47 protein-coding genes are annotated in these 46,726 nt (G+C 71.2%); 31 read left to right on the top strand and 16 right to left on the bottom strand.

What is annotated here, in order from left to right:
* Positions 1-120: 120 nt before the first annotated feature.
* From fliG to D8M34_RS14100, 10 genes are all read right to left on the bottom strand, one after another.
* Positions 121-1,125, bottom strand: a complete 1,005-nt coding sequence (fliG, locus tag D8M34_RS14145) for a flagellar motor switch protein FliG (protein ID WP_062635821.1) — start codon at positions 1,123-1,125, stop codon at positions 121-123.
* Entirely contained in the window at positions 1,122-2,744 is a 1,623-nt protein-coding gene (gene fliF, locus D8M34_RS14140; RefSeq protein WP_126894313.1) for a flagellar basal-body MS-ring/collar protein FliF, read from the bottom strand. The genes fliG and fliF overlap by 4 nt, the downstream gene beginning before the upstream one ends.
* Positions 2,744-3,004, bottom strand: a complete 261-nt coding sequence (gene fliE, locus D8M34_RS14135) for a flagellar hook-basal body complex protein FliE (protein ID WP_051582258.1) — start codon at positions 3,002-3,004, stop codon at positions 2,744-2,746. Before fliE ends, fliF begins: the two co-directional genes overlap by 1 nt.
* A gap of 41 nt (positions 3,005-3,045) precedes the next feature.
* A complete protein-coding gene (locus D8M34_RS14130; RefSeq protein ID WP_025104348.1) occupies positions 3,046-3,441 on the bottom strand; it encodes a flagellar basal body rod protein FlgC in 396 nt (131 codons plus the stop codon).
* Complete coding sequence (gene flgB / locus D8M34_RS14125) at positions 3,438-3,779, bottom strand: flagellar basal body rod protein FlgB (RefSeq protein ID WP_025104347.1); 342 nt, start codon at positions 3,777-3,779, stop codon at positions 3,438-3,440. The genes D8M34_RS14130 and flgB overlap by 4 nt, the downstream gene beginning before the upstream one ends.
* Positions 3,780-3,891: 112 nt before the next feature.
* Positions 3,892-4,188 carry a hypothetical protein gene (locus D8M34_RS14120; RefSeq protein WP_062635827.1) on the bottom strand — a complete coding sequence of 99 codons (297 nt, stop codon included), beginning with the start codon at positions 4,186-4,188 and terminating at the stop codon, positions 3,892-3,894.
* Positions 4,185-4,571: a flagellar export chaperone FliS gene (gene fliS / locus D8M34_RS14115; protein WP_025104345.1), complete on the bottom strand. Its 387-nt coding sequence runs from the start codon at positions 4,569-4,571 to the stop codon at positions 4,185-4,187. The genes D8M34_RS14120 and fliS overlap by 4 nt, the downstream gene beginning before the upstream one ends.
* A 2-nt stretch (positions 4,572-4,573) precedes the next feature.
* Positions 4,574-5,962, bottom strand: coding sequence for a flagellar filament capping protein FliD (gene fliD, locus D8M34_RS14110; RefSeq protein ID WP_025104344.1), 1,389 nt, complete (start codon positions 5,960-5,962; stop codon positions 4,574-4,576).
* Positions 5,963-6,050: 88 nt separating this feature from the next.
* A complete protein-coding gene (locus D8M34_RS14105; protein WP_025104343.1) occupies positions 6,051-6,881 on the bottom strand; it encodes a flagellin N-terminal helical domain-containing protein in 831 nt (276 codons plus the stop codon).
* A gap of 81 nt (positions 6,882-6,962) precedes the next feature.
* Positions 6,963-7,766: a sigma-70 family RNA polymerase sigma factor gene (locus tag D8M34_RS14100; RefSeq protein WP_126894312.1), complete on the bottom strand. Its 804-nt coding sequence runs from the start codon at positions 7,764-7,766 to the stop codon at positions 6,963-6,965.
* A 218-nt stretch (positions 7,767-7,984) separates the two neighbouring features.
* Here D8M34_RS14100 and flgN point away from each other — a divergent pair, with 218 nt between their 5' ends.
* The 10 genes from flgN to D8M34_RS14050 are packed head-to-tail and all read left to right on the top strand — an operon-like array spanning position 7,985 to position 16,187.
* Positions 7,985-8,467 (top strand): flagellar export chaperone FlgN, encoded by a 483-nt coding sequence (flgN, locus tag D8M34_RS14095; RefSeq protein WP_025104341.1) that lies wholly within the window; start codon positions 7,985-7,987, stop codon positions 8,465-8,467.
* Positions 8,468-8,480: 13 nt separating this feature from the next.
* Positions 8,481-9,890, top strand: a complete 1,410-nt coding sequence (gene flgK, locus D8M34_RS14090) for a flagellar hook-associated protein FlgK (RefSeq protein ID WP_126894311.1) — start codon at positions 8,481-8,483, stop codon at positions 9,888-9,890.
* Positions 9,891-9,903: 13 nt separating this feature from the next.
* Positions 9,904-10,785 (top strand): flagellar hook-associated protein FlgL, encoded by an 882-nt coding sequence (gene flgL / locus D8M34_RS14085; RefSeq protein ID WP_126894310.1) that lies wholly within the window; start codon positions 9,904-9,906, stop codon positions 10,783-10,785.
* Positions 10,782-11,153: a flagellar assembly protein FliW gene (locus tag D8M34_RS14080; protein ID WP_025104338.1), complete on the top strand. Its 372-nt coding sequence runs from the start codon at positions 10,782-10,784 to the stop codon at positions 11,151-11,153. The genes flgL and D8M34_RS14080 overlap by 4 nt, the downstream gene beginning before the upstream one ends.
* A gap of 57 nt (positions 11,154-11,210) precedes the next feature.
* Positions 11,211-11,828: a tRNA (adenosine(37)-N6)-threonylcarbamoyltransferase complex dimerization subunit type 1 TsaB gene (tsaB, locus tag D8M34_RS14075; protein ID WP_126894309.1), complete on the top strand. Its 618-nt coding sequence runs from the start codon at positions 11,211-11,213 to the stop codon at positions 11,826-11,828.
* Positions 11,825-12,313 (top strand): ribosomal protein S18-alanine N-acetyltransferase, encoded by a 489-nt coding sequence (gene rimI, locus D8M34_RS14070; protein ID WP_025104336.1) that lies wholly within the window; start codon positions 11,825-11,827, stop codon positions 12,311-12,313. The genes tsaB and rimI overlap by 4 nt, the downstream gene beginning before the upstream one ends.
* Entirely contained in the window at positions 12,310-13,398 is a 1,089-nt protein-coding gene (gene tsaD / locus D8M34_RS14065; protein ID WP_025104335.1) for a tRNA (adenosine(37)-N6)-threonylcarbamoyltransferase complex transferase subunit TsaD, read from the top strand. Before rimI ends, tsaD begins: the two co-directional genes overlap by 4 nt.
* The gene (locus D8M34_RS14060) at positions 13,395-13,877 is read left to right on the top strand and encodes a hypothetical protein (RefSeq protein WP_025104334.1); all 483 of its coding nucleotides are present in this window, start codon (positions 13,395-13,397) and stop codon (positions 13,875-13,877) included. The genes tsaD and D8M34_RS14060 overlap by 4 nt, the downstream gene beginning before the upstream one ends.
* 11 nt (positions 13,878-13,888) lie before the next feature.
* Positions 13,889-15,010, top strand: coding sequence for a hypothetical protein (locus tag D8M34_RS14055; RefSeq protein WP_126894308.1), 1,122 nt, complete (start codon positions 13,889-13,891; stop codon positions 15,008-15,010).
* Positions 14,994-16,187, top strand: coding sequence for a hypothetical protein (locus tag D8M34_RS14050; RefSeq protein WP_126894307.1), 1,194 nt, complete (start codon positions 14,994-14,996; stop codon positions 16,185-16,187). The genes D8M34_RS14055 and D8M34_RS14050 overlap by 17 nt, the downstream gene beginning before the upstream one ends.
* A 7-nt stretch (positions 16,188-16,194) precedes the next feature.
* On the opposite strand, the gene D8M34_RS14045 is transcribed toward D8M34_RS14050, so the two are convergent.
* Positions 16,195-17,400: a THUMP-like domain-containing protein gene (locus tag D8M34_RS14045; protein WP_126894306.1), complete on the bottom strand. Its 1,206-nt coding sequence runs from the start codon at positions 17,398-17,400 to the stop codon at positions 16,195-16,197.
* A gap of 150 nt (positions 17,401-17,550) precedes the next feature.
* Between D8M34_RS14045 and groES the strand changes: the two genes are divergently transcribed.
* The 3 genes from groES (at position 17,551) to D8M34_RS14030 (ending at position 20,312) form a co-directional block, all read left to right on the top strand.
* Positions 17,551-17,847 (top strand): co-chaperone GroES, encoded by a 297-nt coding sequence (groES, locus tag D8M34_RS14040; protein ID WP_017203655.1) that lies wholly within the window; start codon positions 17,551-17,553, stop codon positions 17,845-17,847.
* A 131-nt stretch (positions 17,848-17,978) separates the two neighbouring features.
* Complete coding sequence (rarD, locus tag D8M34_RS14035; protein ID WP_126894305.1) at positions 17,979-18,911, top strand: EamA family transporter RarD; 933 nt, start codon at positions 17,979-17,981, stop codon at positions 18,909-18,911.
* A gap of 144 nt (positions 18,912-19,055) precedes the next feature.
* On the top strand, positions 19,056-20,312 hold the full coding sequence (locus tag D8M34_RS14030) for an ABC transporter substrate-binding protein (protein WP_025103729.1): 1,257 nt from the start codon (positions 19,056-19,058) through the stop codon (positions 20,310-20,312).
* A gap of 65 nt (positions 20,313-20,377) precedes the next feature.
* Here the strand turns inward: D8M34_RS14030 and D8M34_RS14025 are convergent, their stop codons facing one another.
* The 4 genes from D8M34_RS14025 to D8M34_RS14010 are packed head-to-tail and all read right to left on the bottom strand — an operon-like array spanning position 20,378 to position 24,397.
* The gene (locus D8M34_RS14025; protein WP_025103730.1) at positions 20,378-21,145 is read right to left on the bottom strand and encodes an ABC transporter ATP-binding protein; all 768 of its coding nucleotides are present in this window, start codon (positions 21,143-21,145) and stop codon (positions 20,378-20,380) included.
* The gene (locus tag D8M34_RS14020; protein WP_126894304.1) at positions 21,142-22,140 is read right to left on the bottom strand and encodes an ABC transporter ATP-binding protein; all 999 of its coding nucleotides are present in this window, start codon (positions 22,138-22,140) and stop codon (positions 21,142-21,144) included. The genes D8M34_RS14025 and D8M34_RS14020 overlap by 4 nt, the downstream gene beginning before the upstream one ends.
* The gene (locus D8M34_RS14015; RefSeq protein ID WP_025103732.1) at positions 22,130-23,107 is read right to left on the bottom strand and encodes a branched-chain amino acid ABC transporter permease; all 978 of its coding nucleotides are present in this window, start codon (positions 23,105-23,107) and stop codon (positions 22,130-22,132) included. The genes D8M34_RS14020 and D8M34_RS14015 overlap by 11 nt, the downstream gene beginning before the upstream one ends.
* A gap of 3 nt (positions 23,108-23,110) precedes the next feature.
* Complete coding sequence (locus D8M34_RS14010) at positions 23,111-24,397, bottom strand: branched-chain amino acid ABC transporter permease (protein WP_085605837.1); 1,287 nt, start codon at positions 24,395-24,397, stop codon at positions 23,111-23,113.
* 316 nt (positions 24,398-24,713) lie between these two features.
* On the opposite strand from D8M34_RS14010, the gene guaB reads away from it, so the two are divergent.
* Positions 24,714-26,216, top strand: coding sequence for an IMP dehydrogenase (guaB, locus tag D8M34_RS14005; protein WP_025103734.1), 1,503 nt, complete (start codon positions 24,714-24,716; stop codon positions 26,214-26,216).
* Positions 26,217-26,288: 72 nt separating this feature from the next.
* Here the strand turns inward: guaB and D8M34_RS14000 are convergent, their stop codons facing one another.
* Entirely contained in the window at positions 26,289-26,699 is a 411-nt protein-coding gene (locus D8M34_RS14000; RefSeq protein WP_085605835.1) for a hypothetical protein, read from the bottom strand.
* 100 nt (positions 26,700-26,799) lie between these two features.
* On the opposite strand from D8M34_RS14000, the gene D8M34_RS13995 reads away from it, so the two are divergent.
* The 17 genes from D8M34_RS13995 (at position 26,800) to D8M34_RS13920 (ending at position 46,645) form a co-directional block, all read left to right on the top strand.
* Positions 26,800-27,111 (top strand): DUF2277 domain-containing protein, encoded by a 312-nt coding sequence (locus D8M34_RS13995; protein ID WP_025103736.1) that lies wholly within the window; start codon positions 26,800-26,802, stop codon positions 27,109-27,111.
* A gap of 138 nt (positions 27,112-27,249) precedes the next feature.
* Entirely contained in the window at positions 27,250-28,296 is a 1,047-nt protein-coding gene (locus tag D8M34_RS13990) for a response regulator (RefSeq protein WP_025103737.1), read from the top strand.
* On the top strand, positions 28,296-29,285 hold the full coding sequence (locus D8M34_RS13985; protein ID WP_085606880.1) for an ATP-grasp domain-containing protein: 990 nt from the start codon (positions 28,296-28,298) through the stop codon (positions 29,283-29,285). Before D8M34_RS13990 ends, D8M34_RS13985 begins: the two co-directional genes overlap by 1 nt.
* A complete protein-coding gene (locus D8M34_RS13980; protein WP_025103739.1) occupies positions 29,282-29,995 on the top strand; it encodes a PHP domain-containing protein in 714 nt (237 codons plus the stop codon). The genes D8M34_RS13985 and D8M34_RS13980 overlap by 4 nt, the downstream gene beginning before the upstream one ends.
* Entirely contained in the window at positions 29,995-31,482 is a 1,488-nt protein-coding gene (locus tag D8M34_RS13975) for a glycosyltransferase family 2 protein (RefSeq protein WP_025103740.1), read from the top strand. Before D8M34_RS13980 ends, D8M34_RS13975 begins: the two co-directional genes overlap by 1 nt.
* Positions 31,479-31,622, top strand: coding sequence for a hypothetical protein (locus tag D8M34_RS19210; protein ID WP_153245005.1), 144 nt, complete (start codon positions 31,479-31,481; stop codon positions 31,620-31,622). Before D8M34_RS13975 ends, D8M34_RS19210 begins: the two co-directional genes overlap by 4 nt.
* Positions 31,619-31,966: a response regulator gene (locus tag D8M34_RS13970; RefSeq protein WP_025103741.1), complete on the top strand. Its 348-nt coding sequence runs from the start codon at positions 31,619-31,621 to the stop codon at positions 31,964-31,966. Before D8M34_RS19210 ends, D8M34_RS13970 begins: the two co-directional genes overlap by 4 nt.
* On the top strand, positions 31,963-33,783 hold the full coding sequence (locus D8M34_RS13965) for a sensor histidine kinase (RefSeq protein ID WP_126894303.1): 1,821 nt from the start codon (positions 31,963-31,965) through the stop codon (positions 33,781-33,783). Before D8M34_RS13970 ends, D8M34_RS13965 begins: the two co-directional genes overlap by 4 nt.
* 33 nt (positions 33,784-33,816) lie before the next feature.
* A complete protein-coding gene (locus D8M34_RS13960) occupies positions 33,817-34,062 on the top strand; it encodes an AbrB/MazE/SpoVT family DNA-binding domain-containing protein (RefSeq protein ID WP_025103743.1) in 246 nt (81 codons plus the stop codon).
* Complete coding sequence (locus D8M34_RS13955; protein WP_025103744.1) at positions 34,059-34,424, top strand: type II toxin-antitoxin system VapC family toxin; 366 nt, start codon at positions 34,059-34,061, stop codon at positions 34,422-34,424. The genes D8M34_RS13960 and D8M34_RS13955 overlap by 4 nt, the downstream gene beginning before the upstream one ends.
* An 80-nt stretch (positions 34,425-34,504) precedes the next feature.
* Positions 34,505-36,193, top strand: coding sequence for an ABC-F family ATP-binding cassette domain-containing protein (locus D8M34_RS13950; RefSeq protein WP_126894302.1), 1,689 nt, complete (start codon positions 34,505-34,507; stop codon positions 36,191-36,193).
* A 45-nt stretch (positions 36,194-36,238) separates the two neighbouring features.
* Positions 36,239-37,354: a GuaB3 family IMP dehydrogenase-related protein gene (locus D8M34_RS13945; RefSeq protein ID WP_025103746.1), complete on the top strand. Its 1,116-nt coding sequence runs from the start codon at positions 36,239-36,241 to the stop codon at positions 37,352-37,354.
* Between the two features lie 57 nt (positions 37,355-37,411).
* Entirely contained in the window at positions 37,412-38,170 is a 759-nt protein-coding gene (locus D8M34_RS13940; RefSeq protein ID WP_102208394.1) for an SURF1 family protein, read from the top strand.
* Between the two features lie 241 nt (positions 38,171-38,411).
* Complete coding sequence (locus tag D8M34_RS13935) at positions 38,412-43,052, top strand: ExeM/NucH family extracellular endonuclease (RefSeq protein WP_126894301.1); 4,641 nt, start codon at positions 38,412-38,414, stop codon at positions 43,050-43,052.
* 103 nt (positions 43,053-43,155) lie between these two features.
* Positions 43,156-43,668, top strand: coding sequence for a DUF3817 domain-containing protein (locus tag D8M34_RS13930; RefSeq protein WP_062635876.1), 513 nt, complete (start codon positions 43,156-43,158; stop codon positions 43,666-43,668).
* On the top strand, positions 43,665-45,251 hold the full coding sequence (gene guaA, locus D8M34_RS13925; protein ID WP_062635878.1) for a glutamine-hydrolyzing GMP synthase: 1,587 nt from the start codon (positions 43,665-43,667) through the stop codon (positions 45,249-45,251). The genes D8M34_RS13930 and guaA overlap by 4 nt, the downstream gene beginning before the upstream one ends.
* Before the next feature lie 8 nt (positions 45,252-45,259).
* The gene (locus D8M34_RS13920) at positions 45,260-46,645 is read left to right on the top strand and encodes a glycosyltransferase (RefSeq protein WP_126894300.1); all 1,386 of its coding nucleotides are present in this window, start codon (positions 45,260-45,262) and stop codon (positions 46,643-46,645) included.
* Positions 46,646-46,726 lie beyond the last annotated feature (81 nt).

Genomic DNA, 46,726 nt, shown 5'->3' with positions numbered 1-46,726 from the left:
GCCGTGCCCGCCCGGAAGCCCGCGGCGTGGCCCTCGGCGTACCCGCGGCGGCGCGCGCGCTCCTGCTCCCCGCGGTGGTCCGAGCCGCCGAGCCGGGGGAACGCGGCGGGGGCGAAGGCGTCAGTAGACATACTCGTCCTCGTCGGCCCGCTGCACGGTGATGTCCCCGGCGGCCTCCAGCGCCCGGATCGTGCGGACGATCTCGGCCCGCGCTTCCTCGACCTGGGAGACGCGCACGGGGCCCAGCGTCCTGGCCTCCTCGTCGAGGTTCTCGCGGTTGCGCTCGGACACGTTGCGGCGGATGAGGTCGACGATCGGCTGCTGGGCGCCCTTGAGGGCCAGCGCCAGCGACCGGATGTCCATGCCCCGCAGCACGCGCTGGGTGTCCCGGTCGTCGAGCTTGACGATGTCCGCGAACGTGAACATGCGCGAGCGGATGTCCTCCGCGAGGGCGCTGTCGCGGTCCTCGATGCTCGCCAGCAGGGCCTTCTCGATGGTGGCTCCCGAGCGGCCGATGATCTCCACGAGCGGCTCGACGCCGCCGAGCACCTCGGGGCTGTCCCGCGACGCGAGGCTGCCGGTCCGCGCCTTGAGGGCGTCGGCGACGATGGCGATGGCCTCCTGGGAGGCGGTGCCCATGGTGGCGATGGCCTGCGCGACGTCGGTCCGGGCGGGGTCGGGCAGCGCGGCGAGCACGGCGGCGGCCTGATCGGCGGGGAGGTGCGCGAGCACGAGTGCGACGGTCTGCGGCAGCTCGCCGTCCAGGAGCGTGGCGAGATGGGCGGCGTCGGCGGAGGCGAGGAAGTCGAACGAGGCGCTCATCGACGTGGAGCCCACGCGGCCGAGCACGGCGGCCGCCCGCTCCGACCCGAAGGAGGCCTCCAGGAGCCCGGCGGCGATGTCGCGCCCGCCGCGGGCGGGGGGCAGGTGCCCGGCCGCGATGCGATGGAACTGTCCCAGCGCCTGGGCGGTCGTCTCCGCATCGAGGTCCTGCAGCCCGATGATCTCGGCGGCGACGGCCTCGGCCTCGGTCTCCGAGAGATGCTTCATGACCTCGACGGCCTGCGCGCGGTCGAGGTTCATGAGGACGATGGCGGCCGTCTGCCGATCGGTGAGTCCGCTCATGCCCGCGACCTGTCGTCGATGAGGGTGCGCAGCAGCTCGGCCGTGCGCTGCGGGTCCTGCCGGGTGAGGGCGTCGATCTCGGCACGGCGGCGCTCGAGGCTGATCTGCGCGGGCTCGGGCTCGGGGTCCGGGTCGAGATCCGGCACCGGCTCGAGGAAGGCGAGCGGGGTGGTCGGCGCCTCCAGCACGGCCGTCGGTGCATCGGCGGAGAGCGCGGCGAGCTCGGCGGGCCGGTCACCGAAGAGCTGGTCGAACTCCTCCACACCCGCCGCCTTCCGTCGGGACCTGATGATCAGCGCGGTGATCGCGGCGATGAGCGGGATGGCGATGGCAGCGGCGATGATGACGGTGTTCAGGAGCGCGGCCTGACGGGCGCCCTCTTCGGCCTCCTTCGCCGCCTGCAGCGCGGCCTGGGCGGCCTCGGCGTCCGTCTGGCTGAACGCGACGAGCTCGACGGCGAGTTCGTCGCCGCGGGTGCGGTCGATGCCGGCTGCGGTGGCGACGAGGTCGCTGAGCTGCGCGGAGCTGAGGTCTCCGCCCGCACCGGCGTCCACGGCGACCGACACCGACTGCCGCAGCAGGTTTCCGGCGGGGGTGGACGTGCTCTCCGTGGCCTTGTTCACCGCGTTGGTGCGCGTCTCCTCGGAGGACCGGTAGGTGCCGTCGCCGTTCCCGTTCGGCACGGCGATGTTGTCCGGACCCAGGACCCCGGCCTCGGAGGTGGAGCCGTTGCTGTTCTGCTCGCGGACCTCTTCGGTGAGAGGGGGCGCGCCCTCGGCCGGCGTGTACGTCTCCTCGACGCGTTCGTTCACCGAGCGGTCGATCTCGGCGACCACCGTCACGGTCGCGTTGCCCGGGCCGACCACGGTGTCCAGCATCTGCTGCACGCTCGCGGCCACGCGGGCCTCGTAGTCGCTCGCCTGCTGGTCGAGGCCGCCGGTGGCTCCACCGCCCACGGTCGACAGCGTCCGCCCTGTCTGGTCGACGACGGCCACGTTCTCCGGCTTCATCCCGCTGACGGCGGCCGAGGTGAGGTGCACGATGGCCTCGACCTGCTTCTGGTCGAGCGTCGTGCGTCCGGCGGTCTCCACGAACACGGAGGCCGTCGCGTCGACGGTCTCCGACACGAAGACGCTCTCCTCGGGGATCGCGAGCTGCACGGAGGCCGCGGAGACGCCGTCGATCGCGGAGATCGTGGCGGCGAGCTCGCCCTCGATCGCGCGCTTGTAGGTGACCGACTGCTGGAACTCGCTCGTGGTGACGCCCATGTCGTCGAGCAGCGAGTACCCGGCCGATCCGGCGCTCGGCAGCCCGGCGGAGGCGGCGGCGAGCCGCTGGTCGTAGACGTCCTTCTCGGGGACGAGCACGGTGGCGCCGCCGTCGGCGAGCTCGTAGGGGACGGAGGCGGAGCGCAGCTGCTCCACCACGGCGTTCGCGTCCGTGGCGTTCAGCCCCGAGAACAGCGGTGTGTACGTGGGGCGGGTGAGCCAGCTGGACAGGGCGACGATGCCGAGTGCGAGCACGGCGATGCCGATGATGGCGATGGTCCGCTGCGCGAGCGAGAATCCGGCGATCACCCGCCGCATCCGCTGGAACGCCCCGGTCACTGCCGGGGGCATCAGGCCTGCATCCGCATGATCTCGTTGAACGCGTCGACGCCCTTGTTGCGGACGGCGGCGACGAGTTCGAGGGTGACCGCGGCGCGCGACGAGGCGATCATCGCGGCGTGGATGTCGTCGAGGTCGCCGGTCACGGCGGCGACTTTCAGGGTGTCGGACTCGGACTGCAGCGAGCGCAGCTCGTCGATCGCCCCGGTGACGCTGTTCGCGAAGGCCGTGTCGTCGCCGGTCTTCGCACCCGTCACGGGCGAGGTGGTCATGCCGAGGGACGAGGCGACGGCCTCGATGCCGGCGACGGCGCTCACGCGTTCCGCCCGATCTGCAGCGCCGCCTCGTAGGAGGTGCGGGCGCGGTCCACGATCGCCGCGCTCGCCTGGTATCCGCGCTGCGCGAGGATCAGCTGGCTCATCTGGTCTCCCAGGTCGATGTCGGGGTAGCGCACGTAGCCGTCGGCGTCGGCGAGCGGGTGGTCGGGCTGGTGCACGAGCCGGCCCTCGGCGTCGCCCTGGACGGTCCCGGCGACGTAGACCCCGGGGGACTGGTCGCTGGTCTGCGCCAGGATGTAGCGCGCCCGGAACGCCGCGCCGTCGGTCGACGTCGCGGTGTTGATGTTGGCGATGTTGTCGCTGATGGCGTCGAGCCACTTCCGGTGCACGGTCAGTCCCGTGCCGGCGATCCCGATGGCGTCGAAGGTCATGACGTCCTCATCGCGGTGCGCATCGAGGAGAACGATCCGTTCACGGCCTGCGTCGCGAACTGATAGCGGAGCATGGTGTCGATGCTGGAGAGGGTCTCGGTGTCGAGGTTCACGTTGTTGCCGTTCAGCCGCGTCGGCTCGAGCGATGTCCCGACCGTGGCGGACACGTCCCCGTCACCGGCGGCGATCGAGTCGGCGAGCGCGGCCTCGAACTGCACGCGCTTGGCGTGGTAGTCGGGGGTGTTGATGTTGGCGATGTTGTCGGCGATGGCTCGCTGGCGCAGCGAGAGGCCGTTCAGCGCACTGGTCAGTGCGGTGATGGTCACAGAGTCGAACACGAACCGGCTCCCCGTGTGTGGGTGAAGTGGCCGTTCCCTGGCCGAGTCTTGCGAGCCATCCGTGCTCTCGGGGGACTGTCGGCCGTCCGTGCGGTTTCGTTAGGAGGGTTCCTCACCCGTCCACGTCGAGGTAGGCGGGGGCATCGGGAGAGCGGGGTGCCGGCACGCGCCGGACGGCACCGAGGTGCTGCCGCAGCCCCTCGAGCTCCGACCGGGCGCGTTCCATGGCGGCGTGCTGCCGGTCGATCACCGCACGGGCGCGATCGGCCAGGTGCGGGGGGAGCGGGGAGGACGGCGGCGCCCAGGGGATGATGTCGTGCACCTCGACGGCTCCCGCCGGCGCGGCGAGGATCCGGTCGGCGTCCGCTTCGAGCCGGTCGAGCAGCGCGGCCCAGTCCTCGTCCGTCATGCGCGGCCCTCCACGACGGCCAGGGCGGCGGCGTGCCAGGCGTCGCGCAGCGGCACGACGAGCTCGCGGCAGGCATGCGTGCGCTCCGGATCGCGGCCGATGTTGGCGCCGATCAGCGTCTGCGAGAGGAAGACGTACAGCGAGCGCAGCCCGGCGCTGCCGCTCCAGTCGTCGGTGAGGGACGACGACAGCTCGGCCACGATCGCCTGCGCGTGCTGGAGCTGGGTGTTGGCCTCGGTCCAGTCGGCCGCCCGCTGCGCCGTCTCGGCGCGTTCGATGTCGAGCAGGAGCCGGTCGTAGAGCATCGTGACCAGGCGCTCCGGCGGGGCGGACAGGATGGCGTCCTCGCGGTACCGCTGCTGGGCACGCAGGGCGGCGTTCATGCTCACGAGTCCGACCCGGAGCGGCTGCTCGGCAGCGCGTTGATCTGGGAGGCGAGGTACGACGACTGCGACTGCATCTGCGACAGCATCACCTCGAGGCGCGCGTACGTGCGCTCCAGCGACGCCTTGCGCTGCGCGAGGCGCACGTCCCAGCGCTCCATCTGCTCGCCGAGGCTCTTGACCTCGCTCTCCTGACCCGTGATCCGCGAGGTGAGCAGCCCGTCGTACTTGTCCGAGTACGAGGTCGCCGTCTGCTCCACGCGTGCCGCGACCGCGGAGAAGAGCGCGCCGACGGCCGCGGGGTCCTTCGCCAGCGCCTCGGAGAACTTCTCCTCGTCGAACGTGAGCTTGCCGTACATGTCGGTCGAGATGCCGATCGTGGAGGGCGAGACGCCGTCCACGGGGTGCTGCACGGCGTCGGCGAGGGCCGTCCGCAGACCGCGGATGGTGCTGTCGCCGGTGAAGACGCCGAGGGTGGTCTTCTCGCCCTGTCCCGCGGCGACCGTCGCCTTCGAGCCGTTGTCGATGCGGGTGAAGATGTCCGTGAGGAGGGCGATGAACTCGCCGGAGGCCTTGGTCCTGGCCTCGCCGTCGACGGCGACGGTGACCGTGACGGGGGTCGTCGAGACGGTGGAGACCGTCACGTCGACGCCCTCGAAGAGATCGGTGAACGTGTTGCCGGACGAGGTGATGACCTGTTCGGCCGCCGTGCCGGCCCAGAGGCGCAGCTGCGCATCCGTGCCTGTGGCGATGACAGCGGCGCCCGGCTCCGTGGACACGTCCGTGGCGGTGCCGGCGGCCACCGCGGCGAGGTCGCCCGCGTAGACGCGGAAGCGTCCTGCCTCTCCGGACTCCTCGGCCCGGAGCTGCAGGCGGTAGACGGGGGTGCCGTCGGCATCCTTGCCGGCGGGGACGGCCGTGGCGAGGACACCGGTGTCGGCGTCGTTGATGGCCTGGGCGATGTCCTGCATCGACGTCGAGTCGGCCTGCACCTGGACGCGCTTCCCCGTGGCGTCCTCGAGCGTCAGGACGGGCGGGTCCGCGGGCCAGCGGCTCGCGGACGCGGAGACCACCGTGTGCGCCTGGGCGAGGCGGTCGACGACGATGTCGGTGGACACGGGCGCGGCGCCGGTGCGCAGGGCGACCTTCACCGACTCCGACGACGCGCTGCCGGTGAAGCGGTCGAGACCGCCGGGCGCTGCGGCCTTCTCGGCGGCGGCGGCGAGGTTCTGCACGGCCGTGTTGAGGGTGCGCAGCTGCGTCATGACGACGTTCTTGTCGTCGATCTTGGCCTTGAGCAGCGTGCGGGGGATGGCGTGCACGTCCATGAGGGCCTTGATGACCTCGGTGGTCTTGAGCCCCGACACGAGGCCGTCGAGCGAGAGCGACATGCGGCTTCCCTTCTGTGTGCGGCGGGGTCCGGGCGACGGCCGAAGCCGTCACCCGGACCCCCGGAGTGATTCCGTGCGGCGGCGCGGATCAGCGCAGCAGCTGGAGCACGCCCTGGTTGGCCTGGTTGGCCTGGGCCAGCATGGCCGTTCCCGCCTGCGACAGGATGTTCGCCGACGTGAACTTGACCATCTCGGACGCCATGTCGGTGTCGCGGATACGGCTCTCGGCGGCGGCGAGGTTCTCGGCCGACACGTTGAGGCTGTTGATGGTCGACTCGAAGCGGTTCTGCAGCGCACCGTAGCCGGCACGTGCGGTCGAGACCGCCTGGATCTGCGTGTCGATGCCCGCCAGAGCCGCACCGTACGATGCCGCGTCGGTCATGGTGCCGGCGAGCGTCTCGATGGTGGTGCCGAGGTTGGCGAAGTTGGTCAGGCCGACCGAGATCTGGTCCTCGGCGGCGACCGCGCCCGCACCCACCTGGAACGTCAGCGTCGTGCCGCCCGAGAGCAGCTTGATGCCGTTGAAGTTGGTGCTGTCGGCGATCCGGGTGAGCTCGTCGGCGAGGGCGCCGATCTCAGTCTGGATCGCTTCGCGCGACTTCGCGTTGTTCGAGTCGTTCGCACCCTGAGCGGTCAGGTCGCGCACGCGCTGCAGGATGGAGTGCACCTCGGTCAGGGCGCCTTCCGCGGTCTGGATGACCGAGATGCCGTCCTGGGCGTTGCGAGCCGCGACGTTCAGGCCGTTGACCTGCGAACGCAGGCCCTCGGAGATCGCGAGGCCGGCGGCGTCGTCCGCGGCACGGTTGATGCGCAGACCGCTCGAGAGCTTCTCGAGCGACTTCGACAGGTCGTTCTGCGTGTTGGACAGGTTGCGGTAGGCGTTGAGCGCGCCCACGTTGGTGTTGATCTGCATACCCATGAGGGTTTCCTCCGTGATGTGTTGTGCAGGAGACCATCCGTGGTCTCCTGCTCTCACCTATCGGCGGAGGATGCGGACGCGTTAGGCGGGGGCGGCGGCGCGGAAGACCTCACCGATCCGGACGCCGGCGGCCTCGGCGATGCGGCCGAAGTACGCATCCCGCGCGGCGGGCGAGACGCGGGTGGTGGTCGTGGTCTCTGTGCCGCCCTCGGCGAAGTAGCGGTCCAGGGCGTCGCGGAGCAGGCGCACGGCCTCCGCCCGCTGCTGCGAGACGGCCGAGTGGGTCACGCCCAGCTCCTCGGCGATCTCCTTGACGGGGCGCTCCTCGACGTAGACGGCCACGACGATGCGCCGCATGCGCTCGGGGAGAGCGGTGATGGCGTGCTCGAGCACCTCTCGTCGCTCTCCGACCAGCGCCGACTCCTCCGGCAGGGGGATGTCGGCGACGAGGTCCCGCGTGGCGGGGTCGTCGAGCGGCGCGACGGTGCGCGCGGCATCGGCGAGGGCCTCCACGACCGCCTCCTTGGGGGAGCCCATGGCGGTGGCGATCTCGGTGGCGGTCGCCGTTCGACCGAGGGCGGCGGTGAGGGTGTCGCGGACGGTGACGGTCTCCTTGATGCGCTTGCGGATGCCGCGGGATGCCCAGTCCATGGCGCGCATCTCGTCGGCGAACGCGCCGAGGATGCGGCGGCGGGCGTACGCGCCGAACGGGACGCCGAGCGCGGGGTCGTAGGCGTCGGCGGCGGTCACGAGGGCGAGCGCGCCGACGGCGGCGAGCTCTTCGCGGGGGATATGGGTAGCCCGAGCATGGGTGTCTGCAGCGAGGTAGCCGACCAGGGGGAGGTTGGCCTCGACGAGGCGGTTGCGCTCAGCGCGCGACGACATGGGGGATGATCCACCTCTCTGGATGCACTCCGGAAGCTCCATGGCGAGGGGTAGATGGTCATATCACAAGGTCCGGGATATGTCCATGGGGAGCACTAACCGCCGCCAGTCCACATAGTAACCTTAGGGGCGCGGTGGCCGATAGAGATTTATGAACCGTTAACAGGCGGGCCGATCGCACCTGCGTGGGGCGGGGGATCGCTGGGGACAAGGGGATCATGGGAGCCAACGAACTATCGATGCAGCTCTGGCGCGAGCGCGAGCTGCTCGAGATGCTGCTTTTCAAGCTCGACGAGCAACAGCTGCTGCTCGCCGCCGGCCGGTCGCACTGGATCCAGTTCGCGGCCAGGGAGATCGATCAGGTGCTCGACCGCCTGCGCGCCGCGAGCCTGGCCAGGGCCGTCGAGGTCGCCGGCGTCGCCGAGGAGTGGGGGGCTCCTCAGGACGCGACGATCGGCCAGCTCATCGAGCACGCCCCGGACGGGGCCTGGGGCGACGTCTTCACCGACCACATGCGCGCGCTCGTGAAGCTGACGGCGGAGGTCGAGCAGATGCGCGACGCCGCCGCGGAGCAGCTCAGCGGAGTGCTCCGCGCCACCCAGGAGACCATCGCCGCTCTCGGCCAGGAGAGCGGCGAGTACACCACCCGCGGCGACCGCGCCCGCGAGGATGCCGCCCGCATCATCGACACCGAGATGTGACCGAGAGGGATTCATGTCGACCTTCAGTGGACTGACCACCGCCGCCAGCGGCCTCGCCGCCGCGCGGCGGGGCATGGATGTGGTGGGGCAGAACATCGCCAACCAGAAGACCGAGGGGTACACGCGGCAGCGCGTCGAGACCTCCTCCATCGCCGCCGTCGCGCAGACGGGGCGCTTCAGCATGGGCGCGCTCCCCGGACACGGCGTCTCCATCGACGGGGTGTCCCGCCTCGGCGACGCGCTGCTCGACGCCCGGGTCCGCGACACCCTCGGGGCCTCCGGCTACTGGGCCACCCGCGCGCTCGCCGCGACGACCGCCGAGTCGGCGCTCGCGGAACCGACGGACAAGGGCCTCGCGAACCGGCTGACGAACTTCTGGGCGGGGTGGCAGGATCTCGCCAACACCCCCGACTCGGGGGCCGCGGCCGCGAGCATCCTGGAGTCGGCGAAGGAGCTCGCCGCCCACATCTCCGGCGGCTATCGCACCGTCGCCGCGCAGTGGACGGCCGCACGGGGAACGGCCGAGCGCACCGTCAGCCAGGTCAACGCCGCGGCCGACCAGATCGCGGTGCTGAACACCGAGATCCGCGACGCTCTGGCCTCGGGCCGCTCGGCCAACGAGCTCACCGACCGCCGCAATCTGCTCGCCGAGGACGTGGCCCGGCTCGCCGGCGGCACCGCCACCGTGGAGGCGGACGGCACGCTCACGGTCCGCCTCGGCGGCAACGCCCTGGTCTCCGGGGGCGACGCGCGTCACCTCGCCCTGACCGGCGCGGCGACGATCGACGGCGCACCCCGCGTCGGCGTGGTCTGGGAGTCGGTCCCGGATCTTCCCCTCGTGGTCGACGGCGGAGAGCTCGGCGGCTCGCTCGCGGTGCTCGCCCCGGCCGCCGACGGCGGGATGCTGGCACAGCTCGCCGCCACCTACGACCGGGTGGCCACGGCGCTGGCGGAGTCGCTCAACGCGCAGCACCGCGCCGGTGTCACGGCGTCCGGACAGCCCGGGGGCGACTTCTTCACGCTGCCGGCGACCGGCTCCGCCGCGCTCGGGCTGCAGGTGGCCGTCACCTCGGCGGCCGACCTGGCCCTCGCCTCGCCCGGAGCGGGCTCCAAGGACGCGACCAACGCCGACCTCATCTCCCAGATCGGGCAGCGCGCGACCTCTCCGGATGCGCTGTGGACCGACCAGGTGACCCGCTTCGGCGTGTCCACCGCGGCCGATGTGCAGCGTGCGAAGGCGTCGGATGCGGCGGCGGTCGGCGCCGTCGGCGCCCAGCAGTCGGTCGCGGCCGTGGACGGCGACGAGGAGACGATCAGCCTCCTCACCTACCAGACCGCCTATCAGGCGGCGGCCCGCGTGCTCACCGCCGTCGACGAGGCCCTCGACGTCCTCATCAACCGCACGGGCGTCGTCGGACGCTGACCGGAGGAGCCCCATGATCTCTCGCGTGACCCAGACCACGATGACGCAGACGGCGATGCGCCAGCTGCAGTCCAACCTCTCCGAGCTCGCCCGTCTGCAGGAGCAGGCCACGTCGCAGAAGGCGTTCGCCGCGCCCTCGGACGATCCGGCCGCGGCCGCTGCCGCCCTCGCCCTGCACGCCGAGCAACGGCGCACCGAGCAGTATGCGCGGAACATCGACGACGGCCTGGCGTGGGTGACCGCGGCCGACACGGCGATCACCTCCAGCACCTCACTGCTCTCGCGGGTGCGGGACCTCACCGCGCAGGGAGCGAACGACGGGGCGCTGGACGCCGCGGCGAAGGAGGCCCTCGCGGTGGAGCTGGAGGGCATCCGCGATGAGCTGCTCTCGCAGGCGAACACCCGGCTGCTCGGGCGGTCCGTGTTCGCGGGTACCTCGGACACCGCGGCCTTCGCCGGCGACTACTCGTACAGCGGCGTCGCCGGCTCCGAGGTCACGCGACGTGTGTCCGACGCGGCGTCCGTCCGCGTCGACACCGACGGGGCGGCGGTGTTCGGCACGGGCGACGACTCGGTGTTCGCCCTCGTCGACCGCATCGTCGCCGACCTCCGCTCCGGCACCAACGTCGGACCACGGCTCGCGGAGATCGACGACCGCCGCACGGCGATGCTGGGCGTGCAGGGCGCGGTCGGCACCAGGCAGGCTCAGATCGAACGCGCCAAGGAGGCGGCAGTGCAGAATTCCGTGTCCCTCGAGTCCCGCCGCGCCGCGGTCGAGGACGTCGACTCGGTCGAGGTGCTCATCCGCCTGCAGGCGCAGGAGCTCGTGTACCGCTCGGCGCTCGCGGTGAACGCGCGCGTGCTGCAGCCGTCGCTGATGGACTTCCTGCGATGACCGCCGCGCTCACCTTCACGGCCCCGCCGCCCGGACTGGCACCCCATGTGGACTTCGCCCTCGCACCGGTCGAGGGCGCCGACGGGCTCTTCGCGATGCGGGCGGTCGAGGACGAGGCCCTGCGGCTCTACCTGGTCGACCCGAACACCGTCCTCACGGAGTACGCGCCGACCCTCACGGACGCGCAGGTCGCCGACCTCGCTCTCTCCTCGGCGGACGACGCCTTCGTGCTCGTGGTCGCCCACCCCGCCGCCGAGGGTGTCAGCGTCAACCTGCTGGCACCGGTCGTCGTGAACCGGGCGACGGGAGCGGCGACGCAGGTCATCCTCGAAGGCCAGGACTACCCCGTGCGGGCGCCGCTGGGCTGACCCGTGCGGGGTCGGATCGCCGGCCGTGACGGGCGGGGTGACGACTACCCTGGAGAGGTGATCCTCGCCGTCGACACCTCCCTTGGCACCGCCGTCGCCCTCATCGACCCGGACGGGACGCGTCGTGCCGAGGCCGGTACCGCCGACCCACTGGGCCACGCCGAGGTGATCGGCGACCTGGTGCGCGACGTGCTCCGCGAGGGCGGGTCCGACGGCATCACGCACGTCGTGGCGGGAATGGGCCCCGGCCCGTTCACCGGGCTGCGCATCGGCATCGCGACCGCGCGGGCGTTCGCCCTCGGCCGCGGCGTCCCCGTCGTCCCGGTCCCCAGCCACACGGCGGCCGCGCTCACGATCCAGGCCACCGTGACCGGACCGTTCGCCGTCGTCACCGACGCCCGCCGCCGCGAGGTCGCCGTCACCGTGTTCGACGGGCAGGACGAGGACGGGATCCCGCGCACGATCGCCGACACCGTGCTCGTGCGCTCCGCCGACGCCGACGAGCACCTCGCGGGCCTCCGCCGGGTGGACGTGACGACGCTGTCCGCGGTCGACCTCGCCCGGGTGGGGGCGCGGGCGCTCGCCGCCGGCCGGGTCCTCGCCGGCGAGGAGCCGCTCTACCTGCGGCATCCGGACGTCACCCTGCCCGGTGCCCCGAAGAAGGTGGGCGCATGACGCTCCGGGACGCGCGGCCGGACGACCTCGACGCGATCATGGCCATCGAGGAGCGCTCGTTCCCGACCGACGCGTGGAGCCGGGAGACCATGGCGAGCGAGCTGGCGAGCCCGCACGGCCGCTACCTCGTCGACGAGCAGGGCGGGGCGATCGTCGGCTACGGCGGGGTCCGAGCCCTGCAGGGCGGCGCGGACGCCGACATCCAGACCATCGCCCTCCTCGCCGAGGTCCGGGGGCAGGGGCGCGGGCGCGCGCTGCTGCGTGCCCTGCTGCGGACGGCTGCCGCCCGGGGCGCGCACGAGGTGTTCCTCGAGGTGCGCGCCGACAACCCGGCGGCCGAGGGGCTGTATCGCACGGAGGGCTTCGAGGAGATCGGCAGGCGCCCCCGTTACTATCAGCCGGACGACGTCGACGCGATCGTGATGCGTCTGGACCTGCGCCGCCACCCGGCGCCCGCCGATACGCCGGAGGAGGCGACCGCATGAGTGAGCCCCTGGTGCTCGGCATCGAGACGAGCTGCGACGAGACCGGCATCGGCATCGTGCGGGGGCGCACGCTGCTGTCCAACACGATCGCCTCCAGCATGGACGAGCACGCCCGGTACGGCGGCGTCGTGCCGGAGGTCGCCGCCCGCGCGCACCTCGAGGCGCTGCAGCCGGCCATCGACGCCGCCCTGGCCGAGGCCGACGTCCGTCTCGCCGACCTCGATGCGGTGGCGGTGACGAGCGGCCCCGGCCTCGCCGGAGCGCTCATGGTCGGCGTGGGAGCGGCGAAGGGACTCGCCGTCGCCCTCGACAAGCCGCTGTATGCGGTCAACCACCTCGTCGGCCACATCGCGGCCGACATCCTCACCCCGGATGCGGCGCCGCTGGAGTACCCGACGATCGCGCTGCTGGTCTCCGGCGGCCACACGTCCCTGCTCCACGTGCGCGACCTCACGACCGATGTCGAGCTGCTCGGGGAGACCGTGGACGACGCCGCGGGCGAGGCGTTCGACAAGGTCGCCCGGCTGCTGTCCCTGCCGTATCCCGGCGGTCCCGAGATCGACCGGGCCGCGGTCGGCGGAGACCCGGACGCGATCCGCTTCCCGCGCGGGCTCTCGCGTGCCTCGGACCTCGCGAAGCATCGCTACGACTTCTCGTTCTCCGGGCTGAAGACCGCTGTCGCCCGCTGGGTCGAGCGCTTCGAGGCGGAGAACGCCGCCGCGGGCGCCGACGCGCGCGAGCTGCCGATCGCCGACGTCGCCGCGAGCTTCCGGGAGGCCGTCGTCGACGTCCTCGTCACCAAGGCGCTCAACGCCTGCGCCGACCTCGGGGTGCCGCGCCTGCTGCTCGGCGGCGGCGTGATCGCGAATCGCCGGCTCCGCGAGGTCGCGCTGTCGAGGGCCGCCGAGGCCGGGGTCACCGTGCGCATCCCGCCGCTGTCCCTCTGCACGGACAACGGCGCCATGATCGCCGCGCTCGCCGCCGAGCTCATCGCATCGGGGCGTCCCGCCTCGACCCTCGGCTTCGGCGCGGACTCGACGCTGCCGGTCACGGAGATCCAGGTCGCGGAGGCGGTGCCGGCGTGACCGGGCTCGCGCAGGAACCGGAACCGGACGGGGTCGCCCCCCGCGCGCGGGTCGAGCGCGCGAGCGGGCAGGTCGAGCGCCCGGCCGGGACCGCGCGCCTTCCCGGAGCTCCGCGGGAGGGCTACACGAAGCTCCCCACGGGCCCGGTGGGCATCGAGCCCGTGGTCGTGAGCGGGCCCGACCTCGACCACGGGGAGGAGGACGCCTGGGAGCCGGCGTCCGAGCCCGTGCCCGTGGACGACACGCGGCTGGCGCCGTGGGCGCTGCTTGCGGCGATCGTCGCGCTCGGCGCATCGTTCTTCGTGGGCTGGGGGATCCCGGTCGCGGTCGTCGCCGTGATCGCCGCCATCATGTCGCTGCGCCGCCCCGTCGAGAACCGCGCGATCGCGCGCTGGGCGCTCGTGCTGGGGCTGTGCGCGACCGTGTACAGCCTCGGCTGGCTGGTCTGGGCGGGGATGCAGTTCGAGAGACTCGGCTAGGCGGGATGGCCATGACGGACGACGACGATGTCGCGGAGCGCAGGGCCCTGCAGCGCAAGGCCTTCGGCCCGGGCGGAGGCCTCACGGACGCGGAGGCCGCGCGCCTGCGACAGCTCGACGATGCCCGGCGGCGTCCGTCTCCGGGACCGAGCACGTCGGATCCGAGGGCCGGCTCTGTGCCGGAGACCCGGCAGCCCGGTCCTCCGCGGTCCCGGCACTCGCTCGCCACCGTGCCGGACGACGGCGAGACTCCGACAGGAGACGACGCTCCCGTGGTGCCGGACGACGAGCCCGTGGACGACGCCGCCCGGACCGACGGCCGCGCCGTGACGGAGGCGCGGCACCGTTCGCGCGGGATGCTCGCGCTCGCCGCGGTCGTCATGGTCCTCCTGGGGCTCGGCATCGGGTGGCTCGCCTTCGGCCGGACCGGCGGTGCCGCGGTCGCGCTCAGCGCCGAGCAGCAGGGGTGGCAGTCCGAGCTCATCGCATCCGGGAAGTACGACCCCGGATCGGTGCGCGCCGTCGCGACGGAGGAGGGCGCGGTCGTCTGGATGGCGACACAGAACGGCGGGGCGAGCGTCTGCCTGGTCCTCGGATCGGCGGAGAGCACGACGCCGAGCTGCAACCAGCGGGAAGCCGTCCAGAAGGAAGGGCTGTGGGGCGAGGTGAAGACGCAGCGGGACGACGAGTACACCCGACAGGTCATGGCGCAGTTGCTCCTCACGCCCGACGGCGAACCGGCGGTGGCCGTCGGCGTCTCGGAGTTCGGCTCCGGTGAGGGCAGCGGCATCCCCTATGCGAACGAGGAAGAGACCCGCACGGCCGCGCGTCTGGTCGAGGACGGCTTCGATCCGCACTCGATCTGGGTCGTGGGGTACGACCGCGACGTCCCGATCTGGACGGCCTCCGAGGCCGAGACGGGGCGGCAGTGCCTCGTCTACGACGGGGCGACACCGGACGCGCCGAAAGCCTGCGAGACGACGGAGACGCTGCAGGAGCACGACGGTCGGCTGAGGTTGCAGCTGACCGACGCGGAGACCGGCGGCCTGACGACCTACGAGCTGCCGGGCGGTGGCTCCCCGTCCTTCGTGATCATCCGAGAAGGGAGCGACGTCGGTGCGGGAGGAGACTGACCGACCCCAGTCCGGAGACGACGACGCGGAGCGCCGGGCGCTGGAGCGTGCGGCATACGGCCGTGACGGCGGGCTCGACGCTGCCGCAGCCCTCCGGCTGGAGGAGCTCCAGGCGGAGCGCCGCCGCACGGCCCTGTCCGCGTCCGAGGAGCCGGCGACGTCCGCACCCTCGGACCCCGGCGGTGCGAAGGAGGTCGAGGACGCTCTCCCGGAGCCGGAGGGAGGGCCGGTCGTGGAAGACGCCGCGCCGGAGGACACGGAGGACGTCTCCGCGTCCGAGGCGCCGGCCGCGAACCGCCGCGTTCTCGTGCCGGTGCTCGTGGCGTCGGCGGCTCTCCTCGCGATCGGCGTGGGGGCCGGGTGGGCGCTGTTCGCCCCGCGACCGGACGCGTTCCCCCTGACGGAGGCGCAGGAGGACCGGCGGATCGAACTCGCCGGGGAGGACTACGATCCCGGCTCCGTCCGCCCGGTGGGAGAGGCGGAGGGGGCGCTCGCCTGGTTCGCCACACAGGACGACGGGGCCACCCGGTGCCTGATCCTCGACGTGGGCGCCGACTCCCAGTCGACCTGCCTGGCCGGGGAGGAGGTGGGGACGGGCCTGTACGCCTCGCTCCCCGTGCCGGTCTCCTCCGCGGACGACGAGGAGAGCTCCTTCTCCTTCGACAGCGTGACGGCGGTCATGCTCTTCTCCACCACGGACGAGCCGATGGTGAGCATCCAGCGCTGGGGAGGCAGCTCCACGCTCGTCGCCCAGTTCGGCGAGGCGGAGCGCGCGAGGGCGGAAGAGCTCGTCGGCGACGGCTATGACCTCAACCTCTCCGTCCTCGGGTCGTTCCGCGAGCAGCCGGTCTGGCTCGGCGACCGCAGCACGGAGAGCGGGCCCTCCCAGCGCTGCCTGATCGTCGACGCCGACGGCTCGCGCCAGTGCGCCACGATCGACGAAGCCGTCCAGTCCGGGCTCCGCGTGCAGTTGCTCGACGTCGACCAGGAGACCGGGGAGCTGCTGTCGGCATCCGTCATCGAGGTGGACTTCACGCGCTGGCAGACGCCCTATCTCACCGTGACCTCGGGCCCCGCCGTCGTCGACGCGGCGACGGGCGAGTCCTACCTCGTGACCACCGGCCCGCCCGGGGATCCGATCCGCGTCGACATCCCGGGCCGCGACCCGGAGGGCTGACACGCTCTCAGTCCGCGGCGGGCACCCGGTCGGCGAGGATCGCGCGGCGCTGATCGCCGAACCGGGCGAGGATCAGGGTCGCCTCGGCGTCGCCGCGCAGGGTCAGCCTGCGCCGGAAGGCCGCCGGATCGACGTCCACCCCGCGCTTCTTGATCTCGATGCGGCCGATGCCGTGGGTCTTCAGGGCCGCGTTGATCGTCTTCGGCGTGATCGGCAGCGTCTCCCGGACGCGGAAGGACTGCACGAACGGGCTCGTCAGGGCGGCGTCCGAGGTCAGGTACGCGATGCGCGGATCGAGCATCCCCGCGTCGAGGCTGCGGGCGACGTCGCCGATGAGCCGGGCCCGGATGACGGCCCCGTCCGGCTCGTGGAGGAAGGCCCCGAGCGCACGGACCGGCGCGTCCTCGGCATCCGCGGATCCGGTGAGCTCGTGCGAGCGCTCGCCGCGGATGACGAGAGCGGAGCGCCGCACCCCTTCCCTCGCGAGCTCGCGCGACCACACCACGAGCTCGACCACGCTCCCGTCGGCGCTGACCCACTGCGTCTCCGCGTCCGCGGGCAGGGCGTCGCGGTCGTGGGCGGGGCCGAGCTTGATCCCGGTGGGGCGCTGCGCGGCGACGGCGAACGCCCAGTCGAGCAACGGCGAGTAGTCGTCGGCGGAGACGCGCCGGGTCTCGCTGTGCCCGGAGGTGCGGCGGGCGGGGTCCATCCAGATCGCCTGGCCGGGGACCGGTTCTCCGAGCGCCTCCTCCGCGGTCGCGTGGCGCACTGTGGCGTCCTCCCCGAACGGGGCGAGGTTGTAGGCGGCGAGGGCCGCGGTCACCTCGTCGGCGTCCACGGCGTGCACCGCCAGTCCGGCGCCGGCGAACGCGAGGGCGTCGCCGCCGATCCCGCAGCCGAGGTCGGCGACACTCGTGAGGCCGGCCCGGCGGATCCGCTGGGCGTGGCGGGCGGCCACTCCGAGGCGGGTGGCCTGCTCGAGGCCCGCGCGGGTGAAGAGCATGCGGGCGGCGAAGGGGCCGAACTTCGCCGTGGCCTTGGCGCGCAGGTGCGCCTGGCCGACGACGGCGGAGACGAGGTCGGGGGAGTGGCCGGCGGCGCGCAGCCGGGAGACGGCTGCGGCCGCCTCGGCGGTGGAGGTGACCGGCCCGAGCGCATCGAGCAGCTCGAGGCCGGCGGGGGTCAGCAGGGCGCGCAGCTCGGACATCTCCACCCTCCCACCCTAGGACCCGGTGGCCGCCGCACCGGGGTTGGCACTCGCATTGCATGAGTGCCAGCCGACCGCCTACACTGGCATTAGCACTCTCGGGTTGAGAGTGCGAACGAGTCTTTCGTGTCAGCGTCAAGAAAGAAGAGGTAGACCGTGTCGGTTTCCATCAAGCCGCTCGAGGACCGCATCGTCATCAAGCAGGTCGAGGCCGAGCAGACCACCGCGAGTGGCCTGGTCATCCCCGACACCGCCAAGGAGAAGCCCCAGGAGGGCGAGGTCGTGGCGGTCGGCCCCGGCCGTATCGACGACAACGGCAACCGCGTTCCGCTCGACGTCGCCGTCGGCGACCGCGTGCTCTACAGCAAGTACGGCGGCACCGAGGTGAAGTTCGGCGCGGACGAGTTCCTCGTCCTGTCGGCTCGCGACGTCCTGGCGGTCGTCGTCCGCTGATCGCACACCCGGTTCCCTCCGCTCGCCGGACGGGAACCCGGTCCGCAGAGGGCCCGGATGCTTCGGCATCCGGGCCCTCTTCTGCGTCCCGGACGGCGCGTCGCCCGGCGGCGCAGGCATAGGGTTGTGCGGTGACCGTTGAGACGACCCGCGCCACCCGGACGGCGGGCGTCGCCTACGCCGGGAGCGCCTACCTGCTGTGGGGCGTCCTGCCGCTCTACTTCCTCCTGCTGCAGCCCACCGGTCCGTGGGAGGTCGTCGCCTGGCGGGTGCTGCTCTCCTTCGTCTTCTGTCTCCTGCTGCTCACGGTCACGAGGGGATGGGCCGCCTTCCTCGCGATCGTCCGGAGTCCGCGGCTGCTGGGGTGGACGGCCCTGGCCGGCCTCCTCATCTACGTCAACTGGCAGGTCTTCGTCCTCGGCACGCTGAGCGGGAACGTGGTGGAGACGGCGCTCGGCTACTTCATCAACCCCATCACGACGGTGCTGCTCGGCGTCTTCGTGCTCAAGGAGCGCATCCGCCGGCTGCAGTGGGTGGCCGTCGGCATCGCGGCCATCGCGGTCGTGGTCATCGTCGTGGCGTACGGCCACGTCCCCTGGATCGCCTTGACGCTCACGGCCTCCTTCGGCCTGTACGGGCTCATCAAGAAGAAGATCGGCCCCGCCGTCGACGCGGTCAGCGGGCTGACGCTCGAGTCGTTCTGGCTGATCCCCATCGCGGTGGTGCAGCTCGTGATCGTGGCGACGACGCCGGCCGGCCTCACCATGGGGACCGCGGGCTGGCCGCATGCCGTGCTGCTCGCGTTCGCGGGAGTGGCGACGGCCGTCCCTCTGCTGCTGTTCGCGGCCGGCACGCGTCGTGTCGATCTCGCCGTCATCGGCATGCTGCAGTTCCTCACCCCGATCCTCCAGTTCCTGATCGGGGTCGTCGTGCTGCACGAGCCGATGCCGCCGGAGCGCTGGATCGGGTTCGTCCTGGTGTGGATCGCGATCGCGGTCTTCGTCGTCGATCTGCTCCTCGCCGCACGGCGCGGCCGTCGGGACACCCCCGCCGCGGGGCTCTGATCCCGCCCGCCCACCGGCGGAAACAGCGGTCCTGGATCGTTAACGCACCGAGATACTTGCCCCTCCTGCGCGCGGGGCGCACGCCCTAGTGTTAGAGCACCCGACTGTGGTCACCATCCACGTTCGTTTACGCAAGGGAGCATCATGAACGCACTGAAGGGCTCGCGCAGCGCGAGGATCTTCGCCGGGATCGCGCTGGTCAGCGCCTCCGCCCTCATCATCGCGGGCTGCAGCAGCACGCCGAACGCGGAGCCGTCGGACGGGGGTGGCGACAAGCCCGCCGCCGACCTGACGCTCAAGCTCGGTTCGCTGCTGCCCGCCACCGGTACGCTCGCGTTCCTGGGCGCGCCGATGGAGGCCGGCGTCCAGCTCGCCGTGGACCAGATCAACGAGGCCGACGCCGGCATCACGATCGACCTCAGCACGGCCGACGAGGGCGACCTCGACAACAAGGCCTACGAGACCTCCATCACCAACCTGCGCAACGACGGCATCACCGCCATGATCGGCGCGGCGTCCTCGAGCGTCACCAAGCTCATCCTCGACGGCAACGCGGGTGCCGACATCCTGACGGTGTCCCCGTCCAACACCTCGCCGGACTTCACGGGCATCAACCCGCTGTACTTCCGCACCGCGCCGAGCGACAACCTGCAGGGCGAGGTGCTCGGCAACGAGATCGCCGAGGACGGTCACAAGACGCTGGGCATCATCTACCAGAACGACCCGTACGGCACGGGGCTGTTCGAGGCGATCAAGGCCACCTTCGAGAGCACCGGCGGCGAGGTCGTCGCCGACGCCTCGTACAACCAGGGCGACGGACAGTTCAACGCCCAGGTCTCGGAGATCGCCGCGGCCAAGCCGGATGCGGTCGCCGTCGTCTCCTACGACCAGTTCGCCACGATCGCGCCGCTGCTCGGCAACGCCGGGGTCGACACGGGGTCGCTGTACCTCGTCGACGGCAACCTCAAGGACTGGGGTGCGGACGTGTCGGTCAGCCTCGAGGGCTCGAAGGGCACCCGCGCCGGCGCCGAGCTGCCGCAGGACTTCCTCGACCAGCTGAACGCGGTCTGGACGGCCGAGGGCAACGACCCGATCGACGCCGTGACGTACTCGGCCGAGGCGTACGACGCCGTGGTGCTGATCGCTCTGGCCGCGCTGAAGGCCGGCTCGGTCGAAGGCCCGGACATCGCCGCGGAGATGATCACCGTCTCCGGTGGTGACGGCGACGGCGAGAAGTGCGACAACTACGCCGACTGCGCCGCGATCATCAACGACGGCGGCACGCCGGACTACGACGGCCTCTCCGGTGAGATCACGTTCGACGAGAACAACGACCCGAAGGGCGCTGCCATCGGCGTCTACGAGTTCGACTCCGAGAACGTCACCTCGCGCATCAAGTAACGCAGCGACGACGAAGGCCCCGGATGCTTCGGCATCCGGGGCCTTCGTCGTTCCTGGGCCGCGTCTCAGGCCGCGTCGGTCCCGAGGGTGCCGAGGTAGAGGCCGATGACCTTCGGGTCGTTCAGCAGCTCCCGGCCGGTGCCCTCGTAGGCGTCCTTGCCCTGGTCGAGCACATAGCCGCGGTCGCAGATCTGCAGGCACCGGCGGGCGTTCTGCTCGACCATGATCGTCGTGACGCCCGCCTTGTTGATGTCGGAGACGCGGATGAAGGCGTCGTCCTGTCGCACGGGGGAGAGACCGGCGGACGGCTCGTCCAGCAGCAGCACCGAGGGGTCCATCATGAGCGCGCGCGACATGGCCACCATCTGCCGCTCACCGCCGGAGAGCGAGCCGGCCCGCTGCTTCAGGCGCTTGCCGATCTCGGCGAAGATGCTGCTGACGAACTCGAGTCGCTCCGCGAAGATCTTCGGGTTCTGGTAGAGGCCCATCTCCAGGTTCTCCTGGATGGTGAGCGACGGGAACACGTTGTTCGTCTGCGGCACGAAGGCCACACCGCGGCGCACGAGCTTGTCGGCCTTGAGACCGACGATGCTCTCACCCTTGACCGTGATGTCGCCCTCGCGGACGTTCACCATGCCGAAGATCGCCTTGAGGAGCGTCGACTTCCCGGCGCCGTTCGGGCCGATGATGCCGATGAGCTCACCCTGGCGGGCGACGAGGTTGGCGCCGTTGAGGATGTTGACTCCCGGCAGGTAGCCGGCGTGCACGTCCTTCAGCTCGACGACCACGTCGTCGGCCCGGGCGGCGCCCTCGGCGGGGGTTGCGGTGCTCATGCCTTGCCCTCCTCGGCGGCGTCCTCGGCCTCGACCTCGGCCTCGACCTCGGTCTCGATCTGCTCGCGGATGCGCTCCGCGTCGGCGTCGGAGATCACCGGGAGACGGCCGGTGACGGCGCCGAGGTCCACGTCCTGGTGGGCGCCGAGGTAGGCGTCCACCACCGCGGGGTCCTCCATGACGGTCTCCGGCGGCCCCTCGGCCACCACGCGCCCCTCGGCCATCACGACCACCCAGTCGGCGATGTGACGGACCATGTGCATGTCGTGCTCCACGAAGAGCACGGTCATCCCGAGGTCCTTGAGGTCGAGGATGTGATCGAGGAGCGACTGCGTGAGGGCGGGGTTCACCCCGGCCATCGGCTCGTCGAGCATCACCAGGCTCGGGTCGCTCATGAGGGCCCTGGCCATCTCCAGCAGCTTGCGCTGCCCGCCGGAGAGCGACGCCGCGAAGTCCTGCTCCTTGGCGTCGAGCTTGAAGCGCGCGAGGAGCTCGTGGGCGCGCTGCTCGATCTCCTGCTCCTGCTTGCGCCAGAGGAAGGGGAACAGCCCTGCCCAGAAGCCCTCGCCGCGCTGGTCCTTCGCGCCGAGCTTCATGTTCTCCAGCACGGTCAGCAGCGACAGCGATTTGGTGAGCTGGAAGGTGCGCACCTGTCCCATCCGGGCGACCTTGAACGACGGGATGCCGGACAGGTTCTTGCCGTCGTAGGACCACGTGCCGCTGTTGGGCTTGTCGAAGCCGCACAGGAGATTGAACAGCGTGGTCTTGCCGGCGCCGTTGGGGCCGATGAGCGCCGTGATGGCGCCGCGCGGGATCTCAAGGTGGTCGACGTCGACCGCCGTGAGGCCGCCGAAGCGCCGCTGAACGGCGTCCACGACGAGGATCGGGTCGACCTTCTTGACTCCGGGGGCGGCGGGACCCGCGGCGAGGCCGGTGGTCTTGGCGCGGGGAGCGCTCTTCGCGGGCGTGACGGCCGCGTCGTTCTCACTTGACAAAGGTCATCTCCCTCTTGTTCCCCAGGATGCCCTGCGGGCGGAACACGACGATGAGCATCAGCACGATGCCGATGAGGATGTAGCGCACCACGTCGGCCTGAGCGCTCGTCATGGGCAGGTAGCCGGCCGTGGCCATCGCGGGGAGGAGCGCGCCGAGGAAGGCGAACACCACCCAGAACAGGACGGCGCCGAGCGTGGGGCCGAACACCGTGGCCGCGCCGCCGAGGAGCAGGATCGTCCACAGGAAGAACGTCAGCGACGTCGAGTAGCTGCCGGGGATGACCGCCGACGGCAGGACGAAGACGATGCCGCCGAGCGCACCGATCACACCGCCCACCACGAGCGCCTGCATCTTGTAGGCGAAGACGTTCTTGCCGAGCGAGCGCACGGCGTCCTCGTCCTCGCGGATGCCCTTGAGCACCCGGCCCCACGGGCTGCGCATGAGCGCCCAGACCACGAGGATCGTCAGAGCGAGCGTGAGCAGACCAAACACCCGCACCCAGAGGTCGTTGGCGTTGTACGTCCACGGGCCGAAGCCATAGGTCCCCGGGGGGAACGGGTTGGCGTCGCGGAAGCTCTGGTGGTACCCGGACAGACCGCCCGCGGAGTTCGTCCAGTCCTTGAAGAGCTCGGTGACGAACATCAGGCGGACGACCTCGGCGGCCGCGATGGTCGCGATGGCGAGGTAGTCGGCGCGCAGCCGCAGGGTCGGGATGCCCAGCAGCAGGGCGAAGAGCGCGCCGCCGGTGATGCCGACGAGCACGCCCAGCCACCACGGGAATCCGAAGGTGAGGATCGAGATCGCGTAGCCGTAGCCGCCGATCGCCATGAACGCCGCCATGCCGAAGTTGAGCAGACCCGTGTACCCGAAGTGCACCGCGAGGCCGGTGGCCGCGAGCGCGTAGGCGATCGTCGTCGGGCTGAAGAGGTAGGAGGCGGTGTTGCCGAAGATGCTTCCGAAGTCCATGCGTCAGCCCAACCTTTCCTTGCGTCCGAGGATGCCCTGCGGTCGCACGAGCAGGATGATGATCAGCGCGACGAGGGCGCTGGCGTACTTGAGGTCGGTCGGCACTCCGAGGAGCGTGGAGACCTCGACGGCGAGGCCGACGATGATCGAGCCGATCAGCGCGCCGATCGCGGAGCCGAGGCCGCCGAGCGTGATGGCGCAGAACATCAGCAGCAGCATCTGCATGCCCATGTCCCACTTCACGCCGGGGCGGAAGTACGCCCAGAGGATGCCGGAGATCGCGGCCAGGGTACCGGCGAGGATCCAGACGACGCGGATGACCTTGTCCACGTCGATGCCGGAGGCGGCGGCGAGCTGCGGGTTGTCCGAGATCGCCCTCGTCGCCTTCCCGGTGCGGGTGCGGGTGAGGAAGAACGCGACGCCGAGGATCACGATGATGCTCGTGGCCATGCCGATCATGTCGATGTACGACAGGGAGATCGGACCGAGGCGGATCGGCTCCGGACTCGCGCCGGGCAGCTGGTAGGTGTTGCCGCCGATGATGTACTGCAGGCCGTAGCGCAGGGCCAGCGAGAGGCCGATGCTGACGATCATGAGCTGGACGACGCCCAGACCACGGCGCCGCAGCGGCTTCCAGATGCCGGCGTCCAGCGCCCAGCCGAGCGCCGCGCCGCCGATGACCGCGGCGATGATGCCGGCCCACAGCGGGAGCTGCCAGAAGGAGGTGACGACGAGGGTGATCACCGCACCCCACGTCACCATCTCGCCGTGCGCGAAGTTCGACAGCCGGGTCGTGCCGTAGATGAGCGCGGCGCCCATCGAGGCGAGCCCCAGCAGGAGTCCGAAGTTCAGACCGCCCACCAGGCGCGACAGGAGCTGATCGAGGAAGGAGACGGTCACCCGCTCGCCTTCGCCGAGGAAGAGGTTGACGATCTTCGTCCCGGTGAGACCGAACTCCAGCTCGAACGAGGCGGTGGTGCCGGCGACGGGCTGGATGCCCTCGGGAAGCTGCGTCGCGTCGACGATCACGCCGTCCGGAAGCGTGGACTCGTCCACCGTGAGGGTGTACGTCTCCTTCTCCGGCACGTAGAGGCGCCACTTGCCCTCGGCGTCCGTCTCGGTCTCGGCGTCGAAGCCGTTGCCCTCGATCGTCATGACGACGCCTTCGACGGGCTCGTCGCCGTTGGTGACGACACCGGCGAAGTAGAAGTCGGTGACCTCCTGTCCGTCGTCCGTGGTCTCGGCGGAGGCCGCTGAGGGAGGGAGCAGGAGCGATGCCGCGAGCGCCATCAGGATTCCGAAGAAGGCGAAGGCCCAAGGGCGCTTTCGCGGTCCGGCGAGTGCTGTGGGTCCCACGCAACCTCCACTGTGAGTGCTGTCTCCGCGGGCTCGGGTCGAACCGCGGGGATGGACGACGCACTTGAGCGTAATGGGCGATCGGCGAATCACCTATCGTCCCGGCCAACGGTCCGGTAACGACAGGGCCCTGGGAATGTTCTCGGGCGTGTCTCGCTTAGAATCTCCATACGGGTCACGCCCGCGCACCGGCCGACGTCGACCCCCCATTCGCACCCGGATCCGCGCCACTCGCGCAGGAGGAGATTCCATGGACCAGCACGATCCCTTCGGCTTCGTCGGACTGACCTACGATGACGTGCTGCTGCTCCCCGGGCACACCGACGTCATCCCCAGTGAGGCCGACACGTCGTCCCGGATCACCCGACGGATCTCCGTCGCGACGCCGCTGCTCTCCAGCGCGATGGACACGGTGACCGAATCCCGCATGGCGATCGCCATGGCCCGGGAGGGCGGCATCGGCATCCTGCACCGCAACCTCTCGATCGCCGACCAGGCCGCGCACGTCGACCGCGTGAAGCGCAGCGAGTCCGGCATGATCACCGACCCGATCACCACGACGCAGGACGCGACGGTGGAGGAGGTCGACGCGCTGTGCGCCAAGTACCGGATCTCCGGCCTCCCGGTCGTGGACGACGAGGGTCGCCTGGTGGGCATCATCACGAACCGCGACATGCGCTTCGTCTCCGGCTTCGAGCGTCAGAGCACGTTCGTCAAGGACGTCATGACGAGGGAGAACCTCGTCACCGCCCCCGTCGGCGTCGCCGCGGGCGAGGTCATCGCGCTGTTCGCGAAGCACCGCGTCGAGAAGCTGCCCCTCATCGACGAGGACGGCAAGCTCGCCGGCCTCATCACCATCAAGGACTTCGACAAGAGCGAGAAGTACCCGCTCGCCACCAAGGACGACCAGGGCCGCCTGCGAGTGGGCGCGGCGATCGGCTTCTTCGGCGACGCGTGGGAGCGCGCCGAGGCCCTCCGCGACGCCGGGGTGGACGTGCTCGTCGTGGACACCGCCAACGGGCAGTCGCAGGGCGTGATCGACCTCGTCAAGCGCCTCAAGGCCGACGAGTCGTTCGCCCACATCGACGTGATCGGCGGCAACGTCGCCACCCGCGAGGGCGCGCAGGCGCTGGTGGACGCCGGTGTCGACGCGGTCAAGGTCGGCGTGGGCCCCGGCTCGATCTGCACCACCCGCGTGGTCGCCGGTGTCGGCGTGCCGCAGGTCACCGCCGTCTACGAGGCCTCGCTCGCGGCGCGCCCCGCCGGCGTCCCGGTGATCGCCGACGGCGGCCTGCAGTACTCGGGCGACATCGCGAAGGCGCTCGTCGCGGGTGCCGACGCCGTGATGCTCGGCTCGCTCCTGGCCGGCACGGACGAGTCGCCGGGCGAGATCGTCTTCCAGTCGGGCAAGCAGTTCAAGCAGTACCGCGGCATGGGCTCGCTCGGTGCCATGCAGACGCGCGGCAAGCAGACGTCCTACTCGAAGGACCGCTACTTCCAGGCCGACGTGCCCAGCGACGACAAGCTGATCCCGGAGGGCATCGAGGGCCAGGTCCCCTACCGCGGCCCGCTCTCGGCCGTCGCCTACCAGCTCGTCGGCGGCCTGCGGCAGTCGATGTTCTACGTCGGCGCCCGCACCATCGAGGAGCTCAAGCAGCGCGGCAAGTTCGTGCGCATCACCTCGGCCGGGCTCAAGGAGTCGCACCCGCACGACGTGCAGATCGTCGTCGAGGCGCCGAACTACAAGAAGTGACCGCGACCCCCGCAGGGGGACGCACGAGGGGCCGGATGCGCTGCATCCGGCCCCTCGCCGTTCGCGGTGCGGTCAGCCGCAGCGGTAGGTGACGCCGCCGACGTCCCAGACCCCGGGGCCCAGCTCGGCGCACGTCCCGATCACGCCGGCCAGCACGGTCGCCAGCAGGATGATGCCGATGATCGCGAAGATCGTCAGGACGGCGCCGACGATGATGCCGGCGATCGCGATGCCCTTGGGAGCCTTCGCTTTGCCGAGCTGCACGGCGGCGATGATGCTGAGGATGAGGCCGACCGGCGGCAGCAGGAACGCCAGCACGAGGCCGATGATCGACAGCACCCGCCCCGGGGGCGACGTCGGCACGTCCTGCGCGGAGGCGGTGCCGGGCGGGGGAGCGGAGGCGGCGGGATACGGCGAGGGCGTGCTGCTGGGCGGCGGCGGGTTGTAGGGCGGCGGGGCGTCGGGCGGCGGTGCGTCGGTCATGATCTCTCCTCGGTTCCGGTCGTAGCCCAGAGCGTAGCGACGGCGGGACGGGCATGCCATCCCCCTTTCGCGGCCCGTGAGCCGCGCGTACGGTGCCGGTATGTGCCGAAACATCGTGCCTCTGAACAACCTCGAGCCCGCGGCCACCGACGAGGAGTGCCGCGAGGCTGCGCTCCAGTTCGTCCGCAAGATCTCCGGGACGACGGCGCCGTCGCGGGCGAACCGTGAGGTCTTCGATCGCGCGGTGGCCGAGATCGCCGTGGCCACGCGGCGGCTGCTCGATGATCTCGTGACCTCGGCGCCGCCCAAGAACCGCGAGGAGCAGGCGGCGAAGAGGCGGGCGCGATCGGCGGAGCGGTACGAGGCGATCCGGCTCTACCAGGAGGAGAAGCGGGCGGCGCGCGCGGGCTGAAGCGCTGCGGGCCGGGGGTGGAGCCCTGTGCCAGAATCGACGTACCCCGCTCGACTTTCCCTGCGGCCCGGTGATGAAGGCACCGCGGTCGCACCGCCGAATCCCCTCGGCAGGGAATCTCCCCAAGGAGAGCTGTACATGGCTGAGGTCCCCCCTCGCATCCTCGTCGTCGACGACGACCACGACGTCGCCCTGCTCGTGAAGACCGTCCTGGAAAGGCGTGCGGGCTGCGTCGTCGATCTCGCGGACGACGGCCGGTCGGCGCTCGAGAAAGCTGCGGCGGTGAAACCCGACGTCGTCGTCACCGACATCGAGATGCCGGGACTCAGCGGCCTGGAGCTCCTCGCGGAGCTGCGCCGCCTCATGCCCACCGTGCCGGTCATCGTCATGACGGCGCACGTCTCGGTCGAGTACGCCGTCTCCGCGCTCCGGGCGCAGGCCGACGAGTTCCTCACCAAGCCGCTCGACAACGCCCGGCTCGTGGAGTCGGTCACCCGGCTCGTCGAGGAGTCCCGGCGCCGGACAGCGGAGGCGAAGACCGGTGAGGTCGTCCTCGCGATCGGAGCGCACCCGGACGACGTCGAGATCGGTGTCGGCGGCATCCTCGCAGCCCATGCGGCCGCCGGCGATCGCATCACCATCCTCACGCTCTCCCGCGGTGCGCGCGGCGGTGATGCGGACAGCCGCCAGCACGAGTCCCTCGCCGCCGCCGAGCAGGTGGGCGCCCGGCTGTTCGTGAAAGACCTGGTCGACACCGAGATCTCCGGTGGCGGGTCGACCGTCCGCCTCATCGAGGAGGTCGTGCAGGAGATCCAGCCGACCATCGTCTACACGCACTCGCACCATGACCGCCACCAGGATCACCGCGCGGTGAACGAGGCGACGATCGTCGCGACGCGCCGCGTCGGCACGGTCGCGTGCTACCAGAGCCCTTCCGCGACCATCGACTACCGGCCCACGCGCTTCGTCCGCATCGACCGCTTCCTCGACGACAAGCTGCGGCTGCTGGAGTGCTTCCAGTCCCAGGCCGCCGCGAACCGGGAGTACCTCGCGCCGGAGTTCGTCACGGCCACCGCCCGCTACTGGTCGCGGTTCGGCGGCGGCGTGGCCGTCGAGCCGCTGGAGGTCGTGCGCGAGACCGCCGAGTTCATCGGCGCCCATGAACTGACCCGACGGGAGAGCTGATGACGAAGCGCGTACTGGTCACCGGAGCCGGGGGCCCCGCCGGAGTCGCGGTGATCCGCTCCCTGCTGCGCCGGTCCGATCTGACGGTCTTCGCGGCCGACATGGACGGCTGGGCGAGCGGCATCTACCTCGTCCCGCCGGCGCAGCGTCGTCTGGTTCCCCCGGGGCGGGACGCGGACTTCGTGCCGGCGATCGCGCGGATGGTCGCCGAGGACGGTCTCGACCTCGTGGTCTCCACCGTCGACGTGGAGCTGATCGCGCTCGCGGACCGCCGGGACGAGCTGGCCCCCGCGGTCCTCGCCGCGCCGCCCGCCGACACGCTGCACACCGCCCTCGACAAGCTCGCCCTCGCGGCGCGCTGCGCGCCGACCGGTCGTGTGCCGCGCACCGTGCTCGCCGGCCCGGATGCCGCGGAGGTCGCGTGGGAGTTCCCCGTGTTCGCCAAGCCCCGGCAGGGGGCGGGCAGCCGCGGCGTGCGCCTCGTCCCCGACGCGGAGGCGCTCGCCGCCCTCCCCACGGATGAGGGGCTGATCGTGCAGGACTTCCTCCCCGGCGAGGAGTACTCGGTCGATGTGATCGCCGACGCCTCCGGTGGCGTGGTCGCGGCGGTGCCGCGCACCCGTGCCCGGGTGGACTCCGGGGTCGCGATCGCCGGCCGCACCCTCCGCGACCCCGAGCTCGAGGAGACCGCCGCCGCTATCGCGCGGGCGATCGGCCTCGTCGGCGTCGCCAACGTGCAGCTCCGCCGCGACCGGGACGGGCGGGCCGTGCTGCTCGAGGTCAACCCGCGCTTCCCCGGGGCGCTCCCGCTGACGATCGCCGCCGGGGTCGACATCCCGTCGCTCGTCGCCGATCTCTTCCTCGGCCGGGAGATCCCGGTGCAGGTGCCCTTCCGTGAGGTCGCCTCCGTGCGCTTCCTGGAGGACGTGATCGTCGAGGTCGACGACGTGCTCGTGTCGGCGCACGCCGGTCACCAGGAGGAGCTGTGAGTCATCCCGCCCTGCGCGGAGACCACCACGTCCACTCCACGTTCTCCGACGACGCGGTCTCCACCCTGGAGGAGAACGTCGCCGCGGCTGCGGCCGTCGGTCTCGACACCGTCCGTCTCGTCGACCACGTGCGGCAGGGCACGACCTGGGTGCCGGAGTACCTCGCCGCCGTCCGCGGCCTGTCCGTCCCGGACGGGCTGACCGTGCTCACCGGAGTGGAGGCGAAGATCCTCGACGCCTCGGGCGCGCTCGACATCCCGGCGCTTCCGGCGGGCATCGACCGGATCCTCATCGCCGATCATCAGTTCCCCGGCGTGGACGGGCCGCTCGGACCCACCGCGGTCCGCGAGCGCATCGCCGCGGGCTGGGCGCCGGCCGACGTCCTCGACCAGTTCGTGGACGCCGTCATCGCCACCATGCGCCGCCATCCGGGCAACCAGCTCGCGCACTGCTTCTCGATCCTGCCGAAGATCGGCCTCGCGGAGGAGGAGCTCGGGGGCGAGCGCCTCGACGCGTGGGCGCGAGCCGCCGCCGAGACGGACACGCTCGTCGAGGTCAACGAGAAATGGGTGTGCCCCGGGGCGGAGGCGCTGAACGCCCTGGAGCGCGCGGGCGCCGGCATCGTGGCCTCCACCGACAGCCACGTGGCCGCAGACGTCGGCCGGTATTCCCGCATCGTCCCGCTGCTCACCGGGACGGAAGGACGCTGATGCCCGAACTGACCTGGATCGAGACGGTCGTCGTCGTCATCCTCCTCCTCTGCGTGCTGATCGGCACGCTGCCGGTCGTCAACACCGGTCTGCAGTTCCTCATGCTGCCGCTGCACGCCTTCCGCAATCACTACGGCAAGGCCGCCCCGTACCACCCGAACGTGGCCGTGGTCATCCCGGCATGGAACGAGGGCCTCGTCATCGGCCCCGCGATCGAGCGGCTGCTCCAGCTCGAGTACCCCGCCGAGCGCCTCCGTGTCTTCGTCGTCGACGACGCCTCCACGGACGACACCCCGGCCATCGTGCAGCAGAAGGCGGCGACCTATCCGGGGCGGGTCGTCCACCTGCGACGCGAGAAGGGTGGCGAAGGCAAGGCGCACACGCTGAACCACGGCCTCGACGTCGTGCTCGCCGACCCGTGGACCGAGGCGGTGCTCATCATGGACGCCGACGTGATCTTCGCGCGCAACTCCCTGCGCAAGCTCACCCGGCACCTCGCGGACGAGGAGGTCGGGGCCGTCACGGCCTACATCGCGGAGGGCAGCAGGGACCGCAACTACCTCACCCGGTTCATCGCGATCGAGTACGTCATCGGCCAGCTCTCGGCACGGCGCACGCAGAACGTCGGGGGAGCGATCGCCTGCCTCGCCGGGGGCGCCCAGCTGCATTCCCGCGCGAACCTCGAGGCGATCGGCGGACGCATCCCGACGGGCACGCTCGCCGAGGACACCATGACGACCTTCGAGAGTCAGCTCCACGGCCGCCGGATGGTGTTCGAACCGCACGCCGTGGTGCTCGCCGAGGAGCCGCGGACGATCGACAGTCTCTGGAAGCAGCGGCTGCGCTGGGCGCGCGGCAACGTGCAGCTCACCTCGATCTACAAGAAGCTCTGGTTCCGTCCGAGTCGCGACCACAACCTGGGCAGCATCCCCTTCGGGCTGGCCTGGTTCACGATCCTGCTGATGCCGGCGCTCCTGCTCCTCGCCGCCACCGCGATGATCGTCCTCCTGCTCCTGCACAGCGACGTCGCGGAGTTCGTGTTCCGGTTCATGTGGATCGCCGCGGCGGCCATCTACATCTTCTCGATGCTCTACTCCGTCCAGCTCGATCCGCGCATCGGGCGGCAGTCCTGGCGCGAGGCGATCATGTTCCCAGGGCTCGGGGCGCTGATCCTCATGGCCCTGGCGCTGTTCCCCTGGGCCCTGGACGGTCTGATCGGCGCGGCGGGGCAGGAGTCGACGGAGCAGACGCGGGTGCTGTGGCTGATGGCGTTCGCCCTCTGGGGGCCGGTGTCGATGCTCGGCATCTGGCTCGCGCGGGCGGTCGAGCCGCTTCCGGCCGGACGCTTCTTCGCGGGCCTGCTGCTCTACGTCTGCGGGTACGGATCGCTGCTGTGCGCGATCACCGCCGACTCGTACCTCAAGGAGTGGCGTCGCGCGGACGCCTCCTGGATCAAGACCGAGAAGATCGGACGGGTCGACTCATGACCGACGCACCATCGCACGACGCCGAGGTGGAGGAGATCGCGGCCGACGCCCGGAAGGAGCGCCGCCTCATCCCGCAGGCGCTCATCTCCCTCGTCGTCGTGGTCGTGATCGTCGTCGTCCGAGAGCTGCTCCTGCGATGACCGGACGGCCGCTCGCCCTGGTCGTCGAGGACGCTCCGGATCAGGCGACCCTCCTGGGGCGGTACCTCGACCGGGAGGGCTTCGACGTGTTCGTCGCGCCCGATGCGGAGTCTGCCATCGCCGCCTTCCCGGACATCGACCCCCAGGTCGCCGTCCTGGACCTGCTGCTGCCCGGCATCTCCGGGCAGGCCTGCTGCCGCCTGATCCACGAACGCTATCCGGAGTGCTTCCTCATCGTCAGCTCGGTGCTGGATGTCGCGGAGTACCCGCCGGCGGACGCGGCCCTGCCGAAGCCGATCACCGGGGCCGACCTCCATCGCGCCGTGGAACGGGTTCCGCGATGAGGGCGACACCGCTGGAGCGCGCCGAGAACCGCTGGTACCGGGTCGTCGACAACCCGAACCCGATCATCAAGCAGGTCCCGACGCTCGTCGCCGCGGCGATCGCGGGCGTGATGACCTGGGCCATCCCCAGCCTGCCGTTCACCGATCTCACCCTCGCCCTCGCCGGCCTCGCGATCGTCCTCGTCGCGACGCTCCACGCCGGAGTGCTCAGCGCGTTGCACATCCGGGAGGGCTGGATCGTGCTCCTGGTCCCGATGGTCGACATCCTGGGACTGGGGCTCTTCCGCGCGGGGACGGGAGGGGCGGCCTCGCTCTTCAGCGCGCTCGTGCTGCTCCCCGTGATCTGGATCGCGGCGGCGCCCGGCATCCGCTGGGTCTTCGTCGTCGGCGCGTTCACGTCGCTCGCGCTCCTGATCCCCTACGTCATCGAACCGCCGACGAACGCGGTCGTGTGGCTCCGCGGCGTCGTCGGTCCTCTCGTCTTCGCGGCCGTCGCGGCCGTGGTGAACGAGCTCTCCCGGCAACAGCGCCTGCGGGTGCAGCAGGCGGAGGAGCTGGTCACGGAGCGGACCAAGGCGCTGTCCGAGAACGTCTCGATGATCGTGCAGCTGCGGCAGAAGGAGCACGAGTACCGCGTGCTGCTCGACTCGTTCGAGGGCCTGTGGGCGTCGATCACCGCGCAGGCCGTGATCGGCACCGATCGCGAGGGGCGCGTCACGGCCTGGAACCCCGGGGCTGTCCGCCTGCTCGGGCTCTCTCACGACGAGGCTCTCGACGACGTACGTGTCGATCGCTTCTTCTCGTCGTCGGCGTTGACCATGCTGGCCGAGGACACCGCCGCACGCGAGGGGGTCGCGCGCGCACCGCGCGTGCCCGGTGCGCCCGACGAGCGCGCGGACGTGCCGGAGGGCCTCTGCGAGCTCTTCGCCCAGGCGGACGCGGGGAACACGGTCGACGGCGACATCGAGGTCAAGACCGCGGGCGGCACGACGGTACCCGCCCGGGTGACCGTGACGCCGCACAAGGATCCGTCCGGCGCGCAGCAGGGCTACCTGTTCGTGCTCACCGATGAGACGAGAGCCGTCGAGGTCGCGCGCATGAAGGACGAGTTCGTGGGGATGATCTCCCATGAGCTGCGGACGCCGCTGAGCGCGATCATCGGCTTCCTCGACCTGCTGCAGAACGATCCGGGTCAGCCGCTGACGGAGGACCAGCAGGAGTTCGTCGGCATCATCGAGCGCAACGCGAAACGCCTGCTGAACCTCGTCGGCGACCTGCTCTTCACGGCGCAGGTGGAGTCGGGGCGCTTCCCCCTGGAACGGGACGAGGCGGACGTCGCGGCGCTCGTGCGTTCGGCCGTGGCCTCGGCGGGACCGCACGCGCAGCGCGAGGGGATCGAGCTGGACCTGCAGGTCGGGGACGAGCCGATCCCGCTGCTCGTCGATCCCGGTCGCCTCGGGCAGGCCGTGGACAACCTCCTCTCGAACGCCATCAAGTTCACCCCGCGCGGGGGTCGGGTGACGGCCGCCGTGCGTCGCCTCGACGGCGGGGTGCAGGTGGCCATCGCCGACACCGGGGTCGGGATCCCACAGGACGAGCAGCGCATGCTCTTCACCCGGTTCTTCCGGGCCTCGACGGCCACCCGCAACGCCGTGCCGGGGGTGGGGCTGGGGCTCACGATCACGCGGGCGATCGTGCTGGCCCACGGCGGGTCCATGGACGTGACCAGCGAGGAGGGGGTGGGTACCGAGTTCCGGTTCTTCCTCCCGGCGGCTCCCAAGACCGAGGTGCTGCAGACCCTCAGCCGCGCGGACTGACCACGCGAGGACGGGCAGTGGTATCGTGGGTTGATGGATACCACCTTCGTCGCTCCGATGGGAGACCGCGGCCGTCTGGTGATTCCGGCTGAGCTGCGCGCGCGGCAGCACTGGGATCAGGGCGTTCCCCTCCTGATGATCGAAGCGGAGGGTGGCGTCGTCCTCCTCACTCGCGAACAGGCGAAGGCGCTCATCCGCAGTCAGCTCGAGGGGCAGAGCGTCCTGGAGGCTCTGCTCGCCGAGCGCCGCGCGGCCGCTGCGCAGGACGACGCGGCGTGACGGTCCTCGACGCGTCGGCTGTGCTGGCATTCCTTCAGGACGAGCCCGGTGCCGCCCGCGTGGAGCAGGCTCTCGATGGCGGCGTCATCGGTGCGGCGAACTGGTCGGAGGTGGCCCAGAAGGTGCGCGCCGCCGGGGCCGACTGGGGCATCGCCTCCGGACTCCTCCTCAGCTATCGTCTGACGATCGAGCCCGTCTCGCATCGCGACGCGGAAAGGGCGGCAGCGCTCTGGGCCCGGGGCACCGGGCTCTCTCTCGGAGACCGGTTGTGCCTGGCGCTCGCCGAACGGATGGACGCGGCGGTGCTGACCGCGGACCGGGCATGGGGCGACGGCGGGCGCATCGAGCAGCTACGACCGTAGCTCGTCCCGGTCGTCGCGAAGCCCCGCGGACTGATAGCCTGGTCGGCTCGCTGTCCGCGGGCGGAAGGACGGCCACGCCTGTGGGGTACATCGACGCATCCGGGATCTCGCTGACGCTTCCCGATGGCAGACCGCTTCTCGACGAGGTGTCGTTCCGTGTCGGGGCGGGCTCGACGAGTGCTCTCATCGGACCGAACGGTGCGGGGAAGACGACGCTGCTGCGGATCATCCGCGGCGAGCAGCCGGCCGACGACGGGGTCGTGACCATCGACGGCGGACTCGGCGTCATGGACCAGTTCGTCGGACACGGCGAGCCGGGCCAGACCGTGCACGAGCTGCTCGTGCGGGTGGCTCCCACCCGCCTCCGTGCCGCCGCGGAGGCGCTGGAGGCCGCGGAGAACGCCCTCATCGACCGCGACGAGCACGACACCCAGATGGCCTACGCCTCCGCGATCGCCGAGTATGCGGACGCCGGCGGCTACGAGCACGAGACCGTGTGGGACCAGTGCACCATGGCGGCGCTCGGCGTGCCGTTCGAGCGGGCGCGCTACCGCGAGCTCACCTCCCTCTCCGGCGGCGAGCAGAAGCGGCTCGTCCTGGAAGCGCTGCTGCGCGGCCCGGACGAGGTGCTCCTGCTCGACGAGCCGGACAACTACCTCGACGTGCCGACCAAGCGGTGGCTCGAGGAGCGGCTGCGCGCCACCGACAAGACCGTGCTGCTGGTCTCGCACGACCGCGAGCTCCTCGCCAGGGCCGCCGATCGGCTGATCACGCTGGAGCCCGGCGCGGCGGGGTCGACCGCCTGGGTGCACGGCGGGAGCTTCGCCACCTATCACCAGGCGCGCACCGACCGGATGGATCGGCTCGATGAGCTGCGCCGGCGGTGGGACGAGCAGCACGAGAAGCTCCGCGTCCTCGTCGCGAACCTCAAGGTCAAGGCGGCCGCGAACGACGGCTTCGCGTCCCGCTACCAGGCGGCGCAGACGCGGCTGCGGAAGTTCGAGAAGGCGGGCCCGCCCGAGGAGCGGCCCCCGGCGCAGGAGTTCGACATGCGCCTCCGCGGCGCCAGGACCGGCAAGCGGGCCGTCGTCGCGGAGCGGCTGGAGCTGACCGGCCTCATGCGTCCGTTCGACACCGAGATCTGGTACGGCGACCGCGTCGGCGTGCTCGGCTCCAACGGCTCGGGCAAGTCGCACTTCCTGCGGCTGCTGGCCCGCGGTGGCACCGACCCGGACCCGTCCCTCGGGCACGTGACCGCGGCCGCGGAGGAGCTCCGTCCCGTCGCGCACACGGGGCGTGCGGTGCTGGGCGCCCGCGTGGTGCCGGGGCTCTTCGCGCAGACCCACGCGCACCCGGAGTTCGTCGGTCGCACCCTGCTCGAGATCCTGCACCGGGGAGACGACCTCCGTGACGGGATGCCCCGCGACGCGGCGAGTTCGGCTCTGGACAGATACGGCCTCGTCCGCCAGGCCCAGCAGCCGTTCGAATCGCTCTCCGGCGGACAGCAGGCGCGGTTCCAGGTGCTCCTGCTCGAGCTCTCCGGCGCGACCCTGCTCCTCCTCGACGAGCCCACCGACAACCTCGACCTGGAGTCGGCCGAGGCGCTGGAGGAGGCGCTCGGACGCTTCGAGGGCACCGTGGTGGCGGTCACGCACGACCGGTGGTTCGCGCGCTCCTTCGACCGGTTCCTCGTGTTCGGCACGGACGGCGAGGTCTACGAGTCCGACGAGCCGGTGTGGGACGAGCGGCGGGTGGCGCGTGCGCGCTGACCGCCGCGGAGGCCGCCGGGTGCCGGGTAGGCTGGACGGGTGACCATGGAGATCGAGCTCGGCCGAGGAAAGCGCGCGCGTCGCGCGTACACGTTCGACGACATCGCGGTGGTGCCCTCGCGGCGCACGCGCAACCCGGAGGACGTGTCCACCGCGTGGACGATCGACGCCTTCGGCTTCGAGATCCCGGTGCTCGGTGCGCCGATGGACTCGGTCGTCAGCCCGCGCACCGCGATCATGCTCGGGCAGCTCGGCGGTCTGGGGGTGCTCGATCTGGAGGGCCTCTGGACCCGCTACGAGGACCCGGAGCCGCTGCTCGCCGAGATCGCGGGCCTCGCGGAGGACCGGGCGACCGTGCGCATGCAGGAGCTCTACTCCGAGCCCATCAAGCCCGAGCTCATCACCCGCCGCCTCGCCGAGATCCGGGAGGCGGGCGTCACCGTCGCCGGCTCCCTCACTCCGCAGCGCACGCAGGAGTTCTACGACACCGTCGCCGCGGCCGGGGTCGACCTGTTCGTCATCCGCGGCACGACCGTCTCCGCGGAGCACGTGTCGAGCGTGGCGGAGCCGCTGAACCTCAAGAAGTTCATCTACGACCTCGACGTTCCGGTGATCGTGGGCGGAGCGGCGACCTACACCGCGGCGCTCCACCTCATGCGCACCGGCGCGGCCGGCGTGCTCGTGGGCTTCGGCGGCGGTGCGGCGTCCACCACCCGTGCCACCCTCGGCATCCACGCCCCCATGGCGACCGCGGTGTCGGACGTGGCGGCCGCGCGTCGGGACTACCTCGACGAGTCCGGCGGGCGCTACGTGCACGTGATCGCCGACGGCGGCGTCGGCACCTCGGGCGACATCGTGAAGGCGCTCGCCATGGGCGCCGACGCGGTCATGCTCGGTGTCGCCCTGGCCCGTGCCACGGACGCCCCCGGCCAGGGGTTCCACTGGGGTCCCGAGGCGCACCACCCCAAGCTCCCGCGCGGACGACGCGTCGAGGTGGGCGGCATCGGCACGCTGGAGGAGATCCTCTACGGCCCCGCTCCGGTCGCCGACGGCACCGCGAACCTCATCGGCGCGCTGCGCAAGTCGATGGCCACCACCGGATACTCCGACCTCAAGGAGTTCCAGCGGGTGGAGGTCGTGCTGGCTCCGTACGAGGCCTGAGGTCTCCGCATCACCGTGACCGCACCTGCTCCCTTCCCGCCGACCCTCCGTGAGGTAATGCTGCGGGGACGCTGGATCGCGATGCTGCTGCTGTGCCTGGTCGTCGCCGGCGTGTTCGCCTGGCTCGGCCAGTGGCAGCTGGAGCGGGCGATCGAGACCGATCCTCCGGCGCCGGGGGCGACCGAGCAGGTCCGACCGCTCGACGAGGTCGTGGAGCCGGGGGAGTACCTGCCCGAGCCCCTCGTCGGACAGCGCGTGGAGACCGAGGGCGTCTGGATCCCCGGAGACTTCCTCGTCGTGGGCAGCCGCTTCAACGACGGCGCCGAGGGGTACTGGGTCACCGGTCAGCTCCGCGTCGACGAGCGCGTCTCGCTGGCGGTGGCGATCGGCTGGGCGCCGGATCGCGAGGCCGCCGATGCCGCGGTGGAGCGCCTCGAAGCCGAGGCGGACGGCGGCGTGGTCCCCGTCGCCGGTCGCATCATCTCGGATGAGGGGCCGGCGGTGCCTCCGCGCTCGGATCCGGAGCAGATGGACCGGATGTCGCCGGCCGCTCTCTTGAGCCGCTGGCACGACACCGAGCAGCTCGACGTCTACCGTCCCTACCTGGCCTCCACGACCGCGACCGCGGGACTCGTGGACATCGCCTCCCCGGCGCCCGACGAGCAGTCGCCGGTCAACTGGCTCAACGTGTTCTACGCCGCCGAGTGGGTCATCTTCGCCGGCTTCGCGTTCTACCTCTGGTACCGCCTGGCGAAGGACGCCTGGGAGCGCGAGGTGGAGGAGTTCGACGAGGCGCAGGGCTCCGCGGCTCCCTGACACCCGCTGCGCATCCGCGCGTCGGATGCTGCGCTTCTGCGCGTCGGGTCGGCCCGGTGTGAACCTTCGTCAGGGGGTGTCGCGGCCATTCGGTGAGCGCTCGGTGACCAATGGGAAAACTCCGTTGAGGATGTCCGAACCGCTCCGTATGCTCGCTCCATGTGCGCACGCTGGGAGTTCCCGATGTGTGCGATGACAGCGTCCTGAGCAGCGCCGGAACACGATCGAGGAGACAGCACCGATGATGTCCGCTCCTGAGCACGGGGAGACCCTGACCCCCGTCTCGCACCGCAGAATCCGAGGGCGCGTGGGCGCTCTCGCCGCGACGTGCGTCGCCGCCCTGAGCCTCGGCTCGCTGGTGGCCGCGCCCGCGTCGGCGAACACCGACGGCACCGGGGTGGTGATCAACGAGGCGTATCTGTCCGGCGGCAGCGCCGGGGCGGCGTTCACGAACAAGTTCGTGGAGCTGTACAACCCGACGACGGCGCCCGTCACCCTGGACGGCCTGTCCCTGCAGTACCGCTCCGCGACCGGGACCGGCGCCTTCAACGGCGTCGCACCGCTGAAGGGGACGATCCCCGCGGGCGGCTACTTCCTCGTGCAGGGGAACAGCAACGGCACCAACGGCGCCGCCCTCCCGACCCCCGACGCCACGACGACGCTGAGCCCGAGCGGCACCAACGGCACGCTGGCCCTCGTCGAGGGCACCGCGGCGGTCACCCTGACTCCCGGCTCGACGGTCGGCGTCGACGGCGTGATCGACCTCCTCGGCTACGGCACCTCGAACACCTTCGAGACGGCGGCCGCCGCCGCCTCCACGAGCAACACCGACGTCCGGTCGCTGAACCGCACGGACGGCGCGGACGCGGACGACAACAAGACGGACTTCGCGCTGTCGGCGACCATCACCCCGCAGAACTCCGGCGGCACCGATCCCGGCACCGACCCGGGCGAGGAGCCGGGGACGGAGCCCACGACCGCCACGATCGCCGAGGTCCAGGGCACCGGCGACGTCTCGCCGCTGGCCGGACAGCGCGTCCGCGTCGAGGGCGTCGTCACCGCCGATCACCGGACGGGCGGCTACAAGGGCATCGTGATCCAGACGCAGGGTTCGGGCGGCGAGACCGACGCGACTCCCGGCGCCTCGGATGGCGTCTTCGTCTTCCTGAACGCGCTCGCGCCCACGCTCGAGATCGGCGACCTCGTCTCGGTGACCGGCACCGTGAGCGAGTACTACGGCCAGACCCAGATCGCTCCCGCCGCGGTGGCCGACGTCTCCGTCGTCACCGCCGGTGTGGGCGTGCCGGCCCTCACGCCGCTCCCGGACACCGTGCGCGGTGCCGACCGCGAGCAGTACGAGAACATGTACGTCGCCCCGACCGGCACCTACCGGCTCGCGTCGAGCCACCAGCTGTACAACTACGGGGCGCTGTGGCTGAACGCCGGCGACGACCTCAACGTCAAGAGCACCGAGACCACGCGTCCCGGGGCCGACGCGGCCGCCATCGCGGCCGAGAACCGCGCCAACCGCATCCTGCTCGACGACGCCTGGTCCATCCAGGTGACCAACAACGGCCACCCGGGCCAGCAGCCGTACTTCACGGAGGACACGGTGGTCCGCAACGGCGACACCGTCGACTTCGGGTCCAACGGCTACGTGCTCCAGTGGGGCTTCGACGACTGGCGCCTGCAGCCGGTCGTCCCGATCGACGACGCCTCCCCGGCGGAGCGCAAGGTCACCTTCGAGCCGACGAACCCGCGCCCCGAGAAGGCCCCCGAGGTGGGCGGCGACGCGCAGGTGGCGTCGTTCAACGTCTACAACTACTTCACGACGCTGAAGAGCGAGAACGCGGACGCCCGCGGTGCGGCGAACGCCGCCCAGTTCGCGATCCAGAAGTCCAAGATCGTCTCGGCCATCAACGGCCTCGACGCGGAGATCGTGGCGCTGATGGAGATCGAGAACTCGGTCAAGCTCGGCAAGCCCGTCGACACCGCCCTGAAGGATCTCGTCGCCGGCCTCAACGCCGACGCGGGCTCGGACGTGTGGGACTACGTGCGCACGCCGAAGGCGCTGCAGGACCCGGCGACGACGGACTACATCACCAACGCGATCATCTTCAAGAAGGACGCCGTCAGCACGGTGGGCGACAGCGCCACCGTCACCGACGAGTCGGTGTGGGGCAACGCCCGCGAGCCGATCGCGCAGGCGTTCGACATCGACGGCCGCGTCGTCACCGTCGTCGCCAACCACCTGAAGTCGAAGTCCCCGCCGCAGGGTGCCGGCGCGGAGCCGGCCGACGGCCAGGGGTTCTTCAACGCCGACCGGGTGAAGCAGGCGCAGGCCATCCTCGCCTTCACGGATGAGCTGGCCGAGAGCAGCGGCAGCAGCGACATGCTGCTGATCGGCGACTTCAACGCCTACGGGCAGGAAGACCCGATCGACGTGTTCACCTCGCAGGGGTGGAGCGACGTGGCCGCCGACAAGGCCGCAGGGCAGTACACGTACACGTTCGACGGGGAGCTCGGCTCGCTCGACCACGTGATCGCCTCGCCGTCGCTCGTCTCCTCGATCACGGGCGCCGGTGTGTGGGGCATCAACTCGCCGGAGTGGAGCGACCGCGGCTACGCGTTCGGCGCCACCGAGGAGGGCACCCCGTACCGGTCCAGCGACCACGACCCGATCCTCGTCGGCGTCTCCTCGGAGGTCCCGCCGGTGAACATCGACGTCGTGACGGTGAACGACTTCCACGGCCGTATCGAGGCCGACGGGGCCGCGGCCGGCGCCGCCGTGCTCGCGGGGGCGGTGCAGCAGTTCCGTGCGGCGAACCCGAACACGATCTTCGCCGGAGCCGGCGACCTCATCGGTGCGTCGACGTTCACCTCCTTCATCAACGACGACAACCCGACCATCGACGCGCTCAACGCCGCCGGCCTGGACGTGAGCGCCGCGGGCAACCACGAGTTCGATCAGGGCTGGGAAGACCTGCGCGACCGGGTGCAGGAGCGCGCGGACTGGGAGTACATCTCCTCGAACGTGTTCCTCACGGAGACCGGTGAGCCCGCGCTCGCCCCGGCCTGGGTCAAGGAGCTCGACGGCGTGCGCGTCGGCTTCGTGGGCGCCGTCACGGAGGATCTCGACTCGCTCGTCTCGCCCGAAGGCATCGCGGATCTCGAGGTGCGCAGCATCGTCGACTCCGTGAACGCCGTGGCCGACGACCTGCGCGACGGGGACCCGGCCAACGGCGAAGCGGACGTCGTGATCCTGCTCGTGCACGAGGGTGCGGAGAGCACCGCGCTGTCCGCGATCACCGAGGACTCGCCGCTGGGCGAGATCGTCTACGGAGTCGACGACGACGTGGACGCGATCGTCTCGGCGCACACGCACCTCGCCTATAACCACGTCATCGACGGCCGGCCGGTCGTCTCGGCGGGGCAGTACGGCGAGAACCTCGGCCTCATGAACATCCAGGTCGACCCGAAGACGAAGGAGCTGCTCTCGATCACCAACGAGATCAAGCCCCTCACGTCCGCAGGCAAGCCGCTGTACCCGGCGGTGCCGGAGGTGCAGGCCATCGTCGACAAGGCGAAGGCGGAGGCCGACGTGCTGGGAGCGGTCAAGGTGGGCGACATCACCGCCGACTTCAACCGCGCGCGGCAGACCAACGGCTCGGAGAACCGCGGTGGCGAGTCCACCATCGGCAACTTCGTCGCCGACGTGCAGAAGTGGTCCACGGGTGCGGACATCGCTCTCATGAACCCCGGTGGCATCCGTGCCAACCTGACCTACGCGTCGAGCAACCCCGAGGACCCCGACGGCAACGTCACCTATCGGGAGGCGGCGACCGTCCAGCCCTTCGCCAACACGCTCGTCACGCTGACCCTCACCGGCACGCAGCTGAAGGGTGTGCTGGAGGAGCAGTGGCAACCCGCCGGATCGGCCCGACCGTTCCTCAAGCTCGGCGTCTCCGAGGGTCTGGTCTACACGTACGACCCGACGGCGGCCGCGGGTTCGCGGATCACCTCGATCACGCTGAACGGCACCGCGATCGACCCGAACGGGGAGTACACGGTGGCGGCGAACTCCTTCCTCGCGGCGGGCGGCGACAACTTCGCCACCTTCAAGGAGGGGGCGGGCAAGCGGGACACCGGCAAGATCGACCTCCAGTCGATGGTCGACTGGTTCGATGCGAACAAGACGGCCTCGCCGGACCTCGCCCAGCGTGCGGTCGGTGTGACCGTCAGTCCGGCGGACGCCGACGGCTACCGCGCCGGCGACCAGGTGACGGTCTCGCTCTCCTCGCTGGCGTTCAGCGGTGGTGAGGCGGCGCCGGGAGCGGTCACGCTGTCGCTCGGCGACACCCAGCTCGCGGCCGGCACGGTCGACCCGACCATCGTGGACACCACCGACGAGGGCGGCCGCGCCACCCTCACCTTCACGGTGCCGTCCGGGGTGTTCGGCGAGCAGCAGCTCACGGTCGAGGTCCCGGCGACGGGCACGACGGTGCAGGTGCCGTTCACGATCGCCGGCGAGGAGGAGTTCGCGGGGACCATCGCGCTCGGCTCCTCGAAGGTGGCCGCGGGCAAGAAGCTCGACGTCACCGGCGAGGGCTACCAGCCCGGCGAGACCGTCACGGTGGAGCTCCGGCCGAAGAAGGGCCAGGGCGTCCAGGTGGGCACGGTGCAGGTCCGGCAGGACGGCACCTTCAGCACCTCGGTGACGGTGCCGAAGAACGCCCAGCCCGGCAAGTACACCGTCGCGGTGGCGCAGGCCGACGGGGACGAGGCCACGGCCACCGTCACCGTCAACCGCGCCGGCGGCATCGGCGGGATCATCAAGGACATCGTCGACTGGCTGTGGGACCTCCTGACCGGATGGTTCTGATGCCGATCGGCGGATGACGAGGCGGAGGCCGTCGGGGAGACCCGGCGGCCTCCGTCGTTTCCGCGGGGTCGGGGCGTCGCCCGCCGCCGACTAGACTGGGGGCATGCCCGAACCGAAAGTCGCCAGCTTTCCGGCGATCCGCGGTGCGCTGAAGTTCTACCAGATCGCGTCGATCATCACGGGAGTCATGCTGCTCCTGCTGCTCGCCGAGATGGTGCTGAAGTACACGCCGATCCACCTCGAGCTCTTCGCCGGAGGATCGGGCGGCCCGCTCTGGTTCGCCGGCGTCATCGCGGGGCCGGACTGCCAGTGGTGGTCGCTGTTCGCGCCGTGGACGAACTCGTGCGAGATGACCTCCCTCGGGGACGGCTTCAACATCTCGCTGTTCATCCTCGTCGCCCACGGCTGGTTCTACGTCGTCTACCTCTTCGCGTGCTTCCGCATGTGGAGCCTGATGCGCTGGCCGTTCCGCCGGTTCATCCTCCTCGCCCTCGGCGGCGTCATCCCGCTGCTGTCGTTCTTCATGGAGGCGATCGTCGCCCGTGAAGTCAAGACCTATCTCGCCACCCGGGAGGCCGCCGAGGCCTCCGCGATCGCCCCGGAAGGTGTCCGTTGACCGAACAGTCCGAGACCCAGCAGCGCCCCGCGCTCGTCGTCGACTTCGGCGCCCAGTACGCGCAGCTCATCGCCCGCCGCGTCCGCGAGGCCGGCGTCTACAGCGAGATCGTGCCGCACACCGCCACGGCCGAGGAGATCGCCGCCAAGAACCCCGTCGCGATCATCCTCTCCGGCGGACCTTCGTCGGTGTACGAGGAGGGCGCGCCGAAGCTCGACCCGTCGGTCTTCGACCTCGGCGTCCCCACGCTCGGCATCTGCTACGGCTTCCAGTACATGGCCCAGACCCTCGGCGGCGAGGTCGCGCACACCGGCCTCCGCGAGTACGGCGCCACGGATGCCGTCATCTCCGGTGACGGCGGCACGCTGCTCAGCGGGCAGCCGACCGAGCAGAACGTGTGGATGAGCCATGGCGACCAGGTCGCGAAGGCACCGGAGGGCTTCGAGGTGCTCGCGACGACGGAGGCCACGAAGGTCGCCGCCTTCGCGAACGAGGAGCGCGGCTTCTACGGCGTGCAGTGGCACCCGGAGGTCAAGCACTCGGATCACGGTCAGCGCGTGCTCGAGAACTTCCTCCACAAGGGCGCGGGCCTCGCGTCCGACTGGAACCCCGACAACGTGATCGCCGAGCAGATCGAGCGCATCCGCGAGCAGGTCGGCGACGCCCGGGTCATCTCCGCGCTGTCCGGCGGCGTGGACTCCGCCGTCTCGACCGCTCTCGTGCACAAGGCCATCGGCGACCAGCTCACGGCCGTCTTCGTCGACCACGGTCTCCTCCGCAAGGGCGAGCGCGAGCAGGTCGAGAAGGACTACGTCGAGTCCACCGGTGTGCGGCTCATCACGGTCGACGCCGCGGAGACCTTCCTCGGTCACCTCCAGGGCGTGACCGACCCCGAGGAGAAGCGCAAGATCATCGGCCGCGAGTTCATCCGCGCGTTCGAGAAGGTGCAGCTCGACCTCGTGGAGGAGGCGAAGGCCGACGGCGGCGCCCCGGTGAAGTTCCTCGTGCAGGGCACGCTCTACCCGGACGTGGTGGAGTCGGGCGGCGGTGCGGGCACCGCCAACATCAAGTCGCACCACAACGTGGGCGGTCTTCCGGACGACCTCGACTTCGAGCTCATCGAGCCGCTGCGGGCCCTGTTCAAGGACGAGGTCCGCGCGATCGGCCGCGAGCTCGGCATCCCCGAGGCGATCGTCGGGCGTCAGCCGTTTCCGGGGCCCGGTCTCGGCATCCGGATCATCGGTGAGGTCACCGCTGACCGTCTCGAGATCCTGCGTGAGGCCGACGCCATCGCCCGCGAGGAGCTGACCAAGGCCGGCCTCGACCAGGAGATCTGGCAGTGCCCGGTCGTGCTCCTCGCCGACGTGCGCTCGGTGGGCGTGCAGGGCGACGGCCGCACCTACGGCCACCCGATCGTGCTGCGTCCGGTCTCCAGCGAGGACGCGATGACCGCCGACTGGACCCGTCTGCCGTACGACGTGCTCTCGAAGATCTCGAACCGGATCACCAACGGCGTCCGCGACGTCAACCGGGTCGTGCTGGACGTCACGTCGAAGCCGCCGGGAACGATCGAGTGGGAGTAGGGGGCGCGATGCCCCCGGTCTCGGCACCGGTCCTCCCGGACGCCGAGTACCTGGTGCTGTCCAGCCGTCTGATCCCCGGGCTGGACGGCGGGTACACGATCGCGACGCTCGCGCGAGCCCGGCTGCTCGCCGGAGCGGGCGCCGGCGAGGGCCGGGGTCCGCAGCTGCTTACCTTCGATCCGGGGACGATCGCCGATCACGCCGAGCATCGCCGCGTGTTCGCCGACCGCGGCGCGCTCGCGGACCCGGATCGTCTGCGGAACCTCTTCGACGAGGCCGTCGCCCCGGAGGGCGGAGCCGCCGCCTGGCTGCGGGACGCGGCTGATGACGCGGTGACGGCCGACCCCGACGTGGAGTACCGGGTGCTCGCGGACCCGGAGGGTCGTCCCTTCGTGGCCCTCCCGGTGATCCCCGGCGACCCGGACTGGCACCTCACGGACGAGCCCGTCCTCGTCCACGACGAGAGCGGTGCGGTCGTCGGGGCGTTGCACGGCTTCCGCGGGCTCTACGGTGCCTGGCTCGACCACGTCACGGCGGCGCTGGGCGACCGGCCGATCGTCGTGATCTGCGAATCGCGTCAGCTCGGCGAACTGGTCGCCGACTGGGGCGACCCGCGCGTGCGCATCCTGCACCCCATCCACACCATGCACGTCGAGGCTCCCTACACGCCGGACGCACCCATGAACACGCTCTGGACGCGGTGGTTCCGCCTGGCCGACCGCTTCGACGCGGTGATCTGGCCGACGGCCACGCAGCGCGACGACGTGGTGGCGCGATTCGGCTCCTCCGCGAACCACGTCGTGGTGCCGAACCCCATCGAGCCCGTGGAACGTCGGGAGAGTCTGCGCGAGGACGGCCTCGTCGTCGTGCTGGGCCGACTCGCGGCGGGCAAGCGCGTCGACCACGCGATCCGCGCCTTCCTGGCGGCGGACGTGCCGGGCACCCGGATGGAGATCTGGGGCACGGGTGCGGAGGAGCAGCGGCTGGCGGCGCTGATCGCCGAGCTCGACGGCGCCGAGCGCGTGCGGCTCTGCGGGTACACCGCCGATCCGGCGACCGTGCTCGATCGTGCGTCCGTCCTGGTGACCTCGACCGCGTTCGAGGGACAGCCGCTCGGCGTGGTCGAGGCGCTGCTGCACGGCACCCCTGTGGTGTCGTACGACGTGCGGTACGGCATCCGCGATGTGCTCGGCGCCGGCGGAGGTGTGCTCGTGCCCGCCGGTGACGTCACGGCGCTGGGGGAGGCCCTGCGGGACCTCCTGACCGATCCGGACCGGCTCGCGGCACTCCGTGCGGAGGCGCCGCTCGTCGCGGCGGCGTGGAGCCCGGCGCGCTCCGTGGAGGCGCTGACCGCGACGATCGCCGCGGCCGTCCGCGCTCCCTCGCGGCGCTGACCGTCCGCGACCCGGTCGACCGCCGGGGAGTCGCGGACGACGCCCCGGCGGTCGACGGTCCTATCGCGTGCGCCGCCGGAA

The sequence above is a fragment of the Microbacterium sp. HSID17254 genome, from assembly GCF_003989315.1.
GTDB lineage: Bacteria > Actinomycetota > Actinomycetes > Actinomycetales > Microbacteriaceae > Microbacterium.
Note: the sequence above shows the minus strand (reverse complement) of the source record. Positions and strands in the feature narration are given on the sequence as shown.

Bases quoted from the DNA above. Each gene is read 5' to 3' on its own strand.
- fliG (WP_062635821.1), bottom strand. From the start codon at position 1,125: ATGAGCGGACTCACCGATCGGCAGACGGCCGCCATCGTCCTCATGAAC.
- fliF (WP_126894313.1), bottom strand. From the start codon at position 2,744: ATGCCCCCGGCAGTGACCGGGGCGTTCCAGCGGATGCGGCGGGTGATC.
- fliE (WP_051582258.1), bottom strand. From the start codon at position 3,004: ATGACCACCTCGCCCGTGACGGGTGCGAAGACCGGCGACGACACGGCC.
- D8M34_RS14130 (WP_025104348.1), bottom strand. From the start codon at position 3,441: ATGACCTTCGACGCCATCGGGATCGCCGGCACGGGACTGACCGTGCAC.
- D8M34_RS14120 (WP_062635827.1), bottom strand. From the start codon at position 4,188: ATGACGGACGAGGACTGGGCCGCGCTGCTCGACCGGCTCGAAGCGGAC.
- fliS (WP_025104345.1), bottom strand. From the start codon at position 4,571: ATGAACGCCGCCCTGCGTGCCCAGCAGCGGTACCGCGAGGACGCCATC.
- fliD (WP_025104344.1), bottom strand. From the start codon at position 5,962: ATGTCGCTCTCGCTCGACGGCCTCGTGTCGGGGCTCAAGACCACCGAG.
- D8M34_RS14105 (WP_025104343.1), bottom strand. From the start codon at position 6,881: ATGGGTATGCAGATCAACACCAACGTGGGCGCGCTCAACGCCTACCGC.
- D8M34_RS14100 (WP_126894312.1), bottom strand. From the start codon at position 7,766: ATGTCGTCGCGCGCTGAGCGCAACCGCCTCGTCGAGGCCAACCTCCCC.
- flgN (WP_025104341.1), top strand. From the start codon at position 7,985: ATGGGAGCCAACGAACTATCGATGCAGCTCTGGCGCGAGCGCGAGCTG.
- flgK (WP_126894311.1), top strand. From the start codon at position 8,481: ATGTCGACCTTCAGTGGACTGACCACCGCCGCCAGCGGCCTCGCCGCC.
- flgL (WP_126894310.1), top strand. From the start codon at position 9,904: ATGATCTCTCGCGTGACCCAGACCACGATGACGCAGACGGCGATGCGC.
- D8M34_RS14080 (WP_025104338.1), top strand. From the start codon at position 10,782: ATGACCGCCGCGCTCACCTTCACGGCCCCGCCGCCCGGACTGGCACCC.
- rimI (WP_025104336.1), top strand. From the start codon at position 11,825: ATGACGCTCCGGGACGCGCGGCCGGACGACCTCGACGCGATCATGGCC.
- tsaD (WP_025104335.1), top strand. From the start codon at position 12,310: ATGAGTGAGCCCCTGGTGCTCGGCATCGAGACGAGCTGCGACGAGACC.
- D8M34_RS14055 (WP_126894308.1), top strand. From the start codon at position 13,889: ATGACGGACGACGACGATGTCGCGGAGCGCAGGGCCCTGCAGCGCAAG.
- D8M34_RS14030 (WP_025103729.1), top strand. From the start codon at position 19,056: ATGAACGCACTGAAGGGCTCGCGCAGCGCGAGGATCTTCGCCGGGATC.
- D8M34_RS14025 (WP_025103730.1), bottom strand. From the start codon at position 21,145: ATGAGCACCGCAACCCCCGCCGAGGGCGCCGCCCGGGCCGACGACGTG.
- D8M34_RS14015 (WP_025103732.1), bottom strand. From the start codon at position 23,107: ATGGACTTCGGAAGCATCTTCGGCAACACCGCCTCCTACCTCTTCAGC.
- D8M34_RS14010 (WP_085605837.1), bottom strand. From the start codon at position 24,397: ATGGCGCTCGCGGCATCGCTCCTGCTCCCTCCCTCAGCGGCCTCCGCC.
- guaB (WP_025103734.1), top strand. From the start codon at position 24,714: ATGGACCAGCACGATCCCTTCGGCTTCGTCGGACTGACCTACGATGAC.
- D8M34_RS14000 (WP_085605835.1), bottom strand. From the start codon at position 26,699: ATGACCGACGCACCGCCGCCCGACGCCCCGCCGCCCTACAACCCGCCG.
- D8M34_RS13995 (WP_025103736.1), top strand. From the start codon at position 26,800: ATGTGCCGAAACATCGTGCCTCTGAACAACCTCGAGCCCGCGGCCACC.
- D8M34_RS13990 (WP_025103737.1), top strand. From the start codon at position 27,250: ATGGCTGAGGTCCCCCCTCGCATCCTCGTCGTCGACGACGACCACGAC.
- D8M34_RS13985 (WP_085606880.1), top strand. From the start codon at position 28,296: ATGACGAAGCGCGTACTGGTCACCGGAGCCGGGGGCCCCGCCGGAGTC.
- D8M34_RS13975 (WP_025103740.1), top strand. From the start codon at position 29,995: ATGCCCGAACTGACCTGGATCGAGACGGTCGTCGTCGTCATCCTCCTC.
- D8M34_RS19210 (WP_153245005.1), top strand. From the start codon at position 31,479: ATGACCGACGCACCATCGCACGACGCCGAGGTGGAGGAGATCGCGGCC.
- D8M34_RS13970 (WP_025103741.1), top strand. From the start codon at position 31,619: ATGACCGGACGGCCGCTCGCCCTGGTCGTCGAGGACGCTCCGGATCAG.
- D8M34_RS13965 (WP_126894303.1), top strand. From the start codon at position 31,963: ATGAGGGCGACACCGCTGGAGCGCGCCGAGAACCGCTGGTACCGGGTC.
- D8M34_RS13960 (WP_025103743.1), top strand. From the start codon at position 33,817: ATGGATACCACCTTCGTCGCTCCGATGGGAGACCGCGGCCGTCTGGTG.
- D8M34_RS13945 (WP_025103746.1), top strand. From the start codon at position 36,239: ATGGAGATCGAGCTCGGCCGAGGAAAGCGCGCGCGTCGCGCGTACACG.
- D8M34_RS13940 (WP_102208394.1), top strand. From the start codon at position 37,412: ATGCTGCGGGGACGCTGGATCGCGATGCTGCTGCTGTGCCTGGTCGTC.
- D8M34_RS13935 (WP_126894301.1), top strand. From the start codon at position 38,412: ATGATGTCCGCTCCTGAGCACGGGGAGACCCTGACCCCCGTCTCGCAC.
- D8M34_RS13930 (WP_062635876.1), top strand. From the start codon at position 43,156: ATGCCCGAACCGAAAGTCGCCAGCTTTCCGGCGATCCGCGGTGCGCTG.
- D8M34_RS13920 (WP_126894300.1), top strand. From the start codon at position 45,260: ATGCCCCCGGTCTCGGCACCGGTCCTCCCGGACGCCGAGTACCTGGTG.